The sequence below is a fragment of the Seonamhaeicola algicola genome (assembly GCF_007997385.1).
Classification (GTDB): Bacteria; Bacteroidota; Bacteroidia; order Flavobacteriales; family Flavobacteriaceae; genus Seonamhaeicola; species Seonamhaeicola algicola.
The window spans coordinates 838-58,508 of the sequence record NZ_VOSC01000030.1 but is presented as its reverse complement, the minus strand read 5'-3'; the positions used below and the strand labels follow the sequence as shown (position 1 = coordinate 58,508).

The 57,671-nt window shown below is 32.1% G+C and carries 51 protein-coding genes and 2 tRNA genes (1 of these 53 running past the window's edge); 28 read left to right on the top strand and 25 right to left on the bottom strand.

Going from position 1 to position 57,671, the window contains the following annotated elements:
* From FUA26_RS12575 to FUA26_RS12535, 9 genes are all read left to right on the top strand, one after another.
* Positions 1-688: the end of a tetratricopeptide repeat protein gene (locus FUA26_RS12575; protein WP_147136673.1), read on the top strand. 1,574 nt of this gene lie to the left of the window's left edge; 688 of the gene's 2,262 nt are visible here — the last part of the coding sequence; its start codon lies off the left edge, out of view; it ends in the stop codon at positions 686-688.
* Positions 689-1,173: 485 nt separating this feature from the next.
* Positions 1,174-2,628: an arginine decarboxylase gene (locus FUA26_RS12570; protein WP_147136670.1), complete on the top strand. Its 1,455-nt coding sequence runs from the start codon at positions 1,174-1,176 to the stop codon at positions 2,626-2,628.
* Positions 2,629-2,636: 8 nt separating this feature from the next.
* A complete protein-coding gene (speB, locus tag FUA26_RS12565) occupies positions 2,637-3,578 on the top strand; it encodes an agmatinase (RefSeq protein ID WP_147136668.1) in 942 nt (313 codons plus the stop codon).
* Positions 3,568-4,542: a deoxyhypusine synthase family protein gene (locus FUA26_RS12560; protein ID WP_147136665.1), complete on the top strand. Its 975-nt coding sequence runs from the start codon at positions 3,568-3,570 to the stop codon at positions 4,540-4,542. The genes speB and FUA26_RS12560 overlap by 11 nt, the downstream gene beginning before the upstream one ends.
* Before the next feature lie 11 nt (positions 4,543-4,553).
* Positions 4,554-4,847, top strand: a complete 294-nt coding sequence (locus FUA26_RS12555; RefSeq protein WP_147136663.1) for a hypothetical protein — start codon at positions 4,554-4,556, stop codon at positions 4,845-4,847.
* Positions 4,837-5,289, top strand: a complete 453-nt coding sequence (locus FUA26_RS12550) for an NUDIX hydrolase (protein WP_147136660.1) — start codon at positions 4,837-4,839, stop codon at positions 5,287-5,289. The genes FUA26_RS12555 and FUA26_RS12550 overlap by 11 nt, the downstream gene beginning before the upstream one ends.
* Before the next feature lie 12 nt (positions 5,290-5,301).
* A complete protein-coding gene (locus FUA26_RS12545) occupies positions 5,302-5,718 on the top strand; it encodes a VOC family protein (RefSeq protein ID WP_147136657.1) in 417 nt (138 codons plus the stop codon).
* 5 nt (positions 5,719-5,723) lie between these two features.
* Positions 5,724-6,512, top strand: a complete 789-nt coding sequence (locus FUA26_RS12540; protein ID WP_147136655.1) for an RMD1 family protein — start codon at positions 5,724-5,726, stop codon at positions 6,510-6,512.
* Between the two features lie 38 nt (positions 6,513-6,550).
* Entirely contained in the window at positions 6,551-7,297 is a 747-nt protein-coding gene (locus FUA26_RS12535) for a TerC family protein (RefSeq protein WP_147136652.1), read from the top strand.
* Positions 7,298-7,301: 4 nt separating this feature from the next.
* Here FUA26_RS12535 and FUA26_RS12530 read toward each other — a convergent pair whose 3' ends face one another.
* Entirely contained in the window at positions 7,302-8,141 is an 840-nt protein-coding gene (locus tag FUA26_RS12530; RefSeq protein ID WP_147136650.1) for a universal stress protein, read from the bottom strand.
* 193 nt (positions 8,142-8,334) lie between these two features.
* Between FUA26_RS12530 and FUA26_RS12525 the strand changes: the two genes are divergently transcribed.
* On the top strand, positions 8,335-8,526 hold the full coding sequence (locus tag FUA26_RS12525) for a hypothetical protein (protein ID WP_147136647.1): 192 nt from the start codon (positions 8,335-8,337) through the stop codon (positions 8,524-8,526).
* Positions 8,527-8,623: 97 nt separating this feature from the next.
* Positions 8,624-8,935, top strand: a complete 312-nt coding sequence (locus FUA26_RS12520; protein WP_147136645.1) for a hypothetical protein — start codon at positions 8,624-8,626, stop codon at positions 8,933-8,935.
* A 47-nt stretch (positions 8,936-8,982) separates the two neighbouring features.
* On the opposite strand, the gene FUA26_RS12515 is transcribed toward FUA26_RS12520, so the two are convergent.
* Positions 8,983-9,066: transfer RNA gene (locus FUA26_RS12515), tRNA-Leu, on the bottom strand.
* A 170-nt stretch (positions 9,067-9,236) separates the two neighbouring features.
* On the opposite strand from FUA26_RS12515, the gene FUA26_RS12510 reads away from it, so the two are divergent.
* Positions 9,237-11,966, top strand: coding sequence for a T9SS type A sorting domain-containing protein (locus FUA26_RS12510; RefSeq protein WP_147136643.1), 2,730 nt, complete (start codon positions 9,237-9,239; stop codon positions 11,964-11,966).
* A complete protein-coding gene (locus FUA26_RS12505) occupies positions 11,963-12,676 on the top strand; it encodes a hypothetical protein (protein ID WP_147136640.1) in 714 nt (237 codons plus the stop codon). Before FUA26_RS12510 ends, FUA26_RS12505 begins: the two co-directional genes overlap by 4 nt.
* Positions 12,677-12,761: 85 nt before the next feature.
* Here FUA26_RS12505 and FUA26_RS12500 read toward each other — a convergent pair whose 3' ends face one another.
* Genes FUA26_RS12500 through FUA26_RS12465 form a run of 8 tightly spaced genes read right to left on the bottom strand, consistent with a single transcriptional unit; the run spans position 12,762 to position 21,663 of the window.
* Positions 12,762-14,327, bottom strand: a complete 1,566-nt coding sequence (locus FUA26_RS12500; protein ID WP_147136635.1) for an alpha-L-fucosidase — start codon at positions 14,325-14,327, stop codon at positions 12,762-12,764.
* An 11-nt stretch (positions 14,328-14,338) separates the two neighbouring features.
* Positions 14,339-14,797 (bottom strand): MaoC family dehydratase, encoded by a 459-nt coding sequence (locus FUA26_RS12495; RefSeq protein ID WP_147136632.1) that lies wholly within the window; start codon positions 14,795-14,797, stop codon positions 14,339-14,341.
* 22 nt (positions 14,798-14,819) lie between these two features.
* Positions 14,820-15,890 (bottom strand): Gfo/Idh/MocA family protein, encoded by a 1,071-nt coding sequence (locus tag FUA26_RS12490; RefSeq protein ID WP_147136629.1) that lies wholly within the window; start codon positions 15,888-15,890, stop codon positions 14,820-14,822.
* A gap of 2 nt (positions 15,891-15,892) precedes the next feature.
* Entirely contained in the window at positions 15,893-17,128 is a 1,236-nt protein-coding gene (locus tag FUA26_RS12485; RefSeq protein ID WP_147136626.1) for an ABC transporter substrate-binding protein, read from the bottom strand.
* Positions 17,128-18,273: a CaiB/BaiF CoA transferase family protein gene (locus tag FUA26_RS12480; protein ID WP_147136623.1), complete on the bottom strand. Its 1,146-nt coding sequence runs from the start codon at positions 18,271-18,273 to the stop codon at positions 17,128-17,130. Before FUA26_RS12480 ends, FUA26_RS12485 begins: the two co-directional genes overlap by 1 nt.
* A 3-nt stretch (positions 18,274-18,276) precedes the next feature.
* Complete coding sequence (locus FUA26_RS12475; protein WP_147136620.1) at positions 18,277-19,419, bottom strand: CaiB/BaiF CoA transferase family protein; 1,143 nt, start codon at positions 19,417-19,419, stop codon at positions 18,277-18,279.
* Between the two features lie 7 nt (positions 19,420-19,426).
* Complete coding sequence (locus FUA26_RS12470) at positions 19,427-20,578, bottom strand: ABC transporter substrate-binding protein (RefSeq protein ID WP_147136617.1); 1,152 nt, start codon at positions 20,576-20,578, stop codon at positions 19,427-19,429.
* Between the two features lie 14 nt (positions 20,579-20,592).
* The gene (locus FUA26_RS12465) at positions 20,593-21,663 is read right to left on the bottom strand and encodes an L-rhamnose/proton symporter RhaT (RefSeq protein WP_147136614.1); all 1,071 of its coding nucleotides are present in this window, start codon (positions 21,661-21,663) and stop codon (positions 20,593-20,595) included.
* Positions 21,664-21,762: 99 nt separating this feature from the next.
* On the opposite strand from FUA26_RS12465, the gene FUA26_RS12460 reads away from it, so the two are divergent.
* Both FUA26_RS12460 and FUA26_RS12455 read left to right on the top strand, forming a co-directional pair.
* The gene (locus tag FUA26_RS12460; RefSeq protein ID WP_147136611.1) at positions 21,763-22,530 is read left to right on the top strand and encodes an IclR family transcriptional regulator; all 768 of its coding nucleotides are present in this window, start codon (positions 21,763-21,765) and stop codon (positions 22,528-22,530) included.
* 95 nt (positions 22,531-22,625) lie between these two features.
* Positions 22,626-23,489 carry a family 16 glycosylhydrolase gene (locus FUA26_RS12455; protein WP_147136608.1) on the top strand — a complete coding sequence of 288 codons (864 nt, stop codon included), beginning with the start codon at positions 22,626-22,628 and terminating at the stop codon, positions 23,487-23,489.
* Between the two features lie 59 nt (positions 23,490-23,548).
* On the opposite strand, the gene FUA26_RS12450 is transcribed toward FUA26_RS12455, so the two are convergent.
* Entirely contained in the window at positions 23,549-24,655 is a 1,107-nt protein-coding gene (locus FUA26_RS12450; protein WP_222611765.1) for a glycoside hydrolase family 88/105 protein, read from the bottom strand.
* A gap of 301 nt (positions 24,656-24,956) precedes the next feature.
* Between FUA26_RS12450 and FUA26_RS12445 the strand changes: the two genes are divergently transcribed.
* From FUA26_RS12445 to FUA26_RS12430, 4 genes are all read left to right on the top strand, one after another.
* On the top strand, positions 24,957-26,618 hold the full coding sequence (locus FUA26_RS12445) for a sulfatase family protein (protein WP_147136605.1): 1,662 nt from the start codon (positions 24,957-24,959) through the stop codon (positions 26,616-26,618).
* Between the two features lie 13 nt (positions 26,619-26,631).
* Complete coding sequence (locus FUA26_RS12440) at positions 26,632-28,857, top strand: glycoside hydrolase family 3 C-terminal domain-containing protein (protein ID WP_147136602.1); 2,226 nt, start codon at positions 26,632-26,634, stop codon at positions 28,855-28,857.
* 132 nt (positions 28,858-28,989) lie between these two features.
* Positions 28,990-30,300 (top strand): family 43 glycosylhydrolase, encoded by a 1,311-nt coding sequence (locus FUA26_RS12435; RefSeq protein WP_147136599.1) that lies wholly within the window; start codon positions 28,990-28,992, stop codon positions 30,298-30,300.
* 1 nt (position 30,301) lies between these two features.
* Positions 30,302-31,819, top strand: coding sequence for a sulfatase family protein (locus FUA26_RS12430; protein ID WP_147136596.1), 1,518 nt, complete (start codon positions 30,302-30,304; stop codon positions 31,817-31,819).
* Positions 31,820-31,870: 51 nt separating this feature from the next.
* Here FUA26_RS12430 and FUA26_RS12425 read toward each other — a convergent pair whose 3' ends face one another.
* From FUA26_RS12425 to FUA26_RS12405, 5 genes are all read right to left on the bottom strand, one after another.
* A complete protein-coding gene (locus tag FUA26_RS12425; RefSeq protein ID WP_147136593.1) occupies positions 31,871-32,710 on the bottom strand; it encodes an alpha/beta hydrolase in 840 nt (279 codons plus the stop codon).
* A gap of 4 nt (positions 32,711-32,714) precedes the next feature.
* A complete protein-coding gene (gene galB, locus FUA26_RS12420; RefSeq protein ID WP_147136590.1) occupies positions 32,715-35,204 on the bottom strand; it encodes a beta-galactosidase GalB in 2,490 nt (829 codons plus the stop codon).
* Positions 35,205-35,473: 269 nt separating this feature from the next.
* Entirely contained in the window at positions 35,474-36,976 is a 1,503-nt protein-coding gene (locus FUA26_RS12415) for a sulfatase-like hydrolase/transferase (RefSeq protein WP_147136586.1), read from the bottom strand.
* Positions 36,977-37,073: 97 nt separating this feature from the next.
* Positions 37,074-41,273, bottom strand: a complete 4,200-nt coding sequence (locus FUA26_RS12410; RefSeq protein WP_147136583.1) for a hybrid sensor histidine kinase/response regulator transcription factor — start codon at positions 41,271-41,273, stop codon at positions 37,074-37,076.
* Positions 41,274-41,436: 163 nt separating this feature from the next.
* Positions 41,437-41,509 (bottom strand) — tRNA-Lys (locus tag FUA26_RS12405).
* A gap of 145 nt (positions 41,510-41,654) precedes the next feature.
* Between FUA26_RS12405 and FUA26_RS12400 the strand changes: the two genes are divergently transcribed.
* Positions 41,655-42,173 carry a shikimate kinase gene (locus tag FUA26_RS12400; protein WP_147136580.1) on the top strand — a complete coding sequence of 173 codons (519 nt, stop codon included), beginning with the start codon at positions 41,655-41,657 and terminating at the stop codon, positions 42,171-42,173.
* Here the strand turns inward: FUA26_RS12400 and FUA26_RS12395 are convergent.
* Positions 42,165-42,668, bottom strand: a complete 504-nt coding sequence (locus FUA26_RS12395; protein ID WP_147136577.1) for a phosphoribosyltransferase domain-containing protein — start codon at positions 42,666-42,668, stop codon at positions 42,165-42,167. The two genes, FUA26_RS12400 and FUA26_RS12395, sit on opposite strands and share 9 nt — an antisense overlap.
* A 90-nt stretch (positions 42,669-42,758) precedes the next feature.
* Positions 42,759-43,133: an RNA-binding S4 domain-containing protein gene (locus FUA26_RS12390; protein ID WP_147136574.1), complete on the bottom strand. Its 375-nt coding sequence runs from the start codon at positions 43,131-43,133 to the stop codon at positions 42,759-42,761.
* Between the two features lie 149 nt (positions 43,134-43,282).
* On the opposite strand from FUA26_RS12390, the gene FUA26_RS12385 reads away from it, so the two are divergent.
* On the top strand, positions 43,283-44,344 hold the full coding sequence (locus tag FUA26_RS12385) for an FKBP-type peptidyl-prolyl cis-trans isomerase (protein WP_147136572.1): 1,062 nt from the start codon (positions 43,283-43,285) through the stop codon (positions 44,342-44,344).
* A gap of 72 nt (positions 44,345-44,416) precedes the next feature.
* On the opposite strand, the gene FUA26_RS12380 is transcribed toward FUA26_RS12385, so the two are convergent.
* Positions 44,417-45,010, bottom strand: a complete 594-nt coding sequence (locus FUA26_RS12380) for an outer membrane beta-barrel protein (protein ID WP_147136569.1) — start codon at positions 45,008-45,010, stop codon at positions 44,417-44,419.
* Between the two features lie 202 nt (positions 45,011-45,212).
* Here FUA26_RS12380 and tgt point away from each other — a divergent pair, with 202 nt between their 5' ends.
* The 6 genes from tgt to FUA26_RS12350 all read left to right on the top strand — a co-directional run bounded on the left by tgt (position 45,213) and on the right by FUA26_RS12350 (position 52,461).
* A complete protein-coding gene (gene tgt / locus FUA26_RS12375; protein WP_147136567.1) occupies positions 45,213-46,343 on the top strand; it encodes a tRNA guanosine(34) transglycosylase Tgt in 1,131 nt (376 codons plus the stop codon).
* 44 nt (positions 46,344-46,387) lie between these two features.
* Positions 46,388-47,464, top strand: coding sequence for an LptF/LptG family permease (locus FUA26_RS12370; protein WP_147136564.1), 1,077 nt, complete (start codon positions 46,388-46,390; stop codon positions 47,462-47,464).
* Entirely contained in the window at positions 47,451-48,347 is an 897-nt protein-coding gene (locus FUA26_RS12365; protein WP_147136561.1) for a DMT family transporter, read from the top strand. The genes FUA26_RS12370 and FUA26_RS12365 overlap by 14 nt, the downstream gene beginning before the upstream one ends.
* Before the next feature lie 69 nt (positions 48,348-48,416).
* Positions 48,417-49,370 carry an acetyl-CoA carboxylase carboxyltransferase subunit alpha gene (locus tag FUA26_RS12360; RefSeq protein WP_147136558.1) on the top strand — a complete coding sequence of 318 codons (954 nt, stop codon included), beginning with the start codon at positions 48,417-48,419 and terminating at the stop codon, positions 49,368-49,370.
* A 168-nt stretch (positions 49,371-49,538) separates the two neighbouring features.
* On the top strand, positions 49,539-51,080 hold the full coding sequence (dnaB, locus tag FUA26_RS12355) for a replicative DNA helicase (protein ID WP_147136555.1): 1,542 nt from the start codon (positions 49,539-49,541) through the stop codon (positions 51,078-51,080).
* A 196-nt stretch (positions 51,081-51,276) separates the two neighbouring features.
* Positions 51,277-52,461, top strand: coding sequence for an asparagine synthetase B (locus FUA26_RS12350; RefSeq protein WP_147137309.1), 1,185 nt, complete (start codon positions 51,277-51,279; stop codon positions 52,459-52,461).
* A gap of 2 nt (positions 52,462-52,463) precedes the next feature.
* Here the strand turns inward: FUA26_RS12350 and FUA26_RS12345 are convergent, their stop codons facing one another.
* Positions 52,464-52,922, bottom strand: coding sequence for a hypothetical protein (locus FUA26_RS12345; RefSeq protein WP_147136551.1), 459 nt, complete (start codon positions 52,920-52,922; stop codon positions 52,464-52,466).
* A gap of 89 nt (positions 52,923-53,011) precedes the next feature.
* On the opposite strand from FUA26_RS12345, the gene FUA26_RS12340 reads away from it, so the two are divergent.
* Complete coding sequence (locus tag FUA26_RS12340) at positions 53,012-53,434, top strand: secondary thiamine-phosphate synthase enzyme YjbQ (RefSeq protein WP_147136548.1); 423 nt, start codon at positions 53,012-53,014, stop codon at positions 53,432-53,434.
* On the opposite strand, the gene FUA26_RS12335 is transcribed toward FUA26_RS12340, so the two are convergent.
* The 5 genes from FUA26_RS12335 to thrS form a co-directional block, all read right to left on the bottom strand.
* Complete coding sequence (locus tag FUA26_RS12335; RefSeq protein WP_147136545.1) at positions 53,431-54,234, bottom strand: HAD family hydrolase; 804 nt, start codon at positions 54,232-54,234, stop codon at positions 53,431-53,433. The two genes, FUA26_RS12340 and FUA26_RS12335, sit on opposite strands and share 4 nt — an antisense overlap.
* 111 nt (positions 54,235-54,345) lie before the next feature.
* The gene (rplT, locus tag FUA26_RS12330; protein ID WP_147136542.1) at positions 54,346-54,690 is read right to left on the bottom strand and encodes a 50S ribosomal protein L20; all 345 of its coding nucleotides are present in this window, start codon (positions 54,688-54,690) and stop codon (positions 54,346-54,348) included.
* 131 nt (positions 54,691-54,821) lie between these two features.
* A complete protein-coding gene (rpmI, locus tag FUA26_RS12325) occupies positions 54,822-55,019 on the bottom strand; it encodes a 50S ribosomal protein L35 (protein ID WP_019388182.1) in 198 nt (65 codons plus the stop codon).
* A 60-nt stretch (positions 55,020-55,079) separates the two neighbouring features.
* Positions 55,080-55,625 (bottom strand): translation initiation factor IF-3, encoded by a 546-nt coding sequence (infC, locus tag FUA26_RS12320; protein WP_262712134.1) that lies wholly within the window; start codon positions 55,623-55,625, stop codon positions 55,080-55,082.
* A gap of 32 nt (positions 55,626-55,657) precedes the next feature.
* Positions 55,658-57,592 (bottom strand): threonine--tRNA ligase, encoded by a 1,935-nt coding sequence (gene thrS, locus FUA26_RS12315; RefSeq protein ID WP_147136537.1) that lies wholly within the window; start codon positions 57,590-57,592, stop codon positions 55,658-55,660.
* Between the last annotated feature and the right edge of the window lie 79 nt (positions 57,593-57,671).

The window sequence follows — 57,671 nt, the reverse complement described above, 5'->3', positions numbered from 1 at the left end:
AGACCCTAAGCGTACCGTACGTGTAAAGGCATTTTTTGCATTAAGTAGTTTAGATGAAATACAAATTCCTGAAGCTTATAAAGAAGCCTACAAAAAAGTAAAAAAAGAATTTGAAGTGCATTTAAATGTAACCGCAGATTTTGCGGGCGGACGCGCCAAACGTGGTGGCTATTACCTTAAAAAAGGCGATGTGCCAAATGCTATAAAATCTATGGAAAGTGCTTTAGAAATTGATGGTTTAAACAACATAATTAGAAGTAATTTAGCAAATTTATATTACCGTAATGGCCAAGTAAAAAAAGCTGAAGAAGCTTTTAAAACAATTATTAAGCAAGAACCAGAGTTTGCTCAAACTTACTATTCTTATGCGCTGTTATTGGGCGAGCAAAACAGAACTGAAGAAGCTGTAAAGCAAATGGAATTAGCTATTAAATATATGCCAGAAAACATAAGGTTTTACTATAATTTAAGTTTGCTTTATGATAAGTTAAATAACTTTAAAAAGGCAGAGGCAACCGTAGTTAGCGGTTTAAAAAGAGCACCTCAAAATGCCGATTTACTCTATGTTTTAGCCTATTTGTATCAAAAAAATAATCAAATAGCAAAAGCACGTAATATTGCACAAAGGTTGGTACAACTGTACCCTAATAATCAACAATATGCAGCCATGTTAAATCAATTACAGTAAATTTTTAATTTGTAAGCAGTAAATCTGCGTTTTAAAAAATGAACTTGTAATACAAAACTTATTTTTTTCTTTTTATAAAAGTTAATTTTAAAAATTATAAATTCAAAAAAACGAGTAAAAACAATGGTTTTCAATGTTTTAGGTAGTTAATATTAAATTTTTAAAAATATTTTTTTTATTTAATATTTTGTTTTTCATTTGCAGCATAAAGTTTGCTTAAATAAACTTTTAGCTGAACAAATTGAAACCTGTTTTTATGTTCGGGCTTTTGAAAATTAGGAAGTCAATCTCAAAAGCTGCTTATGGTGTAAGTAACCGAAATTTAAAGCTAACTTCCGTAGTTAAAGTTATTACTTCACAGTATAGTTTGTGCTTTACACCAAAAGCGCAATATCAAATCATGGTTTGATATAAAGTTATTATAATCTTAACAAAAGGTTGGCCCTTTTGCGCAAATATTTTAATAACTTTTACAATAAAAAATAATGAATACTAAATACGTTGATTTAATCAACCAAACTTTTGATTTTCCTCAGCCAGAATTTGCTTTGGAAAAAGACAAACTATTTTTTCATGATATAGACTTAAACAAGTTGGTAGAAGCCTACGGTACACCATTAAAGTTTACCTACCTTCCGCAAATATCAAACAATATAAACAGAGCTAAAACATGGTTTGATTCTGCTATAAAAAAATATAATTATAAAGGCGAATACAAATACTGTTATTGTACTAAAAGCTCTCATTTTAAACATGTTTTAGATGAAGCTTTAAAAAATGATATTCATATTGAAACATCATCAGCGTTTGATATTGACATTGTTGAAAGTCTTAAAGCAAGCGGCAAAATAAAAGACGATACATTTGTTATTAGCAATGGTTTTAAAAGAGCACAATACATAACCAATATTGCCAGATTGATAAATAATGGTCATAAAAACTGCATACCAATTATTGATAATTACGAAGAAATTGATTTACTAAGTAATGAAATTAACAGCACTTATAATATTGGTATTAGAATTGCTTCTGAAGAAGAACCAAAGTTTGAGTTTTACACCTCAAGGTTAGGTATTGGTTACAAAAGCATTGTGCCATTTTACAACAAGCAAATAAAAAACAACCCAAAAGTAAAGTTGAAAATGCTGCATTTTTTCATAAATACAGGCATTAGAGATACAGCTTACTATTGGAACGAGCTTTTAAAATGTTTAAAAGTATACATAAGTTTAAAAAAGGTTTGTCCTAGTTTAGATAGTTTAAATATTGGTGGTGGTTTTCCTATTAAAAACTCATTAGCTTTTGAGTTTGATTATGAGTACATGATTGATGAAATTATAAATCAAATAAATGTAACTTGTGAAGAGGAAGGAGTAGATGTACCAAATATATTTACAGAATTTGGAAGCTTTACAGTTGGCGAAAGCGGAGGCGCTATTTATGAAGTACTTTACCAAAAACAACAAAACGATAGAGAAAAATGGAATATGATAAACTCATCGTTTATAACAACATTACCAGATACTTGGGCAATAAATAAAAGATTTATAATGCTGCCAATAAACAGGTGGAACAGCTCTTATGAACGAGTGTTACTTGGAGGCTTAACCTGCGATAGTGATGATTATTACAACAGTGAGCAGCACATAAATGCCATTTATTTACCAAAGTATGATAAAGAAAAACCATTGTATGTAGGCTTTTTCAATACCGGTGCATACCAAGAAACAATAGGTGGCTATGGCGGTTTACAACACTGTTTAATTCCAGCGCCAAAACATATTTTAATTGATAGAGATGTACAAGGAAACATAGTAACAAAACTATACAAAGGCCAACAGCAAAGTGAAGACTTGCTTAACATTTTAGGGTATAATAAAACACCTGAAACAAGCGAAACTCAAGAACAAAAAAATACAACATTTAGTACAATTAGTTAGTAGGTAAAATGAAAACCAAAACTTACGCAGGCATACCAGAAGAGTATGCAAAGTTAGAATGTGCAAAAATAGTTCTAATTCCAGTTCCTTATGACGGAACTAGCACATGGCAAAAAGGCGCTGATAAAGGGCCCGATGCTTTTTTAAACGCTTCAGAAAATATGGAGCTTTATGACATTGAAACAGATACCGAGGTTTATAAAGAAGGTATTTATTTAGCAGATGCTGTTACAGAAAATGCATCGCCAGAAAGTATGGTTGAAGCTGTGCATCAAGTAACTAAAAGCTATATTAAAAAAAATAAATTTGTAACTATTTTTGGAGGCGAGCACTCAATATCAATAGGAACAATTAGAGCATTTAATGAAGTTTACCAAAATTTAACGGTTTTACACATTGATGCACATGCCGATTTAAGAAAATCATACGAAGGTACAGCATGTAACCACGCTTGTGCGGTATATGAAGCTAGCCAAAATACCAACTTAATTCAAGTAGGTATTCGTTCAATGGATGTTAAAGAAAAATCGGTAATGGATTTAGATAAAACATACTTTGCACACGAAATGGCTATTGATGATACTTGGATGGATTCAGCTATTGAACAAATGACAGATAACGTGTTTATTACTTTTGATCTTGATGCTTTTGATCCTTCAATATTACCAAGTACAGGTACGCCAGAACCAGGTGGTTTATTATGGTATGAAACCTTAGATTTTTTAAAGCAGGTGTTTGAAGAAAAAAATGTGGTTGGGTTTGATATAGTTGAACTTTGCCCTAATGAAGCTGAAAAATCATCAGACTTTTTAGCTGCAAAACTATATTATAAAATGTTAAGCTATAAATTTCAAAATGAAGACGTTGAAGATGGCTATAACGATGATTTTAACAATAATAACAATAAAGTAAATAATTTTTCAAAATTTAACGAAGACGATGAGTACTAAAGGCGCTATTTCAAATTTCATAGAAAAATACTATCTGCACTTTAATGCAGCATCAGTAGTTGATGCCGCTAAAGCGTACGAAGATCAATTAAACAATGGCGCTAAAATGCTGGTGTCTCTTGCTGGTGCTATGAGTACTGCAGAGTTAGGTAAAATTTTTGCTGAAATGATTAGGCAAGATAAAGTGCATATCATTTCATGTACAGGGGCAAACCTTGAAGAAGATATCATGAATTTAGTTGCACACTCACACTATAAACGTGTACCTAATTACAGAGATTTAACACCGCAGCAAGAATGGGATTTGTTAGAAAAGGGTTTAAACAGAGTTACAGATACATGTATTCCTGAAGAAGAAGCATTCAGAAGATTACAAAAACACATACACGCTATTTGGAAAGAAGCTGATGATAAAGGCGAACGCTATTTACCACATGAGTTTATGTATAAAATGCTATTATCGGGTGTGTTAGAAGAATACTATGAAATAGATTTGAAAGACTCATGGATGTATGCAGCTGCCGAGAAAAATTTACCAATAGTTTGCCCAGGTTGGGAAGACAGTACAATGGGTAATATTTTTGCAAGCTACGTGTTAAAAGGAGAACTTAAAGCTAGCACCATGAAATCAGGTATTGAGTACATGACCTTTTTGGCTAATTGGTACACTGATAATTCAGAAAAAGGTATTGGGTTTTTCCAAATAGGAGGCGGTATTGCAGGCGATTTTCCAATATGTGTAGTTCCAATGCTATATCAAGATATGGAAAGAACCGATACACCTTTTTGGAGTTACTTTTGTCAAATTTCAGATTCAACAACCAGTTATGGTTCATATTCTGGAGCAGTACCAAACGAAAAAATTACATGGGGTAAATTAGATATTGATACACCTAAATTTATTATTGAAAGTGATGCAACTATTGTTGCACCATTAATTTTTGCCTATTTATTAGGTATGTAATTATGAAAAACATGATTCGTAAAATTGTAGATTATCAAAAATTAAATGAAGATATTTTAAACCTTCTTTTAGAAAAATATCCTGATGGGTATGGTGATAACGATGTAATTACATTTAAAAACGCTAAAGGTGAAGTAGTAGAGGCTATTGAGGTAAAAACCGAAGATACCATATACCTTGTTAAAGTGGGCCTTAAACTTATAAAAGCTATGGAAGATTTTGCTGATGATTATGATCAAGATAATGATGATAATGATAGCGAAACTGAAATGGCAGATATGGAGTTTTTAGCTGATGAAGACTAATAATCTGTTTCATTTTAAAGTAAAAAAGGCAGTCAAAAAAATTGACAAGTCTAGACTTATAGCTATCAATAAAGAAAACATTTTAGTTTTAGAAAAAATTGAAGGCAAAAGCAAATACTCTTTAGCGGGTGGTATAAAAAAGAAAAAAGAGACTGATATTCAGTCTCTTATTCGAGAAACTTATGAAGAAATTGGTGTGCAGCTTTTAAAAAAAAACGTAAGTTATTTTGTTTCAAAAAAGCAGGTTACCAAACAAAAGCAAGAAATATACAAGCACTATTTTGTAACAGGGTTAAGTATAGAAAATATTCAAGTTGCTGAAATACATAAATTTAAAAGTGCCCATTGGGTGCCATGGTATGAAGCCTTAGAATTTTTAGACAAGCAAGACAAACAAGTAGTGGCATTATATTTTGGTCAACACACAAAAAAGCTACGTTAAAACATAATTAACATGAATGCAAAGTTTCATTTAGCATTACCGTGTATAAACATAAAAGAAACCAAAATGTTTTATACCCAAGTGCTTGGTATGACTTTAGGTAGGCATACCGAAAAATGGGTAGATGTTAACCTGTATGGCAACCAAATAACATTTACCAAAACAGGTCCTTTTAATTTTAGTTTTAAAGAGTATAGGTTGGGTGATCATATTTTACCATCATTTCATTTTGGCGTTATTGTAAATGCTGAAAATTGGGGTAAACTTTACACAAAATTATTTCAAGATGATAGGTTAGAGGTTACTACCGAAGTAGCATTTATGCAAAATAAAGTTGGTGAACACTTATCTTTTTTTGTGAAAGACCCTAATGGTTACATGATAGAATTTAAAAGCTTTAAAAGCGATGATGAGGTATTTGCCTCATAAAAACAATGGAAACAACAGCAAGTGCAATTCATATTGCCGAAATTATTGACATTCAGTCATTAAAAGGAGTTTTTAATTTAACACCTTTATACGCAGATAACGATGAGATTTTCTTTCAACTAAGTGAGCATAAATATTTATACGCATTTAAATACGGTATTATTTGTGTTTACAATTTTACAGAAGAAGAAACAGTAGCGTTAAAACAAAAAATACACCCAACATTAAAAGGTAATGTTACAAAAACCACAATGGCAGAAACTATTGAAGTTGTAACAAATGCCAATACATTTAAGTTAGAGTTTGAAACCATTACAATACCTGATAGTGATTCTGAAAAGTTACGTTTAATAATGTTAAATCTATCGCAATCTGTTGCTTTAGATTTTTATTATAACATAGCTGAAAAACTTTTAGAAGACACAAGAAGGCATACTAATTTTCTTGAAGAGCAGGGTAAACTTAACATTAGCGGTAAAAAGTTAAAACGATACATTGGTAAAGTATTAAACATAAAAAACAAAATTTCTGAAAACTTATACATTTTTGAATCGCATGAGTTAGCAACAGATGATGAAGATTTAAATAAGTTAAATTTAGAGCTTAAAAAGAAATTTGATTTGGTAGATAGGCACCAAATTATACACCAGCAAGTAGATATTGTAAAAGAAAACCTAGACTTATTTAAAGATATCATGTTTCATAGTGAGAGTAGTAGGTTAGAGTGGATTATCATTATTTTAATTGTAATTGAAGTAATAGACTTAATTATTTTAAAAATAATGAACATTTAAAAGGCTTTTTATAACTTTAGTAGCATAAAATTTTAACTATGGAATGGCTAACCTCTTCTGAAGCACTATTATCATTACTTACTTTAACAATTATGGAAATTGTTTTGGGTATTGATAATATTGTGTTCATATCAATTCAAACCGATAAGTTACCTGAGCATCAACAAAAAAAAGGAAGAATTTTAGGTTTAGCCTTTGCGTTATTTACCCGAGTTGTTTTACTACTATCTATAACATGGGTTTTAACACTAACAAAGCCATTATTTAATGCTGCTAATTGGTTAAATTTAACAGGAAGTTGGGTAGAAAGGTTATCGTTTTCTGGCAGAGATTTAATACTACTTGTTGGTGGTTTGTTTCTGTTATACAAAAGTATTATTGAAATTTATAACATGTTAGAAGGCGAACATAAAGTTAAAGTAGGTACAAAACTATCATTTGCCCAAACTGTTATTCAAATAGGCTTATTAGATATTGTTTTTGGGTTAGATTCTGTTATAACAGCAGTTGGTATGGCTTCGCATGTAGAAATAATGATTATTGCCATTGTAATAGCTATGATAATTATGGTGTTTTCAATACACAGCATAAGTAATTTTGTAAATAAACACCCAAGTGTTAAAGTGTTAGCGTTGTCTTTTTTACTACTAATAGGCGTATCATTAATGGCCGAAAGTATTGATGAGCCCATTGCAAAAGGTTACATATATTTTTCAATGGGCTTTTCAATGTTTGTTGTTATGTTGGTAATAAGGTTAAAACCTGGTGGTAATGCAACATTATAAAAAGTTAAACCGAAATTTCAGGTAAAATAAGTAATGGTATTTTGCTGTAAAAACTAGCTTTTTTAATAACGTTTTCTTCCGTTAGCTTATAAAAAAAGTTATGTTTATGATTTATTAAAGCTAGTAATTCACTATTAGTGTTTTCAATATGATTTTTTATAGTTTCGGTTTCAGAACCTTCCCAATCTAGTTTATTAAAAACAAATTCAAAATCTTCTAAATAGCCTTGTAATTGGGTTTTGTTTATCTTTTGCGTTTCGGTTAAATAATTTTCTTCAGTAAGTTGCACCACTTCAATAACGGCTTTATGAATTAAAGCAATATTTATTAAAACTTTAAGTTCATTGCTATTAAAACCACGCTTGTAATTAGTAGAAAATACTACTTGGTGTAGCTTATTAAATTTATAGTTGCTAGGTATCACTAAAATAGGGCAGTTATTTATGCTGTTTATAAATTTAAGTGTATTAGTACCAATAAAAATTTCTTTAAGTCCGCTAGCTCCTTTTGTACCAGAAACAATCAAATCAATACCTTTCTCTTGTATTACTTTTTTTATAGCATCAAGTAGAGAACTAGCTTGCGTAATGGCTTTAAAACTGTGTTTAAGGTTGCCTTTGTTATTGTGTTTTTGAGCTAAAGCTTTAATGTTTTCGGTAACGTTGTTATCCATTTCATTAAGCCATTCTTTGTTATAATCATCACCCAATAAAATAGATTTATTACTAATATAAACTCCCAATAAGTAAAAATTAACAGGCACATTTTTTAGTAATGCTTGGGCGTAGTTTAAAGCGTTTATTGAATTATCAGATAAATCAATTGGTATAAGCACATTTTTCATAGTAATACTTATATAAATTACATTGTAACTAAGGTAGTAAAAAAACTAATTTACAATAAAAAAACACAAGAGTATTTAAGTTTACAAAGTATAAAATTCATTAAAAAAAACAGCTAAAAAAATAACAACTAATTAAAAAATAAATTACTTTTATATTAATGTTTGCCACTGGTTTTTAGGCAAGTAAAACATAATGAAACACATAGTTAAGTCTAGATTTTTGAGTGTTTGGAAGTTGTACTCAAAATGCGCTCATGGTGTGAGTAACTGGACTTTGGTTAATACTTCTTTAGCTTTTAGTATACAAGCAAAAATAAAGGCTTGTGTAACCATATTTCCTATTCTATTAAATCATAAATTACTTTTAATACCTGTTAGAATATAGGCTTAATTAGTAATTCCGTATTAAAAAATCTAGCTCTAAATAATTAGGGTTGGTAGTTATCATTACATATTTATTTAACAATTAATTTTTTTAAACAATGAAAACAATTTGCATTTTATTATTAGCATTAATATCTTTTAAAAACACAAACACTACACAAGATTTAAAAACAGCAAAAGCTATTTTTGATGGTTATGAAGATGGTACTTACTATTTTACAGATAGTGAAGATGATGAAAAATACTATTCATTTGAAAAAATTGACGAAAGTATTTTAAAAACCTATGATTTAACAAGCAAAAAATACGATGGTAAAGTTTTTAATATTACCTACAAAATAGAATCTGAAAAAGATGAATTTGATGAGTATTATGATGTTTGGGTTATTGTAAAAGTAGCTTTATTATAAAAAAGAAAAGGGTAGATTTTAAATCTACCCTTTTTAATTTAATGTTGTGCACACGAGAGGATTCGAACCTCCACGTTCTTAAGAACACTGCCCCCTCAAGGCAGCGCGTCTACCAATTCCGCCACGTGTGCTTTATTAGTGGAGCAAATATATAATATCAACTTTAAAATAAACAAATCATTTTAAGTTTAATTCTTAAAGCAGGTATGTGTAAATCATTTATTCTAGCTATTTAAACATTTGTGCTACTTAAAAGTGGTTATAAAATTTACATTTGACAATAAATTAAAACAAACTATAAATGAAACAAAATTATACGTTCACTTTATTGTTGCTTTTTAGCTTAAATATGTTTGCAAAAGATATTTATGTAGCAAAAAATGGTGATGATAGTAACCCAGGAACCATGGAGAGTCCTTACTTAACCATATCAAAAGCAGCTAGTGTTGCTGTAGCCGGAGATATTGTTTATATAAGAGAAGGAACTTACGAAGAAACGTTAACACCTGCAAATTCAGGAACACCAGGTAATCCTATAATTTTTCAATCATATCCTGGAGAAAAAGTAATTATTTCAGCAATGGAAGCCTTATCAGGTTGGACCCAAGATAGTGGTGCTATTTATAAAACAACTATTTCCTTTAATTCTCTAGGTCAAGGAAACTTTGTTGTAAATGATCAAACACCCCTAAATTTAGCCAGATGGCCAAATAAAACTAGTAACGATCCTTTTATTCTTAATTCTATAAGAAATACAGGCGGTAGTGATGGAAGCGTTGTAAATGGAGCTTATTTAACTGAAGCAACTATACCTGGAATTGATTGGACGGGTGGTGCGTTGTGGTTTTATGGAGATAGACCAGGTTCAGGATGGACAGCTTGGAAAAGAACAATAACAAGTAGTTCTGCAGGTCGCGTAAATTTTAATTTTACATCAAGTCAAGATTGGATTAGAACATTTCACCCACCAAAAGATTTAGGTGATTTCTATTTAGAAGGTGTTAAGGAGGCTTTAGATTATGAAAACGAATGGTATTTTGATGAAGCCACAAAAACACTTTATGTGCAATTACCAGGAGGCGTAGCTCCAGAAGATGGTAAAATTAACATGCGTAGAAGATTAGAAACTATCAACTTAAAAAATAAAAAACATATTCAAATAAGAAACCTTGCTGTGTATGGAGGAAATATAAATATGGAAGACACTTCTACTTGGCAACCAAATGGAAATAATAATACAACAGATATTGTACTTTATGGCCTTTCAGTGTTTTATGCAAATCACTCGCAAGGTGTTTTTGACGGTGTTCATACTGGAAAGGCTGCAATAAAAATTCAAGGTTCAAACCATGTTATAGAAAAATGTGAAGTAGCATTTGGAGCAACGTCAGGAATTGATGCAAGAGGGAATAATTTGTTAATTAAAGATAATTACATACATGATTTCGATTTTTTATCAGTCTATGATGGTCCTTTAATTATTAGAGGCATAAATAATACTTTAGTTACAAATAATACTATTTTTAATGGAGGTAGAGACGCTATCCAATATAACGGTGAAACTAATGAAATTGCATATAACAACGTTTATAAAAGTAATCGTTTAGCAGATGATTGTGCATTGTTTTATACTGTGGGGCCAAGAGAAACAGTTACCGAAATACATCATAACTGGTTTCATGATACAGATTCGCCAGGCGTAAAATATAAAGCTGCTGGTATTTATTTAGATAATAGTGCTTCAAAATATGATGTTCATCATAATGTAGTTTGGAATACAGAATGGACTAATGTACAAATAAATTGGGATGGTGCAGATATTAATATATACAACAACACTTTATGGAATGGATCAGAGGTAATGGGGGCGTGGCATAAAGAAGGCACGCAGTTTACTAATGTTAAAGTATGGAACAACTTAGGAAGTGATGATAACTGGGAGCCACAATCTGATAAACAGAACAACTTAGTAGTTACAGAAGATGTTTTTGTAAATTCTTCTGCAGGTAATTTTAATTTAAAGTCTGGCTCTTCTCCAATAGATCAAGGAAGAGAAATAACAGGTTTTACTGAAGGATTTCAAGGTGCTGCACCTGATGTTGGAGCCTATGAAAATGGAGGCGATCAATGGGTTGCAGGTATTACATGGGAGCCTTTATACGGGCCAACAGGTCAAGGATGCTATGGTTTACCAGGAGAGAATTGTGTTGTTTTTGACCCGAATGATGATGATAACGATGGTGTAGACAATGCTGATGATTTATGTCCAGACACGCCACTAGGTTCTACCGTTAATACAGATGGATGTACAGTATTTACACTACCATCAAATAACTTTAAAATAAAAGGCATTGGTGAGTCATGCAAAGGAAGTGATGATGGTATTATAGTTATAAATTCATTAGAAACCTCGTTTGATTTTACAGCAGTTATAGAAGAAACATCAGCAAGTAAATCATTTACAAGTGATGTATCATTTGAAGATTTAAGCGGAGGCTCATATACTGTATGCATTACTACCACCCAAGATGCAAACTATAAACAATGTTTTACTGTAAATGTAGATGAACCAGAAGATTTATTAGTAAGTACAAAAATAGATAATGTAAAACAGCAATTAACATTAAACTTAAAAGGTGGTAATACATATCGTATAGTTTTAAATGGCGAAGAAACACAAACTAGTTCAAGTCAAATAACGTTAAATTTATCAAAAGGCTTAAATACATTATCTGTAAAAGCAGATAAAGATTGTCAAGGTAATTTTGAAAAAATGATAACCTCATTTTCAGATGTAGCAATTTACCCTAATAGTGTAAAAGATCACTTTACAATATCATTTCCACAGGCTTTAACAAGTACTGCAGTAGTAGATGTGGTTTCTACATCCGGAAAAGTAGTAATAAGTAAAACTGTAAATCTAGGAAGTGTTTCAGCTGTAGTTGAAACTAACCAGTTAACGGCTGGTATGTATTTTGTAAAAATTCAATCACAACAAATTAATTCTCAAACCAAAATTATAAAACAATGAAACTAAATAAATATATACAAAGCGGTATCTTAATAATAGGATTAATATTATTTAGTTGCGGAGGAGGTAGTGATGATGGAGATGGAGGACCATCTGGAGGTGGTATATTGCCACCAGAATCTACAGTATTAGAGTTCCCTTTAAAAGATGAAGCATGCTATGAAGGTACTGTAATATCAGAAACCGAGAGTAGAATAACTTTTGAGTGGAGTATATCGGCAAATACTAATAATTATACAGTTGTATTAAAAAATTTAGGTACTGATGAAACCAGTGAACATGATACTGCCAATAATTCAATATCTATAACAGTTAAAAGAAATACGGCATATTCATGGTATGTAGTATCAAAATCAAATAAAACCACAACTACTGCCACAAGTGAAACTTGGAAATTTTATAACGCAGGCGAAGGTGTAGAAAATTATGCACCATTTCCAGCAGAAGTTGTAGCGCCAGCAATGGGTAGTGAGGTAGCAGCACCAGTAACCTTAAGTTGGACAGGTAGTGATGCAGATAATGATATAGCATCATATGATGTTTACTTAGGTACCAATAACCCGCCAACAACGCTACAAGAAACTACTACAAATACAAGTATAGAAAATATAGCATTAACAGCAAATACTGTTTATTATTGGAAAGTAATAACTACTGACTACAGTGGTTCTAGCTCTGAGTCGCAGGTTTTTGAGTTTAGAACAGAATAGTGTACAGTAGTATTTTTGTGTTGTCAAAAAAAATCCAGAGTTACTAACTCTGGATTTTTATTATAACTATTTTTAATTTTTAGCACTAAAAATTCATTTTAAATGTGTAAGCATGGTTGCCAGATTTTTTGGGAAGTTTAATGTGTAAACCGTCAGTTTTAACTTCAAAATCTAAATTAGCTTGTCCTCCAATAAAATCAATAGTTTTTATTGGCTTTTTTAAAAGTGTGTTACCTTGCTTAAGTGATTTTATAACCAATTCATTGCCTTCAGGCCAGTCTAGAACAATAGCATAAAGTGTTTCTCCTTTGGTTGTAAACCTAATGTCTTTTGCTGTATTATCAGCATTTTTTCGTTCACTTAAGTGTCCTTCAACTACTTTAGCATCACCTTCACCATAAATATCAAAAGTACGTGTGCCGTAAATAGCTTCGCCATTAATTTTTAACCATTGCCCCATTTCAAGTAAACGTTCTTTAACTGGCTCAGGTATTGTGCCGTCTGCTCTTGGTGTAATATTTAAAAGTACGGCACCATTTTTACTTACTACATCAACTAAAAAATCAATTAAACGATTGGTAGATTTATAATCTGGATTACTAATATGGCTCCAAGATTTCCAGTCAATAGAGTCATCTGTAAGCCAAGGAAAATCCTTTTTCTCACGCATTCTTGCGCGTTCTAAATCATATACAGCACTGCCTTTAGCAAAATCATAAAACTTATAAGTAGATACTACTTCTTGGTTTTTCTTTTCGGCCTCATTGTAATAATATTGTAAAAAACCTTTTCTGTGCTCTTCACTAATAATATCCATTTTATTATCAAACCAAACTAAATCTGGGTTATATTTATCAATAATTTCTTTAAGTCGGTTTAGCCATTCATCATTAAAAGCTTTATCAGCTACAGGGTAATACTTTTCAATGTTATTATCAATTTCATGTTTACTACGCGGCATTTTATTATCGCCTTTCTTTAATTTTGGGCCATAAAGTCCTGCATATTCAGGGTTTGAGGCATCAGTGTTTTCATCCCAAGTAGGGTACCAGCCAAATAACCATTGGCGGTGGTATGTAGCAATAAATTTCATATTTCTTTTACGAATTTCTTTTGCTAGCTCTCCCATTACATCACGCTTTGGCCCCATATCTTTGGCATCCCATTCAGTTAGGTCACTATCCCACATAGCAAATCCATCGGCATGTTCAGATACTGGTCCTGCAAATTTAGCGCCTGCTTTTTCAAATAAGTCTGCCCATTCTGCTGCGTTAAATTTTTCGGCTTTAAACATGGGGATAAAATCTTTATAGCCAAATTCATTTAAAGGGCCATATGTTTTTACATGGTAGTCATGTATTTTATGTGCTTTACCATTTTTGGCTTCGGGGTTATTTTCATCAACATACATCCAATGTGCATACCACTCGTTTTCATAAGCTGGCACACTGTATGGCCCCCAATGGCAATAAATACCAAATTTGGCATCTAAAAACCAATCTGGAGTTTTGTGTTGTTTGAGTGATTCCCAATCAGCTTCATAAGTAGCTTTAGCTTCTTTTGGGGTTTCATTAGCGTTATCTTGAGCTTTTGTTTTGTTATTACATGAAAACAATGTTGTTACAAGTAATACTATTAATACCTTATTCATGTGTTTAGTTTTTATTGATTTTCTGGATGTTCTTTTTTCTTTGCTAATAAAATATGATCGCATACTAAAACAAGTTCATCATTTTGGTTAAAAATTTCAACATGCTCATTTATGTGACCTAAATGAGGGTGTTTTGAGTCTTTTTTTTCTGAAATTGTAACAACAACTCTAATGGTATCACCAATATGTACAGGTTTGATAAAGCGCAAACGGTCATATCCTTTTGAGAAAGCTTCGGGGTTAATTTCTGTAGCTGTCATGCCAATACCAACAGAAAAAGTTAAGGTGCCGTGGGCAATACGTTGTTTAAATGGTTGACTTTTACACCATTCAGCATCCATATGATGTGGAAAATAATCGCCAGTGTGTCCTGCATGAACAACAAAATCTGTTTCAGTAATGGTTCTTCCTAAAGTTTCTCTTTTATGCCCTAAGGTGTAGTCTTCAAAAAATTGCGATTTTATATGCATATTAATACTTTTTCTAGTTCTATTAAATATTGTAATTTGGAGTAACGCCTCCGTTATTATTAGATTGATAAGCGGCTTCAACAATAGCCATAGAGTGTACTACATCTTCAACACTTGTATGTAATTCTTTTGAAGAACCTTCAACATAACGCATTAATGAGGCCATAGTGCCTACAAAAGCATCAGGGAACCATGAGCCTTCTAAAGGAACTTCTACCCATTTGGGAATTTTGCCTTCTTCAATTAAACAATATTGAAATAAGTCTGGTTTTCCGTTTGGGTAATCTAGCAATAAGCCAATACGAGCTTTTATAGCACCTTTAGTGCCTTCCCATTTAACAAAACTTTCTTGGTTTTTTTCTCCAAAATTATGATCGTGATTGGTGTTTATAATAGCACGCATAGCATCACTATAATCCATAATAGTAGTGGTTCTAGTAGACGACATTTTTTTGGCTGGGTTTTTTAAGGTTTTTGAATATACCTTTTTGGGGTTGCCTAAAAACGAACGAATTAAATCTATATAATGAATACTGTGTTGTTGAATTTCTAACCGTGGATGATTAACAACGTTTGGGAAATACTCCCATGGTGTGTAGATAGATAATCTAACTTCAAAATCATATAGTTGGCCAATTAATCCTTTTTCTATCATGTATTTTGCGGCCATTACATAAGGGGCAAAGCGCATTTGGCAATTAATGGCAGCAATTAAATGTTTTCTTCGGCAAACGTTTAAAATTTCTAATGTTTGTTCATAATAATCGCCCATGGGTTTTTGAATTAAAACGGCAGCATTATCGGGTAATAATTCTAAAGTTTTAACAAATTGATTGGGCATTAATGTTAAATCAAACACTGCGTTTTCTGGTGCATGTGCTACCATATCTTCAACTGAGTTAAACACATTTGGTATATTGAAACTTTTGGCAACATCAATAGCGCGCTGTTTGGTTCGGTTTGTTATACCAGCAACATTAAATCCTGCTTTTTTATAAGCAGGTAAGTGCGCATCACGTACTATGCCACCTGCGCCTATAATGTAAATGGGTCTGTTTTCTTTTGGTAATTCTGGTTTGTAAACTAAATCCATGATTAAATATTTTCTATTTGATTTACTTTTTCTTGCGCTTCGTTTAATATGGTTTCAATGTTTTTTGATGTGTTTATAACATCTAAAACCAAAGCATCAATAACATTAGCAATGCTAGACCAATTTGATTTTCTGGGTAAAGATTTTGTGTTTTTATGAAGTGTTTCTAATTTATGATAATAGGGTACTTCATTATTAACATCTGCATCATGCCATGTAGATTTTCGGCAGCCAATAGCGCCTTCTAGAGTAAGTAGTTTGTCATTTTCTTGGTTTACGGCAAATTTTATAAATTCATAGGCTATGTCTTTATGTTTGCTACCGCTACCAATAACATACATCCAGTAGGCGTTTAATGATGAGCCTTCTCCATTAGGGCCTGCAGGTACGTTGGCTATATCTACTTTACCTTTTACTTTTGAGGTTTCTAAAAATTCGCACATTGAAGCAAAACCAAACCAATTAACCATCATAGCTAAGTTGCCACTGGCAAAAGCCATACCTGATTTTACAGAATCAAAATCTCTGGATTTTGGGTGTATTGCATTTGTGTTTTTTAAGGCTTTACGATAAAATGTCATGCCTTCAATGGCGGCTTTTGAGTTTAGTTTTATGTTTTTATTTTGGTCAAAAAGGTCACCGCCACGTGTCCAAAGCTGTAGGCAAAAATCAAAAACAGTATTGTGCCCATCAGGATAAGCAGCAAAGGTTGTGCCGTATAAGTTTTGTTCTGGCCTGTTAAAAAACTCAGCAACTTGCATTAAATCATCCCAAGTTTTAGGAATTTCTAAAGGTTTGCCGTAAGTGCTGTAAAAATTAACACCTTCTTCAATAGATTCAAATAAATCTTTTCTGTATATTAAGCATTCGGGCCCGTCATGAAAGGGTAGTGCAACAACATTATTATTAAATTCTTGTTTGTATCGAAGCGAATGAGACCAACCGTTTGGGAAGTCTTCAGGCGGATTATTTTTTATATAAGGCGTTAAGTTTTCAATGGCATTATTGCTGTATGCTTCGGTAATCCAATCAGTATTTATAAGCGCTATATCCCAAAGCCCTTTTTTTAACCCTTCTTCTTTTAAAATGGTGTCGTATAACGGATGAAGCTCTAACGGAACAGCTTCAAGTTCTAAATCTGTACCAATTTGATAACAAAATTTATCCCATATTTTAGCAATGGCCGATTCAAAAGCATCAAATTTTCTAACCGCTATTCTGAGTTTATCTTTATTCATTATGCTTTTATCAATTCGTTTAAAATAGCTTGTGTATGTTCACCTAAAGCAGGCGAACCTAAATTAGATTTTAATACGTTTCCATCTATTTTAATAGGGCATCGTGTGGTTTGGTATTTAAAGCCATCGCCCATAACAACTTCCTGTATCATGTCTAGTACTTTAAAGCCTTCAAGTTCAAAAAGTTCATCCCAATTCATTACTTTGGCACACCATATATCTGCCGGTTCTAAAATAGATAGCCAATGTTCAGAGGTGTTTTTAGATAGTGTTTCGGCTAGTAAATCTTTAATTTCGTCTCTTTTATTATACCAACTTTCTATTTCTTGGAATGCTGTTAGTTTTTTGTTGCCTAATAATTCGCCTAAAAAAGGAATAGATCCCATAGCTAATGATAAATAGCCGTTGCTGGTTTTATAAACTCCATAAGGTGCTCCTAAATATGCGTGTGCACTGTGGCGTTTTGGGCGTAAGGTTGGTTGCCCACCATCATGATAAAATGTTGTGATAGATTCAAATTGAAAATCTAAAATAGATTCTAGCATACTAACCGATACTTTAGAGCCTTTCCCTGTTTTTATGCGGTTTAGTAATGCGGCTAAAATACCCTGGACTAAATGTCCGCCTGATAAAATATCAACAATAGCAAGACCAACAGGTGTGGGCCCATTACCTTGGTTACCATTTAGCCAAGTTAAACCTGATAACGATTGTAATAGTAAATCTTGGCCAGGTTTAGCTTTCCAAGGACCTTCAGTACCATAACCTGAAATTTCACCATATACAATTTTAGGGTTTATTTTTTTTATTGTATCATAATCAAAACCAAGTCTATCTATAACACCAGGCCGAAAGTTGTGTACTAATACATCGGCTTTTTCAATGAGCTTAAGCACACGTTGTTTGTCAGTATCATTTTTTAAATCTGCTTGAAAGCTTTCTTTATTTCTGTTGATGGCTCTAAAAACTGATGATTCACCATTTAAAATAGTGTTTGAAACATATAATTGACGACAAATATCACCTGTTTCTGGGCGTTCAACTTTTATAACTCTAGCTCCTAAATCGGCCAAACGTAGGGTTGCTGAAGGTGCTGATAAAAACTGACTTAAATCTATAATTAATATATCTTGTAATGGTTTCATGGCTTACAGGTTAAATTCTTTAATAATGGCATCAGTATGTTGGCCTACTCTTGGTGCTGGTTTTTCGGCAAATAATCGTTTGTCATTTACTCTAATTGGGCAGCGTGTGGTGTGTACTTGTTCGCCTGAAAGTAATTGTATTTTTTGGTCCCATTGTAATACGTTGTAGGCTTCATGATTTAATAGTGTTTTGTAGTCAAACACATTTGAACACCAAATACCTTCTTTTTCTAATATTTCAAGCCAATACGATGTGTTTTCAGTAATTAAAAACGACCTTAATATGTCCATAATCTCATCGCGGTTTGTAAACCATGATTTTGAGTCTGTGTACGCTGTTAAAGTTTTACAATTGAGTACTTCGCCTAGTTTTATTAAAGAGCCCATTGCCAAAGCAATATAGCCGTTTTTTGTTTTGTATACACCGTATGGAGCGCCTAAATAGGCGTGTGCAGACCCTTGTTTTGCACGTACAGGTTTTTGGTTGCCATCGTTTAAATAGGTGGTTATAACTTCAAACTGAAAATCTAGCGTAGATTCTAGTAAGCTTACTTCTACTAAAGCGCCTTGGCCTGTTTTTTCTTTTCTTATTAAACTAGATAAAATACCATGTGAAAGGTGTACACCAGTAATTAAATCGGCTAGGGCTGCACCAACTGGTGTTGGATTATCGTTTTTATTTCCAGTTAAATTGGCAAAGCCAGACATAGACTGCACTAATAAATCTTGTCCTGGTTTTTTAGCCCATGGCCCAACTGAACCATAGCCAGTTACGGTAGCATAAATTAGTTGTGGGTTTATTTTTTTAACCGTGTTGTAATCTAACCCAATTTTTTCCATAACACCTGGCCTAAAATTATGTGTCATTACATCAGCTTGGGCAATTAACTTTTTAACACGCTCTAAGTCTTCAGGATTTTTTAAATCGGCTGCGTAAGAATCTTTATTTCTGTTTACCGTATGAAAAACCAAACTGCTGCCATCTAAAAATAGATTTTTAAGGGCTATTTGTCTGCCAGCTTCACCTTTTACGGGTCTTTCTATTTTAATAACGCGCGCACCCAAATCTGCCAATTTAAGGCCTGCCGAAGGGCCAGCCATAAACTGTGCAAATTCAAGAACCGTTATACCTTCTAATGGTTTCATAATACAATTAAATTTCTAGTGATTTTTTATACAAGTCATTCAAGCCTTTAAGTAGTTTTTTTTCATTGCCACCATGCATCATATAATCTCTAATTGGTGCACCGGCTCTATCTTGAAAATACATGTGGCCATTGTACCGAGGTCTTAAAAATGCACGGTCTAGTGCTGGTAGTGTATTTTTAAAAAAGTTTGCTGTAACATTATTGGTGTGGGCATCAGTCCAGGCTTTTCTATGCCCTGGTTGGCCACCATTATCAAAGAAAATAGTTTTTTGGCAAGCTTCAGAAGCTGTGTATTCAACATATTTCATAACAGTATTGGTATGTTTTGTTTGGGCAGATACCGCTAAACCAGTGCCTCCTAAAGTTGAAATAGCACCACTACCATTAATTTCTATCATATCATGAAAATGGAGTGGTTTACGTGCATATCCATTTCTGCTATAATTTGTATAGCCATAAGCCCACGGACAATAAGCGTATTTATCGGTTTGCGTCATAGCTTCATATATTTGAATGGGGTTCCAGTTAAAAATTTCAGAATCCATTTCAACAGCTAATTCTCGTAGCATTTCTAAAGCTTGAATACCAATATTTTCGGTTACAACATGCTCTTTTGAGGTGCAAACATTTTCACCTAAATTGCAACACATCATATAAAAATTCATTAAAGTATCTTGTGGAATACCGGGCATAATAACCAAGCCTTTTTTAGCAAGTTCTAACAAATCATTATAGGTTTTAGGTAGTTTTAAACCTTTTTCAGCAAACATATCGGGTCTGCTAGAAGCTACAGGTGTTGCAGCATCAATGGCTAAAGCCCATTGGTGGCCATTAGAGGCGTAGCTTTTGTGTGAGTGCCCAACGGTGTTTTCCTCTAAATCTTTCATAAATTCCTTTGGAAGATATTCGTCTAAAGGAAGTATAACATTGTTTTTACCTGCAAAACCAGCCCATGGATGATCTATAATTAACAAATCATATCGTTTTGCTAGTTCGTCAATTGGTTCATCGGCAAATGCTTGTAACGAACGTTTTTCCCAAGTTATTGTTATGTTAGGGTTTAATTCGCAAAAGCGTTGTGCAGTGGCAACAACCGAGGTGAATCCGCGACTATGATTCCATGTAATGCCTTTTAAATGTATAGGGTGTGTACTCATTTATATGTGTGTATTTAATGACCAGTAGTTAAATCGGTTCCTAGTTTACTTCCGTAGGCTATAACTATAAAAGATATAACCAAGATAATTAAAGCAAAAACCAATGTAAAATATGTGCGTTTAGTAACTTGTTTCCATTCTTTTAAAACAATACCAACTATGTAGCTAAAGAAAATAAGCATAGACATGTGTAGTACCCAACTAGCAAATTTGAAGTTGCCCATTTGTACGTGGCCAATACCGTAAAAAAAGAATTGTCCGTACCACAATGCACCACTTAAAATAGACATGCCTAAGTTTAAGGTATAATTTTTTTTACCAATATTTTTAACACTAATAACTTCTTTTAGTGTGTTGTTTTTTAAGCCAACAATGGTAAACCAAATAAAGTTTGTAATAAATGCGCCTCCTGTTGAAAGTATTAAGTTTGCATTGCCTTCAAAATTACCTGCCCCGTACTTATTTGCTATTTCAGCAACAGGTGCGCCTACCTCTAATGAAATACCAAAAACAGCAGAAAGTACACCTGCTATTAATGTAAGTATTAAGCCTTTTTTCATATTGAAAGTTAGAGGCTCTGCGTTATTTACGTTATTATTTTTTAAATCTTTTTCTTTTCTGTAACCAGCAATACCAGAAATAATAATTCCAATAAGCGCTAAAAACATACCTAAAAAAATGATGTAACCACCTGGGGCATTAAATTTTTCAACCAATGTACCATGCATAATTAGTGGCACTATAGTGCCCAGTATGGCTGAAATACCAATAGATATTGTGTAAGTAAGTGAATACCCAATATGCCTAATTGCAAAACCGAAGCACATACCACCAAAACCATATACAGATCCTAATAGTGTAGCATTTATTAATACTTCATTGGTAGCTTCTTTAAAAACATCCATTAAATTAGGTACGGTTAAAAAACCTATTAAAAAAGGAAAAATGAACCATGCAAATGATGCTTGAACAATCCAGTACGAATCCCAAGACCATTTTTTTACTTTTTGAAAAGGAACATAACATGTTGAAGCAGCAATACCACCAACGGCATGAATAAGTGTTCCTAGAATTGGATTAGCCATATTTTTTTTAGTTTAGTTTAAATACGAAATTATATTTTATATATGAAATAAGCAAATAATTAGAATAGTTTTATTAATATTGTGTAATACTTTTTTAATATGGCAGATACAAATACTGTAAAATATAATGCACCAGCTTTAGATAAGGGTTTAGATATTTTAGAATACTTATCAAAAGAGCGTGTGCCTTTAACGCAAGCAGAGATAGCCCAAGGCATTAATAGAACACCAAGTGAAATTTATAGAATGTTGGTGTGTTTAGAGCAGCGCGGATATATTGTAAGAGGGCATAATGCAGGTAAATACAGGTTGTCATTAAAAATGTATAGTTTATCACATTCACATACACCATTTGACGAGCTTAAACGTGTAGCACATTATCCTATGCAAATGTTAAGTGAAAATACAAGGCAATCTTGTCATTTAAGTATTATGAATAATGATCAATTATTAGTAATATCACAAATGCGAAGCCCAAGTGCGGTATCATTATCTATTGAGGTAGGTACACATTTTCCGTTAACAAAAACAACTTCAGGCATGACGCTTCTTTCAATGTTAAATAAAAAAGAACGCACAAGTATTTTATCAAGAGATGTTTTTTACAAAACCTGGGAAAAAGAAAAAAAACAAACATTTCTTGAAGAAGTAGAAGCTATAAAAGAAAGGGGTTACAGAACAGCCGATAGCCAGTTAACAAGCGGAATAACAGATATTGCAATACCTATTGGTAAAAACTCTGAAGTACCGGCAGTTTTAGCAGTTTCAGTATTTACTTCAACATTACATGAAGAGTTGAACATGGAAACTATTATAGAAAATTTAAAACAAACACAAGAAGATATTAATAAGTTAATAGGAGTTTAACGTTAAAAAAAACTCATAAGTACAACGCTTTTAACCATTCGTTTTATTAAGAGCTTACCATTGCATTTAATTTTGTAATATAAAAAAATAATATTATGAAATATTTATGCGCTTTACTAATGCTTATGGCATTTCAAAATACAAATTCACAAGATTTAACAATTCCACCAAAAAAATACATAGATTCTGTTAGTTTGGAAAATGCTCCAAAACGAAAAAATAATAAGTTTCCTTTGTCCGATCAAAATAACTCAAAAAATTGGAAACTTTTAAAAGCATTATCTGATGAGTTTAACACAAAAACTTTGAATACAGAACGGTGGTACCCTAACAATCCGGGATGGAAAGGGAGAAAGCCAACATATTTTCATGGTTCAAACGTAAGTTTAGAAAATGATGAGTTAGTAATTAGAGTAAATAAGCACGGTAATGAGCAATTGCCTGAAGGTTACACCCATTCAACTGGTTTTATTAAAAGTAAAAATAAGTTTTTGTACGGTTATTTTGAAGCTGAAGTTAAGCTTATGGATGCGCCTTGGGTTTCAGGTTTTTGGATGACAAATGTAAGTAAAGATTGGTGGACAGAAATTGATATTTGTGAGAATGCGCCCGGGCTACATTATAATAGGCATGATTTAAACTCAAATATTCATGTTTTTAGAGCACCAAAAGATAAAGGCGATGTTAAAAAACATTTTTCAAGAACAAAGAAGTATTACTTTCCGTTAGAATTGCAGGCAGATTATCATGTTTGGGGTTTAGAATGGACACCAGATTTTATTAGATTTTATATTGATGGTGTATTGTTTAGAGAGGCTAAAAACACACATTGGCATCAGCCATTAGAGGTGAATTTTAATTGCGAATCTAACAAGTGGTTTGGCGCATTACCTGATGATAATAGATTAAATGGTGAATACCATGTAAAGTATTTTAGAGCATGGGAATTAAAAAAATAACATAAAAACAAAGCTTGTTTCATATTTTTTGTTGGAACAAGCTTTGTTTTAAAGATGTATTATTTTTTTAGCATTTTATAAATTTCAGCACCTGCAGCCAAAAAGGCCCCTGCGCCATAAACCTCAGTTTTGTCTGCCCACGCATTACCAGGTGCAGCACCAATTGGTTGAACATAACCAAGCATACCATCTTTAGTTATGTGGCTGCAAAGGCTACTCCAAGCTTTTTCAATATGTGGTAAATAAGTAGATTTATCAAGTAAACCATTGTTAATACCCCAAGCTAAACCAAATGTAAAAAATGATGTACCACTGGTTTCAGGCGTTGGGTATACATCTTGACTTAATAAACTCATTGCCCAATGCCCCTGAGGTGTTTGAATATCAATTAACTTTTTAGCCATTTTTAAATAAATATCTTTGAAGTATTCATATGCTTCAGAGTCCTTTTCGTATTCATCCATAATTAAAGTTAATCCTCCAAAAACCCATCCGTTACCTCTAGACCAAAATATTTTATTACCATGTGCCAGTTTTCCAATATAGCTATTGTCACGGTAAAATAAGTTCTCTTCAAAATCAAACAAATGCTGTTTTGTGGCTTCATACTCACGCATCATAAACGTTGTGTATTTACTATCATTTGTTTCATTTGCAAGTTTAGCTAATAATGGTGGTGCCATAAATAAGGCGTCGCACCACGTCCAACGTTCCAAATGTTTGTAATTATCAAGAGTAATAGGTTCTTTGCTAGGGTTATCAATAATGTAATTCATGCCTTTAATTGTTTCGGCAATCATTTCCTTGTCTCCATACTTTCTATACAGTTCAACATACATTTGTCCTACAACATGATCATCAGCATGATATTTACGCCAATGAAGTTTCCAATTTTGTTGTTCACCAATATTTTTTAACCATTTCCAGTATTTTTTATTTTTAGCTATTTCAGCATATTTTACCATGCCAACATACAATGCGCCGTTGGTCCAATCTGCAATATGGTGCGGTTTTTTTCTTCCGCTATAAGTATCTCTAAAATGATCAATTTGCCAATTAGCAACACGTTTCATTTCTTTTTTTACTGATGATGCTTTTATGTTTTGCGCGTTTACAGAGTAGCACAAAATAAAAAAGATTAAGTAACTTTTTTTAATGATGTTCATATGAAATTTAGTTTAGTTAATGCGAATATATAAAATAAATACAATCGATTGTATAATTATGATTTCAATTAAGTATTTTTAAATTTTCAATGCAAATTTATAAAAGACTTAATTGCGGGGTATTTTGTGGTTAAGTGGTTGTTTTATAGTTTTTTATATGATGTGTGTTTTTGCTGGCGCAAATATTATGCTCAATAATTACTATTATTTGAATGATAAATGGTATTATTTAAAACATATGTGATACAATTTGTAATAAAAGAAATTCAATTTTATAGTCTGTAAATAAAGTTTCATAATTATGTTAAAAAAGTCGATAGCAATTGTTTTATTAATAGCATTAACTTTCAGCTGTAATAATAAGCAAATTCCAGAGTCAAAACCTCAAAAGCCAAACATTATTTTTGTAATGTCTGATGATCATACCACACAAGCTTTTGGTATTTATGGTAGCAGGTTAGCAAGTTTAAACCCAACACCAACCTTAGATAAAATTGCTAAAGAAGGGATGATTTTTGATAATTGTTTTGTTACAAATTCTATATGTACGCCAAGTAGAGCCACAATTATTACAGGACAATACAGCCAAACAAACGGTGTATTAGATTTAGAAGGGCATATAGAACCTGAAAAGCAATATTTGCCACAAGAAATGAAAAAACTTGGTTATGAAACAGCTATTATAGGTAAGTGGCATTTAGAGCGTGAACCAGCAGCTTTTGATCATTATACAGTTTTACCAGGGCAAGGTAAATACCATGACCCATCATTTATTGTTAAAGGCAATAAACCTTGGCCACAAAATACCATACAAACTAAGGGCCACTCTAGTGATATGATTACTGATATTTCTTTAGATTGGATAAAAAACAAACGAGACAAAAACAAACCTTTCTTTTTAATGCATCATTTTAAAGCACCTCATGACGATTTTGAGTTTGCTCCACGCTATAAAGATTATTTAGAAGAAACTTATATACCAGAACCTGCAAGTTTATACAAAAACGGAAATAATGGCTCAATAGCAACTAGAGGCGAAAATGATGCCTTAATTCATGATATTGGTTCTTCAGTATCAAAAAGAAATACAATTAGGCATATGGGAATGCGCCTTTGGAGCGGACAATACACTAAAGTTTCTAACCCAGATTTTGATCCTTCAAAACGTATTAAAGAAGGCATGAGTGATAGAGATTACACACATGAAACATACCAAGAATACTTAAAAAGGTATTTACGTTGTGTAAAAGGAGTTGATGATAATATGGCACGTTTAGTGCAGTTTTTAAAAGATGAAGGTCTATATGATAATACAATAATAGTTTATACCGGAGACCAAGGTTTTATGTTAGGTGAACATGATTATATTGATAAACGTTGGATGTACGAAGAGTCTTTAAGAATGCCATTTTTTGTACGTTACCCTAAATCTATAAAAGCAGGCTCTAGAACTAATGCAATTATAAATAATAGTGATTTTGCCCCAACACTAATTGAAATGGCCGGAGGTAAAACACCAGAATACATGCAAGGTAATAGTTTTAAACCTATTTTAGAAACAGGCGAAGAACCCGAAAATTGGCAACAATCATCATACTACAGATATTGGATGCATATGGCACATGCACATGCAAATCCAGCACATTTTGGTATTAGAACAAAAAAATATAAACTTATATTTTTCTATGGAAAATATTGGGTAGATACTGATAACCCTGAAGCAGAATGGAATAAAAAAAGTTGGGGTAATAGATTCACTTTTCATACACCCGCAGCTTGGGAGTTTTATGATTTAGAAAATGACCCTAAAGAAATGAATAACCTATATAATGATCCTGCCTACAAAGATATTATAGCAGATTTAAAAGAACAATTAGCTGAAAAACGTAAAGCATTAAATGAAGAAGATGGTGATAAGTTTCCGCATATTCAAAAAGTAATTGAAGATAACTGGAATAATTAATACATAAATTTTTATGAATATCTTTTTTAAAATAACAAATGCTGTATTAACAGCATTTGTTTTGTTGTTTATTATAGCATGTAATAAAAACAATAATGAAACTAAAACAACTTCAAAACAAGAAAAATTAACTCATAAATTTCCTTGGCAAAACACAGCCTTGTCAATAAATGAGCGTGTTGATGCTTTGGTTAACGACATGACACTTGAAGAAAAGTGCTCACAAATGCTAGATGTTTGTCCCGCTATTGAAAGGTTAGATATTCCTGAATACAACTGGTGGAATGAAGCCTTACACGGAGTAGCTAGAAATGGTAGAGCAACTGTATTTCCACAAGCAATAGGTTTAGGAGCCACTTTTGATGAAGATTTAATTAAACGTGTTGGTACAGTAATTTCAGATGAAGCCAGAGCTAAATATAACGAGGCCATAAAAATAGATAACCGTAGCCGTTATGCTGGTTTAACGTTTTGGAGTCCTAACGTAAACATTTTTAGAGACGCACGTTGGGGGCGTGGACAAGAAACCTACGGAGAAGATCCTTATTTAACAAGTAGAATAGGTGTGTCTTTTGTAAAAGGTTTACAAGGCAATGATCCCAATTACATTAAAGCCGCCGCTTGCGCTAAGCATTATGCTGTACATAGTGGTCCTGAAGAGTTAAGGCATGAGTTTGATGCGGTAGTATCTCAAAAAGATTTATATGAAACCTACTTGCCAGCATTTAAGGCTTTAGTTAAAGAAGCAAATGTAGAAGGTGTTATGGGCGCTTACAACAGAACCCAAGGAGTTCCATGCTGTGGAAGCCCTTATTTATTACAAGAAATATTGAAAGACAATTGGGGGTTTGATGGTTACATAGTATCAGACTGTGGTGCTATTAGTGATTTTCATCGCTTTCATAAAGTTACCAATACACCCGAAGAATCTGCAGCAATGGCTTTAAAAGCAGGCACAAGTGTAAACTGTGGTAATGTTTATAGTGTTTTAAAAAGTGCTTTAAAACAAGGTTTAATTACAGAAGAGTTAATTGATAAGCGTTTAAAAGAAAATTTAAGTACACGTTTTAAATTAGGACTTTTTGATGCAGTAGGTTCAGGACCTTTTGATCATTTAGATGCATCTTATGTAGACTCTGATGCTAATAGAAAAGTAGCAAGAGAAGCGGCACAAAAATCAATAGTGCTTCTAAAAAATAAAAACAACATACTACCTTTAGATAAAAAAATAAAAACCTTATATGTTGTAGGTCCTAATGCTTCAAATGAAGAAGTTTTATTAGGTAATTATTATGGGTTAACAAGCAACACTCAAACCATTCTAGATGGAATTGTAGGCAAAGTAAGCCCGGGTACAAGCATTAATTATAAAGCGGGTGTTTTACCTTTTAGAAATAACGTAAACCCAATAGATTGGTCTACAGGTGAAGCAGGAAAAGCCGATGCCTGTATAGCAGTTATGGGAATTTCAGCTCTATTAGAAGGTGAAGAAGGAGAAGCTATCGCATCAAGTGAAAAAGGTGATAGAACGCAGTTAAAGTTGCCTCAAAATCAAATAGACTATATTAAGAAAATAAAGCGCCAAACAGATAAACCATTAATTTTGGTTTTAACAGGTGGCAGCCCAATTGCAATTCCAGAATTACATGATATTGTAGATGCTATTTTGTTTGTTTGGTATCCTGGTGAAGAAGGCGGAAACGCAGTTGCCGATGTTATTTTTGGTGATGTGCCACCTTCAGGAAAACTTCCAATTACGTTTCCTAAGTCTGTTGAGCAGTTACCGCCATATGAAGATTATAATATGAAAGGTAGAACGTATAAATACATGACTGAGGAGCCTTTATATCCTTTTGGCTTTGGGTTATCTTACACATCTTTTGAATATAAAAATTTAACAGTTGATGATGCATTTAATGTAACTGTTGAAGTTAAAAACACTGGCGCTTTAGCTTCCGATGAGGTTATTCAATTATATATTTCTTCACCATTAGCTGGAACTGAAGATCCAATTTTCGATTTAAAATCGTTTAAACGGATTTCTTTAGAATCAGGTAAAAGCCAAAATGTAACATTTAAATTAAATAAATTGGCTTTTAATCAATTTGATAATAATGGAAAAGAAGTATTAAGAAATGGAGAGTATACTATTTATGTTGGAGGAGCTTTACCATCACAAAGAAGTATAGATTTAGGTGCTTCAAAAGGAATAAGTACTAAGTTAACAGTAAATAAATAATTTAAACCAATAATTTGATTTGTAAAATTACCATTTCAATGTGTAAGAATATTGTAGTGATAGTTTCTCATTAAAAATTCATTAAAATTTGTAAAAATAAATATTGTGAAAAAAAGTTTCTTAATTATAATCATGGCTGTATTTGTTCAAATTGCAGCAGCGCAAAATCCTTTAGTAACCCATATGTTTACTGCAGATCCAACTGCGCGTGTTTTTAATGGTAAATTATACATATACCCATCACATGATATTGTACCGCCTGAAGGAACAGAAGCACCGCGTTTTTGTATGCCAGATTATCATATGTTTTCTTTAGAAGGTGGTAATACATGGAAAGATTATGGGGTTATTTTAGATCAAAATGAAGTGCCTTGGGGTGAAAAAAATTCCTATGGTATGTGGGCACCAGATTGTATTAAAAAAGGAGATACTTATTACTATTATTATCCAGCAAAACCAACTGATGGTTCATCGTTTAGGCGTATTGGTGTTGGTACATCAAAAAGTCCTACAGGTCCTTTTAAATGGGAAAAAAGCTATATTGATGGTGTTAGTGGCATTGATCCAGGGCTTTTATTAGATGATAACGGTAAAGCATACTTGTATTTTGGTGGTGGTAAAGAACTTTTTGTTGCACCACTAAAAGATAATATGAAAGAAATTGATGCAGCTCCTATTAAAGTAGAAGGTTTACCAGCAGGATACAAAGAGGGGTCTTTCTGTTTTAAAAAAGATGGAAAATATTATTTCACATTTGCTCATGTATTTGCTGATGAAGGTTACTCTATAGGATATGCTACAAGTGATAGTCCTTTAGGGCCGTTTGAATATCAAGGAAAAATAATGGATAATATAGCAAACGGTACCAATCATCACTCTGTGGTTAACTATAACGGACAGTGGATTTTATTCTATCATTTTTGGCAAGTAAGTGGTTATAATAAACTACGTTCAATGTGTGCTGATTATATGGAGTTTAAAGAAGATGGTACTATAAAAAAAGTGAAACCAACAATGCGCGGTATTAATTCGCCAACAATTGGTGAAGAAATTCAAGTAGATAGGCATAACGGTATAAAAGGAGCTGAAACTAGTTTTGTTAGTGGAGATGAACCTTTAGGTTGGATGGTAACCAACACCAGAATGATGAGTACTGTACAATTTAATAGTGTAGATTTTGCCGATGGTTCAGCAAAAAAAATGCAAGCCAGAGTTGCTTGCGGACAGCGCATTGGACATTTTGAGGTTAGAATAGGAAATCCAAACGGAAAGCTAATAGCAAAATTTCCGATAAAAAATACAGGAGGCTGGAGCACTTGGAAAACTATTGAAACTCCATTGCTTGAAAATATTACTGGTAAGCAAAATATAGTTGTAGTATTTCATTCAGATTGGGGATCAACAAAGGCCGTTAATTTAAATTGGTTAAAATTAGTTAAGTAACATGAAAAATTTACACATAGCTTTAATAATTTTAGCTTTTTCTTCATCGTTATTATTTGCACAACAACCCAACGTTATTGTTGTATTAGCCGATGATATTGGAACGGGCGATGTTTCATATTACAGGCGTATGCATTCTAACAATATAATTGTTGAAACCCCTACGCTAGATAAACTTTCAAAAGAAGGCATCATTTTTACCGATGCACATTCGCCAGCAGCCTTATGTGCACCTACACGTTATGCGGTTATGACGGGCAATCACTGTTACAGAAGCTATGCTCCTTGGGGAGTATGGGGAAGTTATCAGCCGTCTCCAATAAAAAAAGACCAATTAACTTTAGGCAAACTAATGCAAAATGCAGGCTATAAAACATCGTTTTTTGGTAAATGGGGATTTGGGATGGATTTTGGTAAAAAAGAAAACCCCAATGAGGTTTATAGAAGCCCTAGAAAAGAACACGAAACAGATGTTGATATTACTAAGGTTTTAGATAAAGGCCCAGTGCAAAACGGTTTTGATTACAGTTATATGTATCCTGCTGGTATTCAGGCAGAGCCCTATGCTGTTTATGAAAATGGTATAATGACACCTTTAGGAAAAGATTCTGAAATTGTATTAGTTACCAAAGAATATGGTAAACAACGCGGCTTTAAACTTGATAAAAAAGAAGGTTTAGGTGATAGTAATTGGAATCCTTATAATGCAGGTAAGTTATTAGTAAATAAAGCGGTTAGTTTTATTGAAGAAAACGCAAATAAAAGTAAACCCTTTTTTATGTATTACTGTTCGCAAGCGGTACATAAACCGCATACACCATCAAAACAATTACATGGTAAAAAAGTGGCAGGTACTACACCATCAAACCATTTAGATATGGTTAAAGAGCTTGATATTCAAATGGAAATGATTGTTGAAACATTAAAAAAACAAGGTGTTTATAACAATACTTTAATAATTTTTACCTCAGATAATGGCGGGTTATTGGTAAAAGAAACTTTGCAATCTGGTCATAACTCAAGTAGTATATACAGAGGTGGTAAAAATCAAGCTTATGAAGGAGGTACACGTGTGCCATTTATTGCTTGGTGGCCAAATCAAATTAAAGGTAAGCAAATTTCTAATGAACCTGTTTTGGGTATAGATGTAATGGCTACTTTAGCTGCTATTACAAATCAAAAATTAGAAGAAGGTGAGGCCTTAGATTCTTCTAATTTATTTCCTATTATGAAGGGAGAAAAAAATATAAATGCGCATGAGTTTTTAATCACGCAAAGCGGAACAAGTAAGTGTGGAATGATTACCCAAGATGGTTGGAAATTAATTATTAAGTTTGATAAAAAAGATAAAACAGACGCAACAAGAACTCCTATTGCACTTTTTAATTTAAACGAAAATATTTCGGAAAAAGAAGCAAAAAACTTAATTGATAATCCTAAATATCAACATAAAGTTAAAACACTTTTTAATACGTACAATAAAACAAGAGATAGTAAAATAAAAACAGGAAACTTTTAATAGAGTTTCCTGTTTTTTATCTTTTAATTCTTTTTTTAGTTTAAAAAGAAGTTATTCTAAAATACGCTCTAACCAGTTTTCAGCTAAACGTGGCCACATTTTAGCAGCCATATTTCCTGGGCGTAAGCCATAACCATGTCCGCCATTTTGAATAAAATGCAAATCTACTGGTATTTTATGATCTCTTAAAGCAGTTGTTATAACCAAAGCGCTATTTCCGTAAGGGTCATCAGCAGTAGCAAAAATAAAAAACGGAGGTGCGTTATCTGGTATTTTAATTTCGGGTGTTAAACTTCGGTTTTCACCTCTATCTAAATATGCCGGATATATTAATACAGCAAAATCTGGCCTGCTCGAAATATCATCAGTATCATCAACTTTTGTATATGTGTTTGAAGTAAAAAGTGTGGCCGCACGCGCGCTTAAACTTCCGCCAGCAGAAAACCCTAAAACACCAATTTTATTAGGGTTTATGTTATAATTATTGGCATTATTTCTAATTAACTTAATAGCACGTTGTACATCATTTAAAGCGCCTAATTCATTTTGTGGTACTCTGTAATTTAAAACAAATGCAGTATAACCTAAGCTATTAAGCCATTGGGCAACTTCGCTTCCTTCTAAATTAATTGAAAGTACATTGTAGCCGCCACCAGGGCATATTATTACTGCACCTTTATTTTTATGTGCTTTTATGGGTTTAAAAACTAAAAAATCTGGATTTGTTACTTTTGAAATTCTGATAACATTATTTTTAGTATTGTTTGATATTTCGTGTACTTGTTTTGGTGCTGTTTCATTTGGCACTTTATTTGGCCACAAAGGAATTGATGTTTTTTGTGCCATTACTATTTGTGATACTAAGAATGATAAAATTAAAAAACGTTTCATAAAATTATTTTGTTTCAATTGAAATTGATGTACTTTCTAAATTATCAGATGATGCTTTAATATGTATGGTTCCGGCAGTTTCAGTAGATTTTACAACCAATAAACATTTACCGCTAAAGGCTTTTCTATGTGGTACCCTAAATGATGCCATTGATGTTTGATCTCCGTTACCAACAGCTGCCAAAGTACCTTCACCTTTAATATCAAAATTTATTAAATTATTGGCTTTGGGGCAAATATTACCATTTTCATCTAAAACTGTAATGGTTATGAATGATAAATCTTCGCCATTGGCAGTAATAATACTTCTGTCTGCTTCTAACTTAATTTTTGCAGGTTTGCCTGCTGTTTTAATTTCTTTAGTAGCAGCTTCTTTTCCATTTTTATAAGCAACCACTTTTATAGAACCGGGTTGGTAAGGTACATTCCAAGATAAACGGTATTTAGTTTTATACATACCTTTTTCAAAATGATGATATTCAGAAGGTATTTCAGTAAAATCTTTTCCTTTTACTTTTTTACCATATGATTTTCCGTTTACAAATAGTTCAACTTCATCGCAATTGGTGTATGAATAAACCGGAATTAATTTACCTTCTTCACCTTCCCAATTCCAATGTGGTAATACATGAACCATAGGCTTGGTTGTCCATTGGCTTTGGTATAAATAGTATCTGTCTTTTGGGAAGCCACATAAATCTACAGGCGCAAAATATGATGAGCGCGAAGGCCAATCATCATTCCAATATCCGTTAGTTGAATTATCTCTTCCTCCATAGGGTGTTGGTTCTCCTAAATAATCAAAACCTGTCCATACAAATTCACCTAAAGAATTTGGGCTTTGTGTTTGTGCATCAAACTCAATATCTGGTGCGTAAGCCCATGGTGGTCCAACAGTAACATCATAACTAGAAACGTGGTTGGTTTCATGCTTTTCTTTAAATTCAATGGGTAAATGGTAAATACCACGGCTACTTGTTTGCGATGAGGTTTCAGAGCCGTAAACAATCATTTCAGGATTTTCTTCAATTATTTTAGAATAGGTAGTTGGCCAATAATTCATACCAACAATATCAACATAATTGGCAAGTTTGTTTACAAAAGGAGCAGGGTAGTAGTTAAAACCTATAGTTGTTGGTCTTGTATTATCTTGGTCATGACAAATATCGGTTAGGTGTTTTGTTAATTTCCAACCATCTTTTTTTCCTTGTTCTAAAATTTCGTTACCAATACTCCACATAATAACTGATGGGTGATTTCTATCGCGTTTAATCATATCACGTAAATCTTTTTCATGCCATTCATCAAAGTATTTGTGGTAACCGTTTGGGACTTTGCCTATTTTCCATTCATCAAAAGCTTCATCAATAACAACAATTCCTAGCTTATCACAAACTTGTAACATTTCAGGTGAGGGCGGGTTGTGGCTTGTACGTAATGCGTTTACACCCATACTTTGCATAATTTGCATTTGGCGTTCAGTGGCTCTGTAGTTTACGGCAGCACCTAAAGGACCTAAATCATGGTGCATGCACACTCCATTAAAACGTACTTTTTTACCGTTTAATAAAAAGCCATCTTTTGTGTTAAATTCAATAGTTCTTACTCCAAAAGGTGTGGTATATTCATCAACAATTGTGTTATCAATTTTTATTGATGAATGTGCAGTGTACAAATATGAAGCGTTTATACCCCATAGTGTAACATTAGATATCTGAGATATGGTAGAAACTACGCTTTCAGAATTTGCTTGTACATTGGTTTTTGATGTTTTTGTAGCTACAACGGTACCGTTTTCATCTTTAATAACGGTTTCTAAAAGTGCATTAACAGTTGAGTTTGAACTGTTTTTAATGGTTGTTTCTATGTTAACTTCGGCGTTTCCGTTTTCAACTTTAGGAGTAGTAATATAAGTGCCCCATTGCGGAATATGAACGGCGTTATTAATTTTTAACCGTACATTTCTGTATATACCAGCACCGGCATACCAACGCATAGACAAATCTTCAGGGGCTAAACGTACAGCAATAACATTGTTACCACCAAAGTTAATATGCTTTGTTAAATCAAACTCAAAACCTATATAACCATATGGTCTTTCTCCAATGTATTTTCCGTTAAGGTAAACTTTGGCATTACTCATGGCGCCATCAAATTCTATGGCTACTTGTTTGCCTTGTAGTTCTTTTTCAATGGTAAAATGTTTTCTGTACCAACCAATACCATGCACAGGTAAACCACCTGTACGGGCATTGTATTTACTATCAAAAGGACCTTCAATAGACCAATCGTGTGGTAGGTTTACTTGTTGCCAATTACTATCATCAAAATTAATAGTTTCAGCATTTACAATACTATCTTTTTTAAATAGCCATTCTTTATTAAAATCAGAGTCTTTAATGGCTTCATTTTTATTAGTTTCAGATTTACACGAGACACATAAAAATGTGAAGTTAATTATGAGCAGTAAGGTGTTTAGTTTTAAAACGTTCATGTGTAAAATAATTTAGTTTACTTTTTAAATAAAGTTATAATGTTTAGTTTTCAGTTTTTACAGTAGTTAAAACTGAACATTTATTGTACTTATATGGTTAAAAGTAGTAGTTGATTGAATTTAAATATGAGAATTTAGCAATGGTGTTACAGGTTATTTTGAATAATTTAAAATGCTTATAATGTTAAAAATTAATTTTTTGAGTTAGTCAAATACTAATAGTTAGTCAGAAAAAAGCCTTCTACAGGAAAACTAGAAGGCTTTTGTTTTTATAAATTTATTATTGAAGTTAAATCTAACGGGTCATTCATATCTTTTTGAAGCGTAACCAAATCATTAAACAGTGATTTTACTTTTTCTTTATACGCATCATTATCGGCTAAATTATTCATTTCTTCAGGGTCTTTATTCATATCAAATAACTGAAGTTTTTTAATTTTAGGGTATATAATTAGCTTAAAACCATCTTTTCTAATCATGCGTTGCAAATCAACATAACCATTGTATATGGCATTGTAATTACTAACGTTTTGTTTGCCTTGGGCTAAATTTAAGATACTATTGAAAAACACATAGTCTGGTTTTTCAATATTGGCTAATTCAAGGCTAGTAGCCATAGCGTCTTGTAAATAAATATCGGCATTTACTTTTTTATTTTCAGGAATGTCTGGACCCATTATCATAAAAGGAGCTCTAATACTATGGTCATATTGAGATTGTTTACCAATTAAGCCATGTTTTCCTATTGCTAAACCATGATCTGCAGTAAAAATAATGTAGGTATTATCCATTTTTCCTGTAGCTTCAAGCCTATTAATAATTTTACCAATTTGAGTATCTAAATGTGTAATTATAGCATAATATTCTTGTATATGTTTTTTTGTGGCATACTCAGTTCTAGGAAATGGTGCTAAAGCTTCATCTCTTAAATTAGGCCCACAACCCATATCATCTTTAAACGGGTATTCTGGTTGCCAACTTTTTGGTAAGCTAATATTTTCTAAAGGATACATATCAATGTATTCTTGAGGAGCTTGCCTAGGGTCATGTGGGGCATTAAATGCCAAATACATAAAAAATGGATTTTTGCTTTTTTCAGCGTTTTCAATAAAACCTATAGCATCATCTTTTAACACCTCGCTCCAGTGTTTGCCACCTTCCCAGAAACCACCAAATTTAGGATTTGATGGAGACCAAGTTGTATCATTTTCACTTAAAGGCCTATTGTAGCCTATAGGCATTAAAGTTGCCGGATCTGTATCAGTACCTTCAATAGCTTTAAATTTTGCTACTTGTTCGTTGTGTTCCCAAGCATCATTAGGCATGCCGGGTCTGGTGTGTTTTACGTTTTGAAATACATTGTTTGCTTTAGCATCAATATGCCATTTACCAGTCATGTAGGTATCATAACCAGCGTTTTCCATTAATTTACCCCAGGTTTTATCTAGTTCTTTATTGTTTATCCAGTTTTGTCTGAAATTATTAACATTCCAAACAGTTCTTCCAGACATGATCATGGCTCTTGAAGCTGCACAAATAGCACCATTCCAGGCGCCCATGTTGTAGGCGTGTGTAAAGGTGGTGCCTTGTGTTACTAGTTTATCTAAATTTGGAGTTATAATTTCGTTATTTCCTAAAGCATTTATGGCAGAGTAGGTCATGTCATCTGCAAAAATGAAAACAACGTTGGGTTTTTCTTTAGAAGATTCATTTTTTTGCTTGTTACAAGCAACAATACATAATAGCAAAAGAGCTAAAAGAAGTTTTTTCATTTTAGTTTGATTAAGTCTGGTTTTTTACCTTATAAAAATAGCTAAAATGTGTAGGAACAAAGTGTAAACTATGTTCATAATTAAGTAATAAATGATTTTATTTGTCTTCTTTTTTAGTGTTTTCAGCCTTTTTTTGGTTTTGACTAACGTATTCACTTGGTATAACACCAAATTGTTTTTTAAAGCATTTTGCAAAATATGATGCAGTGTTAAAACCTGTCATGTACATAATTTCTTTTACTGAATAATCACTTTGTTCAAATAATTGTACGGCTCTTTTTAGTTTTATGTTTCTAATGAATTCACTAGATGATAGGCCTGTAATTTCTTTAAATTTTGAATATAAGTTACTACGGCTATAGCCCATTTCTTTTACAAGCATTTCAACATTAAAGTCTGTATTCATCATATTATCTTCAACAATACTAATGGCTTTTTGTAAAAATTGTTCATCCATTGAAGTTACAGTAACTTCTTTTGGTTTTAAACTTATATCTCGGTTAAAGCGTTTTCTTAAATCTTCTCTGTGTTTTATAATATTTGAAATTTTAAGTTCTAAAAGTTCAATATCAAAAGGTTTTCTAATGTAACCATCGGCACCTATTTTTCTACCTTCAATTTCAGTTTCTTGTGAAAGTTTGGCAGTTAGCATAATAACAGGTATATGGCTAGTTTCTTTTTTAGTTTTTATGTTTTTACACAAACCAAAACCATCCATTTCGGGCATTACAATATCTGTTAAAATAACACTTGGCATGAGTTTGTTGGCTAATTCAACACCCATGGCGCCATTATCGGCTTCATAAATTGTATAATTTTTGCTTAAGGCTTGTTTTATAAATTTTCTTATATCGGCATTATCATCTACAACCAATAGAATTGGAAGTGTAGATTTGTTTAATGATAAGTTTTGATCAATAAGCTCGTCATTAATACTAATTGCTGCAGTTTCGGCTTCCGATGAGCGTACATAAAAATCTACATCTTCTTTATCTTTTAATGTTATTTCAGGTAAATCTTCGTAAGCTTTTCGTTCCATAGGAAGTTTTACTGTAAACACTGTTTCAATGTTTGGTTCACTTTGAATATCAATAGTTCCTTGGTGTAAGTCAACTAAACTTTTTGTGAATGATAAACCTATGCCAACGCCTCTTTGTTTTTTCTTTCCGTCTTTATTGTCTGTATAAAAACGTTCAAAAATATTTTTAATTTTTTCTTCATCAATGCCAGAACCACTGTCTGTAACTTTAATAACCACGTGTTTTTGGTCATCAATAAAAATATTTATTTTAATGGCACCGTGCTGTGGTGTAAATTTAAAGGCGTTTGATAGTAGGTTAGACATTATTTTTTCCAAAGCTTCATGATCAAACCAAGACATAATTGGTTCTTCGTTAGCTATTAAAGTGAAATCTATATCTTGTTTTTTAGCTAAAAACTGAAAAGGTTCTGTAATTTCTCTTACAAAATGTACAATGTTACTTTTTCTTAATACTAAACGCATTTTTCCTTGGTTTACTTTTCTGAAGTCTAAAAGCTGATTTACAAGACGTAACAGGTATTCTGTATTTTTTTGCATAAGCCCATATTGTTCTTGCACTGTTTTTTGATCTATTTCATGACCATGTTTTTGCAAGTATTTTAAAGGGCCTTTTATTAAGGTTAATGGTGTGCGGAATTCATGCGAAATATTGGTGAAAAACTCTAGTTTTACGCGGTTTAACTCTTCGTTTTTTTCTTTTTCAATATACTCTAACTCTAACTGGTGTTTTTTAGTGGTTTTAATAATTGTAAACCTACGATACATTAACAGAATACCAATTATAAGTGCACTGTATAGAAAATAAGCAAGGTTTGATTGCCAAAAAGGAGGCAAAATACTAATTTTTAATTGTGTTGGGTTGGTATCCCATACGCCATCATTATTTGATGCTTTTACTTTTAAGGTATAGTTACCTGATGCTAAGTTTGTGTAGGTAGCAAAACGTTTTTTTGAGTTTGTATACACCCAATCAGTATCAAAACCTTCAAGCATATAAGCAAACTTATTTTTTCTTGGTGCAGCATAATGGAGTGCAGCAAATTCTATAGAAAAACTGTTTTCATAGTGTTTAAGCTCAATGGCGTCAATATTGTTAATGTCTTTATTAAACAATATGCGTCCGTTAACTTTTTCGCCTATGTTAATTTGTTTATTTGATATTGAAAAGTTTGTAATAATGGTATTGGCTTCAATGGTGTTATTTGTAATATTTTCGGGGTAAAAGGCATTAAATCCATTTACACCTCCAAATAAAAGTTGGCCGTTGGCTCTTTTTACACAGGCTAATTCTTGAAATTCGTTGCTTTGAAGTCCATCATTTACATCATAATTTTTAAAAGTTTCTTCTTTAGGATTAAATTTTGAGAGACCTTGGTTAGTTGATATCCATAAGTTACCTTCATTATCTTCTAAAATGCCTTTTATTACATTGCTTGGTAGACCTTCGGAAACAGAGTATGCTTTAAATGTAGGAGCTTTGTTTTTGTTTCCTGGTATAAGTTTATTTAAGCCACCACCAAAGGTGCCAAACCAAAGATCACCAGATTTACTTTCATAAATAGAAAGTATGTAGTTATGGCTTAAGCTAGTATCATCACCAGGAATATTTTTAAAAACTTCAAATTTAGGGTCTTTTTTTAAAGCTTGTTCAGGGGTTAATTTACATAAACCATTACCTGTTGCAAACCATAAATTGCCTTTAGTATCTTCAAAAATATTTCTAATTATATTGTTTGATAAGCTGTAAGGATTGTTTTTGTTATGGCGTAAATTATCTTTTTTGTAGGTGTTGGTGTTTTTGTAATATGCCCACCTGTGTATACCGCCACGGTAAGTACCAATCCAAATATTTTTATATCTGTCTTCTATGATTGAAAAAACACTATTTTTAACTTCAGTAGTACTTTTAAAATCTGGGTCTTTTATTTTTTTTGAAGGATTGCTAATATCTAAAAAAAGCAGACTAGGAAAATCTTCACCGCCAATTAACAAGTGTTTTTTATTTAAATAGTTTATTTCAGCAATCGCAAAAGGTTTTTTGATTATATTGAAATTTTGATACCCAGTGTATAAGTTAGATACATTATTTTTTGGTAACATATTTAACCCTCCGCCTTCGGTTCCAATCCAGAGGTTACCATTGCTATCTTCATACATAGATCTAATTTTGTCATAGCTTAGGCTTTTAGGGTCTAATGTTTTTTTTATGTGATGAAATTGCTTTCTATCAGGGTCATATTTGTTTATTCCACCACCATTTGTGCCTACCCATATTATACCAGTTTTATCTTTGTATAGAGATTTAATTATGTTTTTACTTAAACTATACTGATTTCTAGGATCATAAGTGAAAGTTTTTTGTAGAGTAGGAATTTCAGTTTGATTATTGTTAATAAAATAATTCAAGCCATTATTTGTACCAGCCCAAATATTATTTCCATCTGCTAACAAACAGTTTATAGGGTTACTTTTAACATATACAACGTTGCTGTTGGGTAAATTTAAATCTAATATGTACATACCCCAAGAAGAACCAATAATAAGTCTACCAAAATTATCTTCGCAAATACTTCTAACAGAGGTGTTTGTGTTTAGTCCTATTTCGCTATTAACAACTTTTAATTCAAAGTTATTTTCATGATCTATTAAAACTTTGCTAAGGCCTTGTATAGAAGCTGCCCATATTTGGCCTTTACTATCTTCAAAAATTTGATAAACCTCTTTTATCTCAATATTTTTAAATCTAGCATTTTCATTATCAATTGGTTTATTTAAATCTAAGAGATTTAACCCTGTTGGAGTTCCAATCCAAAGCCTATTTTTTGAATCTTTAAAAATAGAACTTATATGGTTATTGGTTATACTTTTAGGGTTTTTATCATCATGTGTAAAGTGAAAAAACTTATTTAAAGCTTTATCAAAATAGTTAAGGCCATTACCGGTAGTGCCAACCCATAAATTCCCTTTGTTGTCACCAGTAATAGTATAAGTTAAATTACTATTAATGCTGTTAGGGTTGTTTCTATCTGGGGTATAAACTGTAAAGTTGTAACCATCATACTTGTTAAGGCCATCATGTGTTGCAAACCACATAAAACCTTCTTTATCTTGATATATACTGTTTACATCATTTTGCGATAAACCATCATTAGTAGTAATATGGTTAAAATATATTGAGTTTTGGGCATTAAGTTTGTTAACACCTATAAATAATACGAATAGATATACTAGGGCTACTAATTTTTCTTTTAACATGCAATAAAAATACTAGATTATCTTTTTTTCCCAAAGTTACTATTAAATAATGATTAAATAATTACTTAAAAAAGCGAAATTATAGAAGAGAGTGTGAAAATAATTAGAAAATATAATAAAAAAACCTTACTAAATATTAGTAAGGTTTTTGAAATTTAAAAAGTGACCGGGCTGGGGCTCGAACCCAGGACCCTCTCCTTAAAAGGGAGATGCTCTACCAACTGAGCTACCAGGTCATTTTTTTTAGCAGCCAACATGTTGTTGTTTGCGGGTGCAAATATATAACCTATTTTTAATTAAACAATACTTTTTTTGAAGAAATTTTTGTTTTTTTGCACAGCGAAAGCGTATGTTTTTAATAATCAATTTATAACGTAAAAAATGATTCTTGTTTTAATTGGGTATATGGGCTCAGGAAAGTCGTCAATTGGTAAAAAATTAGCCAAAAAGTTAAATTATGATTTAATAGATTTAGATGATTTTATAGAAGAAAAGGAAAAAGCAACCGTAAAAGAAATTTTTGAAAACAAAGGTGAAATATATTTTAGAAAGAAAGAGCAAGCTTATTTACAAGAACTTTTAAGTGCAGATAAAAACATTATTTTGTCATTAGGAGGTGGTACACCTTGTTTTGGAGATAATATGGAGCAAATTTTAAAAGCAAATAATACATTAAGTATTTATTTAAAAGCTTCAATACCAAAATTAGCCAAAAAGCTAATTAAAAAGAAAGCTACACGCCCATTAATTGCTCATATTGAAACAGAAGAAGCCTTAACTGAATTTATAGGGAAACATTTATTTGAAAGAATACCTTATTATAGTAAAGCAACGCACCATGTAATTACCGATGATAAATCAAAAAAAGAAATAACTAAAGATGTTTTAAAACTACTTTAAAAGCGCTTCAAAGGCGTTGTCTTTTAAAGTAACATCAATATGCTCATGTAAAGATGTAGATAAAGAAATACCTTTAAAATCGGCTTTTACAGGATATTTTTTATGGTTACGGTTAACTAATACCGCTGTTTTAAATTGTTTTAAAGGTACATTTAAAAAATGCTTAACACCGTAAATTAGGGTAGTGCCAGAGTTTAAAACATCATCAACTAGTACTAATGATTTGTTTTTATAATCAGCTTCAGTAATTGATGTTTTAATTTCAGACTGCGGATTTTTTTTATCAATAATTACTTTGCAAAGTACAGGCTTTATGTCTGATATATTTTCTAATTCAGTTTTTAATTTTTCGGCAAACACATAACCATTTTTGTCAATACCAGCTAAAACAACTTCATTTTCATCAACATTGCTTTCGTAAATTTGAAATGCAATACGTCTAATTTTATGTTCAATTTGTGTATGGTTTAAAATAACGTTGGTATTAACAGTCATAATTATCTAAATTCTGAAAAAATAAAGCATAAAATTACTCATTTTTAAAATATAAGTATAGGTTTCAAACTAAAAGAATTTATTAAAAAATTATTCTTCAGTATCAGTAGTATAATCGTCAATATCACGTCTGTCTTTTTTTGTTGGCCTACCTGTGCCTTTTTTACGGTAGTAATCTTTTGAGTATTTTAAAAGTTCTTGGGCTTCAAAGGCTTCTTTTGGCGTAGTGTCAGTTCTGTAAATATCTACCAATTTAGCACCAACTCTGTTTGGCGGCAAATCATTAACCTTTAAGCTATAATTAATTTGGTTTTTTCTAACTTCAATTTCATCAAGCGGATACACCTCTCGGCTAGGTTTTACAACATCTTGGTTTACACGTACGTGTCCCTTTTTGCAAGCTGTTGTTGCCAATGATCGGGTTTTGTAATACCTAACACACCATAAATACTTGTCAATTCGCATATAATTATTACTAAAACTACGTTAATGTTATTGTGCAAGATTGTATTAAAATTGTATCTTGCGCGTCAAAAATACACATAATATAATGTATTTAAATACAAATTATGCGTTGTTATACTTACTAATTTAAGTTGAAAATAAAATTGTTTATGAAATTAGAAAAAATAAGCCTGTTAATTTTTTGTGTGGCATTATGTATGTTTTCTTGCGGAAACGACGATGATGGAACTACTGATGTTGAAATAGTTATTAGAGATAGAAATGAACAGCAAGTTATTGATAATAATTCTTTAATAGAGTTTTTAGAAACACATTATTACAATTCTGATGTTTTTGAAAACAATGCAAATGCAAGTATTTCAGACTTAGTAATTTTACCACTAGCCACCGGAGAAACTGTACCTAATGGTTATACATTATTAAAAGACGCCGTTGGAGTTTCTAGAAAAACCACTTTTGCAGATACAGATTATGAATTTTATGTATTGGTTTTAAACGAAGGAGGTGGTGATTTTAAACCTAGTTTTGCCGATAATATTTTAACAACTTACCAAGGCTATACTTTAGATGATAATTTAAACGATATAACTGATGCTTTTGATAGCAAAACAACCCCAGATACGTATTTTGGATTAATAGATTTAATACCTGCTTGGAGACGAGTATTCCCTATGTTTAACGTTGCTAACGGATATGTTGATAATGGCGATGGTACAGTTAACTTCAATAATCCAGGAATGGGAGTTATGTTTATACCTTCAGGTTTAGCGTATTTTCAAGAAGCCAGAACAGATCTACCAAGCTATTCGCCACTAATTTTTAAGTTTGAACTCATTCATGCTATAGAGTTAGACCATGATGGAGATGGTATTCCTTCTTATTTAGAAGAGTTATCTGGTAACCAAGAATTTAATATTAACAGTGAAGCTGGCGTTTTTGATGGTGATGATACTGATGAAAATAGCATACCCAACTATTTTGATACAGATGATGATGGTGATGGCGTTTCAACAGCTACAGAAATTAGCGAACTTTTTGAAATTAAAAAATATAATGAACCAACAAAAGCAGCATTAGAAGCTTTAACTTTTGCGGCTAATGAAAAATTAGTACATATTGTAGAATTAGCCAATGGCACATTTACAGGAACAACAATTACAGCTGCAGATACTGATGGTGATGGTATTTTTGATTATTTAGATGCCGATTAATTTTTTAAATAAAATCACAATAAAAAAACCTCGCTTTTATAGCGAGGTTTTTTGTTTTTAATAATGTATGTATTATAAAATTATAGATAAACTTAAAATTAATTGATCTGGCCTAGTATCTAACCTATCAGCATTAATACTATTGTTTTGTAAAAATGTAGCTTCGTTTTTATTAAAACCACGTTCGTACCTTACATCTATACCCACTTTATTAAAGTTTAAACCAATACCAAAGTTAAGGCCTACAGAAAAATCATTTTCAACATCTTTAATAGTAACACCATCAAATTCAGTATCTAAAATATACTGAAATGAAGGCCCTCCAAAAACACTAATAGGGCCTAAAACTTTTGCACCAACAAGTAACGGAGCATCAAGTTTTTGCATGCTAAAGTCATCATCATTATAATCACTTTTAGTACTGGTGTAAACAACCTCAGGTTTAAAGTAAATTTTCTCACCAATTTTACCAAACACACCAATGTGGTAGCCAATATTGCGGTCTGGGTTTTTAGAGTTATTACTAATAGATTCAAAATACTTACCATTAGCATTATAATTTAACCCGCCTTTTAAACCAAAACCTGTAGCAGTTTGAGCTATACAAGTAGCCGATGAAATTACAATTACCAATAGTGCTAAAACTTCTTTTTTTAAAAATTTCATAATTGTTCGTTTTTTAAGATTTGCTTAACAATAACAAAAACGTTGCCAAAACTAATTTATTTTCTAATTAGGTATTCAAAATATACATTATAAAATAATTAATAGCTAGTAAAATTAAAGCTTCACAATAGTTATAATACGTTAAAATATAATTTTAGAAAAAAAAAATATGTAGGTTTGCCAACTGAATACAAAGTATAAAATGAAGTTTACATTAAAAGCACAAGACCCCAAAAGTAAAGCAAGAGCAGGAGAAATAACTACAGATCATGGGGTTATTCAAACACCAATATTTATGCCCGTTGGCACAGTTGCAACCGTTAAAGGTGTGCACCAGCGTGAACTTAAAAATGATATAAACCCTGATATTATTTTAGGTAATACTTATCATTTATACTTGCGTCCGCAAACTAAAATTTTAGAACAAGCCGGCGGTCTTCATAAATTTATGAATTGGGACCGAAATATTTTAACCGATTCTGGAGGCTACCAAGTATATTCACTTTCAGCTAACAGAAAAATTAAAGAAGAAGGTGTTAAATTTAAAAGCCATATTGATGGTAGTTATCACACATTTACACCAGAAAATGTTATGGAAATTCAGCGTAGTATAGGTGCCGATATTATTATGGCTTTTGATGAATGCACACCTTACCCATGCGATTATAACTACGCAAAACGCTCAATGCACATGACACACCGTTGGTTAGATAGGTGTATAGCTCATTTAGAAAAAACACCTTTAAAATACGGCTATAACCAAGCGTTTTTTCCAATAGTGCAGGGAAGTACATATAAAGATTTACGTATTCAATCGGCTGAATATATTGCAAATGCAGGAGCCGTTGGTAATGCCATTGGAGGTTTATCAGTAGGTGAGCCTGCCGAAGAAATGTACGCCATGACCGATGTTGTTTGTAATATTTTACCAGAAGATAAACCTCGTTATTTAATGGGCGTTGGTACACCAATCAATATTTTAGAAAATATAGCGTTAGGTGTAGACATGTTTGATTGTGTTATGCCAACACGTAATGCCAGAAACGGTATGTTGTTTACAGCTCATGGTACCATAAATATTAAAAACAAAAAGTGGGAAGATGATTTTTCTCCAATTGATGAAATGGGTATAACCTTTGTTGATACAGAGTATAGTAAAGCTTATTTACGTCATTTGTTTTCGGTTAATGAGTTATTAGGGAAGCAAATAGCAACCATACATAACCTAGGTTTTTATTTGTGGTTGGTTAGAGAAGCAAGAAAGCATATATTAGCCGGAGATTTTAATACATGGAAAAATACCATGGTTAAACAAATGGATAAAAGACTTTAAAGGTAACCCAAAAATACTTCAATAATAATATGAAGTTTTAAAGGATGAAAATATTAGATTGGTACATACTAAAACGCTATTTACTAACATTTTCTATGATGTTATTACTGTTTGTTCCTATTGGAATAACAGTGCACTTAGCCGAAAAAATTGGTAAAATTTTAGATAGTGAAGCACCAATATCTGAAGTGTTACTTTATTTTTTAGATTTTACTATTTACTTTGCACATTTACTATTTCCGTTATTTTTATTTTTATCCGTTATTTGGTTTACTTCAAAATTGGCTAATAATACTGAAATTGTTGCATTTTTAAGTTCGGGTGTATCCTTTATGCGCTTTTTAAGGCCTTATATAATTGGTGCAGTTATTGTTGCATTATTCTCTTTACTATTAGGTATGTTTTTAGCACCTAAAGCAAGCGAAGGCTTCAATAATTTTAGCTATAAATATTTAAAAAAAGGTAAAAAGGCTGTTGAAAACACCAATGTTTTTAGGCAAGTTAATGATAATGATATTATTTATGTTAGTAGTTATGATGTGAAAAATAACTACGGAAATAATTTTACTTTAGAACATTTTGAAGATAACAAACTAGCCTATAAAATTACAGCAAATACCATACGGTATATTGAAAAAGACTCTGTATATAGGCTAATAGATTATACTAAACGCTATATTTTAGAAAACGAAGATCGTATAGAATCTGAACGAACAAAAGACACGCTTTTTGATTTTAAAGTTGATGATTTAATACCAGTAATTTATGCTGCCGAAACAAAATCATACGGAGATTTAAAACGCTTTATTGACAGTGAAGAGGCCAGAGGCTCATCAAACGTTGGGCGCTTTAAATTAGTACTTTATCGCAAATGGAGTTTACCAGTTTCAGTATTTATTTTAACAATAATAGCTGTGGCTGTATCGTCAATTAAAAGGCGTGGTGGTATGGGTGTTAACTTAGCTTTAGGTATATGTATAGCTATGGTTTTTGTGTTTTTTGATAAGGTTTTTGGCGTTATGGCAGAACAATCCGATTTTCCTCCGTTAGTAGCCGTATGGTTTCCTAATGTAATTTTTGGTATCTTATCTATTTACTTACTTTACAATGCCAAGCGTTAAATTTAAAAATTACCTGCACTTACATATTTTAGTTTTTATTGCAGGTTTTACCGCTATTTTAGGAGAAGTTATTACCATTTCTGCAATACCTTTAGTATGGTACAGAATGTTAATGGCTTCAATTTTAATGTTTGTATACATTAAATTAGCTAAAATAAAGCTTCGGGTAAAGCCTAAATCTATTTTAAAATTAGCATTAGCCGGTATAGTAATTGCCGCCCATTGGATTACGTTTTTTGCCGCTATTGATGCAGCCAATATATCCATTGCTTTATCAATGTTTTCAACAGGTGCTTTTTTTGCTTCAATTATTGAGCCTATAGTTTATAAACGCAAGCTAATTTGGTATGAAATTTTGCTTGGTATATTAGTTATTACAGGTGTTTTTATCATCACGCAAAGCGAAATAAAGTATATAAATGGTATTATTTTAGGAATTTCATCCGCCTTTTTATCTTCATTATTTGCGGTATTAAATGGTAGTTTTTTAAAGCAACATTCGGCCACCGCCATTTCGTTTTATGAGTTTTTAAGTGGTGTGTTTTTTATAAGTGTATATATAGCTTTGTTTACTGATGGTTTTACGGCAAATTTTTTCAATATATCAAAAAACGATTTTATATATTTATTCATATTAGCTTCAGTATGTACAGCTTATGCATTTATAGCAGCCGTGTACGTAATGAAGGTTATAAGCCCATACACTGTAGTGTTGTCATATAATTTAGAGCCTGTTTATGGTATAATATTAGCGGTTATTTTGTTTCCAGAAACAGAAAAAATGACACCTAATTTTTACTACGGAGCCCTTGTTATACTTACAACAGTTTTACTAAATGCAGCACTTAAAAATTCAAGAAAATTAAAAAGAAAACAAACTTAGGTGTTAAACAAGTTTAAGTTTTTATATTTGTAGCCTAACTTTAAGTTAATAGCATTAAATAAAATTCTTATGGAATATTTAGAATTTGAACTTCCAATAAAAGAACTAGAAGAGCAATTACTAAAATGTAAAGTAATAGGAGAAGAAAGTGAAGTTGATGTAACTGAAACTTGCTCTCAAATAGAAAAAAAATTAGCCAACGCACAAAAAGACATATATAAAAACCTAACACCTTGGCAAAGGGTACAACTATCTAGGCACCCAAATAGACCATATACGTTAGATTATATTAAAGCCATTTGTGGAGATACGTTTTTAGAATTACATGGTGATAGAAATGTAAAAGACGACAAAGCTATGGTAGGCGGTTTAGGTAAAATTGGAGACCAAACATTTATGTTTATTGGTCAGCAAAAAGGATATAATACCAAAACAAGACAGTATCGTAATTTTGGAATGGCAAACCCTGAAGGGTACCGTAAAGCATTACGCTTAATGAAATCTGCCGAAAAATTTGGTATTCCTGTTGTAACTTTAATTGATACTCCTGGTGCATATCCTGGTTTAGAAGCTGAAGAGCGCGGACAAGGTGAAGCCATTGCTAGAAATATACTTGAAATGGCCAGATTACAAGTGCCAATTATTACCATTGTTATTGGCGAAGGTGCTTCTGGTGGTGCTCTAGGTATTGGTGTAGGAGACAAAGTGTTAATGCTAGAAAACGCTTGGTACTCTGTAATTTCTCCAGAAAATTGTTCATCTATTTTATGGCGTAGTTGGGAGTATAAAGAACAAGCTGCCGAAGCACTTAAACTTACTGCCAGTGATGCTAAAAAAATAAAAGTGGTTGATGATATTATAAAAGAACCTCTTGGGGGAGCACACCGCGATAGAGAAAAAACATTTGCCACTGTAAGTAGCACCATAGTAAAAACTTATGAAGCGTTAAAAAACTTATCACCAAAAGATTTAGTTTCTAAACGTATGGATAAATATGAAAATATGGGTGTGTTTAAAGGCTAATCCTTTTAAAACCACATGATACAAAATCTGAAGCTTATGCTTCAGGTTTTTTTTTGAGCTTATCCACAATTTTTTTAAGTTATTAACAGTTAAATTGTTAACTGTTAGTTAAAAACCCAATGTTGCCTAATTGTAAATGGCACTAACTTTTTAGTTACTTTCGTAGTTATGAAACAGCCTAACCAAATCCAAGGATATAAAGTAGATAAAAGCACCTTAATTAACCTAGAAAAGGGTAAAATACCACCTCAAGCAATTGATTTAGAGGAAGTTGTGTTAGGTGCTATGATGATTGATAAAAAGGGTGTTGATGAAGTTATTGATATTTTAAGTCCTGAAGCTTTTTATAAAGAGGCCCATCAATATATTTTTGAGGCTGTTTTTCAGTTGTTTGAAAATAGTGAACCTATAGACTTATTAACCGTTTCTACGCAATTAAAAAAGAATGCAAAATTAGAAATGGTTGGAGGCGATTTTTATCTCATTTCATTAACACAAAAAGTATCATCATCAGCTCATATTGAGTTTCATGCAAGAATTATTCTTCAAAAGTTTATTCAGCGTAGCTTAATCAAAATTTCAAATGAAATTATTGAAGATTCGTATGATGAAACCAAAGATGTTTTTGATTTGTTAGATAAAGCAGAATCTAAACTTTATGAGGTAACTCAAGGTAACATAAAAAAATCTAGTGAGTCTGCACAAGAGTTGGTTATTCAAGCAAAAAAGAAAATTGAAGAAATTTCAAATAAAGAAGGCTTAAGTGGTATACCTACTGGTTTTACAAAATTAGATAAGCTTACATCTGGTTGGCAACCATCTGATTTAATCATTGTTGCGGCACGTCCTGGTATGGGTAAAACAGCTTTAACTTTATCTATGGCTAGAAATATTGCGGTAGATCAAAACATTCCAGTAGCTTTTTTCTCATTAGAGATGGCGTCAGTACAGTTAATTACGCGTTTAATTTCTAGTGAAACAGGCTTGTCATCAGAAAAATTACGTACCGGTAAATTAGAAAAGCATGAGTGGGAGCAATTAAATGTAAAAGTAAAAGGTTTAGAAAAAGCCCCATTGTTTATTGATGATACACCATCTCTTTCAATTTTCGATTTAAGAGCAAAAGCACGTCGTTTATCATCACAACATGGTATAAAACTTATAATGATTGATTATTTGCAGTTAATGACGGGTGGTAATAGCCACGGAGGCAATAGAGAGCAAGAAATATCAATGATTTCTAGAAACCTAAAAGCTTTAGCAAAAGAGTTAAATGTACCAGTAATTGCACTATCGCAGTTATCGCGTGCGGTTGAAACTCGTGGAGGCAGTAAGCGCCCTTTACTTTCAGATTTACGTGAATCTGGAGCTATTGAGCAAGATGCCGATATTGTAAGTTTTATTTACAGACCAGAATATTATAAAATTGATGAATGGGATGATGAAGAACGCTCGCCAACCGAAGGGCAAGCAGAGTTTATTATTGCAAAACACCGTAATGGTGGTTTAGAAAATATTAGACTTAAATTCTTAGGGCATTTAGGTAAGTTTGATAATTTAGAAGATTTTGATTCGCCTTTTGAATTTCACTCAAAAATGAATGCTGCGGCTAATGATGATACTTTTAAATCGGAAGGTTTTACAGCCTCACCAGACCAAGCTTTTGGCAGTTCATTTAACAATGATAATGATGACGAAGTGCCATTTTAAAGAAATAATTGTATTTAACTTCTGTTAAAACTTATAGGTTAAAAATAATTTTAAGTATCTTTCAACTTACAAATACCCATGTTTCTGTTTAAATCAGAAACAGTTAAAAGTAGCCCAAATTTTGAAAAAGATACCTTTATTTTTATTATGTTTTTTTACTACGTTTAGCACATTTGCATCGTACATACTTGTACCAATGGATGCAGATACACAAAAAAATCATTTAAAAGCCTATGGTATAACCTATTGGGTGCTTAATAAAGAATTAAAAGTAAAATGGTTATTAAACTACAGAGGTGGTTCATTTTTATTACCAGATACTGATGCTATTCAAAAAGAATGTCAAATTAGAGGCGTTTCTTTTGAAATTATTTCAAACACTAAAGCAGAAACCATTTTACAAGATATTAGTAGCCCAAGCAAAAACATGGAAGCTGTTGTTTTAGAAAAAGCACCTAAAATTGCAGTTTACACACCTAAAGGAAAGCAACCATGGGATGACGCTGTAACCATGGTTTTAAAGTATGCCGAAATTCCTTATGAAACTGTTTATGATGAAGAAGTGCTAAATGATAATTTGCTTCTTTATGATTGGTTGCACCTACACCACGAAGATTTTACTGGGCAATACGGTAAATTTTATGGTGCTTACAGGGCAGCTTCATGGTATATTGAAGAAAAAAAATCTGCCGAAGCACTAGCTGCAAAACTTGGTTACAGTAAAGTATCTGAACAAAAACTAGATGTAGCTTTAAAAATAAGAGATTATGTTGTAGGCGGTGGCTTTATGTTTGCCATGTGTAGCGCAACAGATAGTTTTGATATTGCTTTAGCTGCTGAAGGTATTGATATTTGTGAACCAATGTTTGATGGTGATGGTAGTGAGGCTGCTTACCAAAGCAAAATAAATTACAATAAAACATTTGCTTTCAAAAATTTTATTTTAGAAAGAAGCCCATTGGTTTATGAATTTTCTTCAATAGATATGACTAGAAAACGAAATGTATCAAAAACAACCGATTACTTTTCATTAATGGAATTTTCTGCAAAATGGGATCCAATTCCAACCATGCTATGTCAAAATCATACAGCATTAGTAAAAGGTTTTATGGGGCAAACCACATCATTCACAAGAAATGAAATAAAATCTAACGTATTAGTTATGGGTGAAACCAAAATTAATGGCGAAGCAAAGTACATACACGGTATTAAAGGGAAAGGTTTCTTTACTTTTTATGGCGGTCATGATCCGGAAGATTACCAACATAGAGTAGGCGATGCCAAAACTGAATTAGATTTGCATCCAACATCTCCCGGATACAGACTTATTTTAAATAATGTTTTATTTCCTGCAGCTAAAAAGAAAAAACAGAAAACTTAAAATTACAGTTCAACTGTTCTGGTAGTTCTTTTAAATGTATACACATAGCCATCACTTCCTGTTCCAGTAGATAAGCTGTTTTGGTCAATGGTCATGTCATCATTATCATCACCAGATATTTTAATTTCACCAAATTCTACGCCTTCAACAATTAAAAATAAATCTTCATTATGCTCATGAAAAAATAAATTGTAATTACCAGAATCTAAACCATCTTCTAAATCAGCATTTTCGTTATTGTTGTTAATGTTTAGTATGCTATTATTATTGTCAAAAACCCAAACAATATCTCCAATTTGGAAATCATGATCAACACCAGATACGCCACCAGTTACATTTATCATGTTCCATTCATTAATTGTAATAATAACGGGCTCATTATTATTGCTGTCATCACTCAAACTACAGCTTGTTACGTTAATTAAAATAATAGATAGTACTAAAAAAACTAATTTCTTCATAATATTTTTATCTTTTTTATAAGATAGTATTTAATGATAAAGGTTGCGTAAAAAGATTAAATTATTTTTATTGAGATAAAAAAAGAATAATGAAATTTTTTCAAAGAGAAACAGCACTTAAACCTTTTCAAAGAGGTTTTCATTTAATTACAGATGATGTATTAAATATATTACCCGAAATTAAAAATATAAACGTTGGGCAATTGCAGGTATTTATTAAGCATACTTCGGCTAGTTTAACAATAAACGAGAATGCAGATTATACGGTAAGAACCGATTTTGAAAGCCATTTTAATAAAATGGTTCCTGAAAATGCACCGTATTATAAACATACTTATGAAGGAGCAGATGATATGCCTGCGCATATAAAAGCCTCATTACTTGGTGCGTCAGTACTAGTGCCAATTACAAATGGTGAGTTAAATTTAGGCATTTGGCAAGGTATTTATTTATGCGAACATAGAGATTTTGCAAGCAGCAGAACAGTTGTAGTTACTGCCTTTGGCAATTAAAGTTTAGCTTTTAGTAGTTTGTCTATAATAAATTCAACACCCAATTCATCATTGCTTTTGGTTTCATAATTAGCAATTAGTTTTACATTTTTGTGGGCGTTTTGCATAGCATAACTAAATTTAGCTATTTTTAGCATTTCTAAATCGTTGTTATAATCACCAAAAACCATAGTTTCATTTTCTGAAATGTTATACTTTTCTTGTAGCATTTTTATAGCATGCCCTTTATTAGCTAAACTATCAGATATATCTAACCAATTTTTTCCAGATATTTTAATAGCGTAATTACTTTCAAAATGTTTTACTAACGGATAAATATACTTTTCTGAATCTTCAGAATGATAAATGGCAATTTTCATAATATCTTCTTCAATTTCATTAACACTATCTATTACTTTAAATGTTGGGTAGTATTCTGATAATACTGGTATGTAACCAAAAGAATTACTCTTAAAGTATCCTTTACTTTTTGTGCAAAAAACAGCGTGAATATGGTTATTAGCATCTATAATTTGTTCTAAATCATAAATATTGTTGGTATTTATTGGGGTAGAAAGTAGTTGCTTATCGTTTTCTATAACTAAACCACCATTTTCAGCTACTATAATTATATCATTTTTTATAGTTTCTAACTTGTTAACTATACTGTAATAAGGGCGACCACTGGCGGCAACAAATTTTATATTGTTTTGTTTAAGGCTTTTAAATTGTTCTAAAAATAAACTACTAACTTCATGGTTAGAGTTTAAAAGTGTACCATCCATGTCACTTACAATAAGTTTTACTTGAGATAAATTCATTAAAAATAATATGAGTTTATTGTTAGAATATTTAATAAAAAAAATCCAACTTACGTTAAGTTGGATTTTTTAAATTAAGCGAAATATATGTTTTACAATAGGCTAAGCGCCTTATTTTACTTTTTCAACTACAGCTTTAAAAGCTTCAGGGTTATTCATAGCTAAATCTGCTAAAACCTTACGGTTTAATTCAATATCATTAGCTTTTAATTTCCCCATAAATTGAGAATAAGATAAACCGTGTTCTCTAGCTCCTGCGTTAATACGCGTAATCCATAAAGCACGGAAAGTTCTCTTTTTTGCTTTGCGGTCTCTGTACGAATATTGCATCGCTCTATCAACCGCATTTTTAGCTACTGTCCAAACGTTTTTACGTCTTCCAAAGTAACCTTTTGCTTGTTTAATAATCTTTTTTCTTCTAGCTCTTTTAGCTACAGAATTTACTGATCTTGGCATAATTTTTAAGTTTTTTGTAGTGGGCGGTTTATAAATAAACGCTTTGGTATTTTTTCTAAAACTTATAGTTTTAAATTAAATGAGCCACACTCCAGGGTTTTACAATTTGTTTTAACCAATTAAAACGTTTGTTACTTTAAACGTAACATTGTTTTAATATTATCTTCGTCAGCCTTATGTACTAATGTATCATGGGTTAACGCAAGCTTACGCTTTTTAGACTTCTTTGTTAAGATGTGACTTTTAAAAGCGTGCTTTCTTTTAATTTTGCCAGTGCCCGTTAATTTAAAACGTTTTTTAGCACTAGACTTTGTCTTCATTTTAGGCATTTTCTTTTCCTAGTTTTAATTATTTCGCTTAATTATTTTTTTACTGAATATGAGCCAGTATTATTTTTTAGGAGCAATAAACATAGTCATACGTTTACCTTCTAATTTTGGCATTTGTTCTACTTTGCCTAACTCTTCTAAATCTTGAGCTAAACGTAAGAGTAAAATTTGACCTTGCTCTTTAAATATTATTGATCGTCCTTTAAAAAACACAAATGCTTTTAATTTTGCACCTTCTTTTAAGAACTTTTCTGCATGCTTCTTTTTAAACTCATAGTCATGATCATCAGTTTGCGGACCAAATCTAATTTCTTTAACTACAACTTTACTGGCTTTAGCTTTTAAAGCCTTGTCTCGTTTCTTTTGTTCATAAAGAAACTTTTTATAATCCATAATTTTACATACGGGCGGATCAGCTTTTGGCGAAATTTCTACAAGATCAAAACCTTGTTCTTCTGCCATTCCTAAGGCTTGGCGCGTATTGTAAATACCAACTTCAACATTATCACCAACAAGGCGTACTTTTGGTGATGTTATTTTAGAGTTGATTCTGTGTTTGTCTTCTTTAACAACTCTTTGAGGCTGTCTTCTTCTTCTAATTGCTATGGCTTATATTTTTTTAATTAAACTTTATTTTTTTAGAACGATTTTAACGTTTTATTGATCTCTTCGTTTATAATGCTTGAAAAAGTTTCAATACTCATCATACCTAAATCTTCACCACCATGTTTACGTACTGTAACTTTATTTTCTTTTTCTTCTTGCTCACCTATTATAAGCATATACGGGAATTTTTTCATTTCAGATTCCCTGATTTTCTTGCCTATAGTTTCATTTCTATGGTCTACAAGGGCGCGAATTTCGTTATTTTCTAGCAAATTTAAAACTTTTTCTGAGTATTTTTCATATTTCTCGCTGAGCGACAATATCATACATTGTGTTGGCATTAACCATAATGGGAAATTTCCACCAGTGTGTTCAAGCAATATTGCTACAAAACGTTCAAGGCTTCCAAAAGGTGCTCTGTGTATCATAATAGGGCGGTGTAACTCATTATCACTACCTTTATATGATAAATCAAAACGTTCAGGTAAATTGTAATCAACTTGTATGGTACCAAGTTGCCATTTTCTACCTAAAGCATCTTTAACCATAAAATCTAATTTAGGACCATAAAAGGCAGCTTCACCTTCTTCAACTATATAATCTAAACCTTTATCAGAGGCGGCATTAATTATGGCTTGTTCTGCTTTTTCCCAGTTGGCAACATCACCTATATATTTGTCGGGATTTTTTAGATCCCTTACTGAAACCTGTGCTGTAAAGTTTTCAAAACCTAAAGAGCCAAATACGTATAAAACTAAATCTATAACGTTTTTAAACTCTTGGTCTAACTGGTCTGGTGTACAAAAAATATGCGCATCATCTTGCGTAAAGCCTCTAACACGTGTTAAGCCGTGTAACTCACCACTTTGTTCATATCTATAAACGGTGCCAAATTCAGCATATCTAATAGGTAAATCTTTATAACTCCATTGCGCACTATTGTATATTTCACAATGGTGTGGGCAGTTCATTGGTTTTAATAAAAACTCTTCATCTTCTTTAGGTGTGGTAATTGGTTGGAAACTATCTTCGCCATATTTAGCATAATGGCCTGAAGTTACATAAAGTTCTTTTTGCCCAATATGTGGCGTAACCACCATTTCATAGCCAGCTTTTTTTTGTGCAGCTTTTAAAAAGTTTTCTAAACGCTCACGTAAAGCAGCTCCTTTTGGTAACCATAAAGGTAAACCTTGGCCAACTTTTTGCGAAAACGTAAAAAGCTCAAGCTCTTTACCAAGTTTTCTATGATCGCGTTTTTTAGCTTCTTCTAATAAATTTAAATATTCAGTTAATTCTTTTTGTTTAGGGAAAGAAATACCGTAAACACGTGTTAATTGCGGTTTGTTTTCATCACCGCGCCAATACGCACCGGCAACGCTTAAAACTTTTACTGCTTTTATAATACCAGTATTTGGTATGTGGCCACCTCTACATAAATCAGTAAAAGAGCTATGGTCACAAAACGTAATGGCACCATCTTCTAAATTTTCAATAAGTTCAGTTTTAAAAACATTGTCTTTATATAAAGCTAAAGCTTCTGCTTTAGTTACAGATCGCATTTTAAAATCGTGTTTACCACGAGCAATCTCTAACATTTTATTCTCAATAGTTTTAAAATCTTTTTCAGATACTACATGCTCGCCAAAATCAACATCATAATAAAAGCCATTCTCAATAGCAGGCCCAATGGTAAGTTTAACACCAGGATACAATTCTTCAATAGCTTGAGCTAATACGTGTGCCGATGAGTGCCAAAAGGCTGTTTTACCCTCATCATCTTTCCAGGTGTACAATACTAAAGCGCCATTGGTGGTTAATGGGGTAGAGGTTTCAATAGTTGTACCATTAAAACTTGCCGAAATAACATTTCTAGCCAAACCTTCGCTAATACTCTTAGCAACATCCATTGGTGTAACGTTTTCTTCAAACGTTTTTACACTACCATCTGGTAAAGTAATATCTATCATGAAATAAAATTAAAATAAGTCACAAATATAATAGTATAAACAAACACATACAATATATATATATGTATAATTTTTACTT

Excerpts from the sequence above, each read along its gene's own strand:
- FUA26_RS12495 (WP_147136632.1), bottom strand. The coding sequence starts at position 14,797 with ATGCATATAAAATCGCAATTTTTTGAAGACTACACCTTAGGGCATAAA.
- FUA26_RS12415 (WP_147136586.1), bottom strand. The coding sequence starts at position 36,976 with ATGAAAAAACTTCTTTTAGCTCTTTTGCTATTATGTATTGTTGCTTGT.
- FUA26_RS12545 (WP_147136657.1), top strand. The coding sequence starts at position 5,302 with ATGAATGCAAAGTTTCATTTAGCATTACCGTGTATAAACATAAAAGAA.
- FUA26_RS12445 (WP_147136605.1), top strand. The coding sequence starts at position 24,957 with ATGTTAAAAAAGTCGATAGCAATTGTTTTATTAATAGCATTAACTTTC.
- FUA26_RS12485 (WP_147136626.1), bottom strand. The coding sequence starts at position 17,128 with ATGAATAAAGATAAACTCAGAATAGCGGTTAGAAAATTTGATGCTTTT.
- FUA26_RS12400 (WP_147136580.1), top strand. The coding sequence starts at position 41,655 with ATGATTCTTGTTTTAATTGGGTATATGGGCTCAGGAAAGTCGTCAATT.
- FUA26_RS12440 (WP_147136602.1), top strand. The coding sequence starts at position 26,632 with ATGAATATCTTTTTTAAAATAACAAATGCTGTATTAACAGCATTTGTT.
- FUA26_RS12570 (WP_147136670.1), top strand. The coding sequence starts at position 1,174 with ATGAATACTAAATACGTTGATTTAATCAACCAAACTTTTGATTTTCCT.
- FUA26_RS12460 (WP_147136611.1), top strand. The coding sequence starts at position 21,763 with ATGGCAGATACAAATACTGTAAAATATAATGCACCAGCTTTAGATAAG.
- FUA26_RS12530 (WP_147136650.1), bottom strand. The coding sequence starts at position 8,141 with ATGAAAAATGTGCTTATACCAATTGATTTATCTGATAATTCAATAAAC.
- FUA26_RS12540 (WP_147136655.1), top strand. The coding sequence starts at position 5,724 with ATGGAAACAACAGCAAGTGCAATTCATATTGCCGAAATTATTGACATT.
- FUA26_RS12470 (WP_147136617.1), bottom strand. The coding sequence starts at position 20,578 with ATGAGTACACACCCTATACATTTAAAAGGCATTACATGGAATCATAGT.
- FUA26_RS12435 (WP_147136599.1), top strand. The coding sequence starts at position 28,990 with ATGGCTGTATTTGTTCAAATTGCAGCAGCGCAAAATCCTTTAGTAACC.
- FUA26_RS12345 (WP_147136551.1), bottom strand. The coding sequence starts at position 52,922 with ATGAAGAAATTAGTTTTTTTAGTACTATCTATTATTTTAATTAACGTA.
- FUA26_RS12370 (WP_147136564.1), top strand. The coding sequence starts at position 46,388 with ATGAAAATATTAGATTGGTACATACTAAAACGCTATTTACTAACATTT.
- FUA26_RS12395 (WP_147136577.1), bottom strand. The coding sequence starts at position 42,668 with ATGACTGTTAATACCAACGTTATTTTAAACCATACACAAATTGAACAT.
- FUA26_RS12480 (WP_147136623.1), bottom strand. The coding sequence starts at position 18,273 with ATGAAACCATTACAAGATATATTAATTATAGATTTAAGTCAGTTTTTA.
- FUA26_RS12500 (WP_147136635.1), bottom strand. The coding sequence starts at position 14,327 with ATGAATAAGGTATTAATAGTATTACTTGTAACAACATTGTTTTCATGT.
- tgt (WP_147136567.1), top strand. The coding sequence starts at position 45,213 with ATGAAGTTTACATTAAAAGCACAAGACCCCAAAAGTAAAGCAAGAGCA.
- rplT (WP_147136542.1), bottom strand. The coding sequence starts at position 54,690 with ATGCCAAGATCAGTAAATTCTGTAGCTAAAAGAGCTAGAAGAAAAAAG.
- FUA26_RS12365 (WP_147136561.1), top strand. The coding sequence starts at position 47,451 with ATGCCAAGCGTTAAATTTAAAAATTACCTGCACTTACATATTTTAGTT.
- FUA26_RS12390 (WP_147136574.1), bottom strand. The coding sequence starts at position 43,133 with ATGCGAATTGACAAGTATTTATGGTGTGTTAGGTATTACAAAACCCGA.
- FUA26_RS12520 (WP_147136645.1), top strand. The coding sequence starts at position 8,624 with ATGAAAACAATTTGCATTTTATTATTAGCATTAATATCTTTTAAAAAC.
- FUA26_RS12535 (WP_147136652.1), top strand. The coding sequence starts at position 6,551 with ATGGAATGGCTAACCTCTTCTGAAGCACTATTATCATTACTTACTTTA.
- FUA26_RS12510 (WP_147136643.1), top strand. The coding sequence starts at position 9,237 with ATGAAACAAAATTATACGTTCACTTTATTGTTGCTTTTTAGCTTAAAT.
- FUA26_RS12335 (WP_147136545.1), bottom strand. The coding sequence starts at position 54,234 with ATGAATTTATCTCAAGTAAAACTTATTGTAAGTGACATGGATGGTACA.
- FUA26_RS12425 (WP_147136593.1), bottom strand. The coding sequence starts at position 32,710 with ATGAAACGTTTTTTAATTTTATCATTCTTAGTATCACAAATAGTAATG.
- FUA26_RS12550 (WP_147136660.1), top strand. The coding sequence starts at position 4,837 with ATGAAGACTAATAATCTGTTTCATTTTAAAGTAAAAAAGGCAGTCAAA.
- FUA26_RS12360 (WP_147136558.1), top strand. The coding sequence starts at position 48,417 with ATGGAATATTTAGAATTTGAACTTCCAATAAAAGAACTAGAAGAGCAA.
- FUA26_RS12385 (WP_147136572.1), top strand. The coding sequence starts at position 43,283 with ATGAAATTAGAAAAAATAAGCCTGTTAATTTTTTGTGTGGCATTATGT.
- FUA26_RS12410 (WP_147136583.1), bottom strand. The coding sequence starts at position 41,273 with ATGTTAAAAGAAAAATTAGTAGCCCTAGTATATCTATTCGTATTATTT.
- FUA26_RS12490 (WP_147136629.1), bottom strand. The coding sequence starts at position 15,890 with ATGGATTTAGTTTACAAACCAGAATTACCAAAAGAAAACAGACCCATT.
- FUA26_RS12430 (WP_147136596.1), top strand. The coding sequence starts at position 30,302 with ATGAAAAATTTACACATAGCTTTAATAATTTTAGCTTTTTCTTCATCG.
- FUA26_RS12350 (WP_147137309.1), top strand. The coding sequence starts at position 51,277 with ATGGATGCAGATACACAAAAAAATCATTTAAAAGCCTATGGTATAACC.
- FUA26_RS12555 (WP_147136663.1), top strand. The coding sequence starts at position 4,554 with ATGATTCGTAAAATTGTAGATTATCAAAAATTAAATGAAGATATTTTA.
- speB (WP_147136668.1), top strand. The coding sequence starts at position 2,637 with ATGAAAACCAAAACTTACGCAGGCATACCAGAAGAGTATGCAAAGTTA.
- galB (WP_147136590.1), bottom strand. The coding sequence starts at position 35,204 with ATGAACGTTTTAAAACTAAACACCTTACTGCTCATAATTAACTTCACA.
- FUA26_RS12450 (WP_222611765.1), bottom strand. The coding sequence starts at position 24,655 with ATGAACATCATTAAAAAAAGTTACTTAATCTTTTTTATTTTGTGCTAC.
- FUA26_RS12380 (WP_147136569.1), bottom strand. The coding sequence starts at position 45,010 with ATGAAATTTTTAAAAAAAGAAGTTTTAGCACTATTGGTAATTGTAATT.
- thrS (WP_147136537.1), bottom strand. The coding sequence starts at position 57,592 with ATGATAGATATTACTTTACCAGATGGTAGTGTAAAAACGTTTGAAGAA.
- dnaB (WP_147136555.1), top strand. The coding sequence starts at position 49,539 with ATGAAACAGCCTAACCAAATCCAAGGATATAAAGTAGATAAAAGCACC.
- FUA26_RS12465 (WP_147136614.1), bottom strand. The coding sequence starts at position 21,663 with ATGGCTAATCCAATTCTAGGAACACTTATTCATGCCGTTGGTGGTATT.
- FUA26_RS12340 (WP_147136548.1), top strand. The coding sequence starts at position 53,012 with ATGAAATTTTTTCAAAGAGAAACAGCACTTAAACCTTTTCAAAGAGGT.
- FUA26_RS12455 (WP_147136608.1), top strand. The coding sequence starts at position 22,626 with ATGAAATATTTATGCGCTTTACTAATGCTTATGGCATTTCAAAATACA.
- FUA26_RS12505 (WP_147136640.1), top strand. The coding sequence starts at position 11,963 with ATGAAACTAAATAAATATATACAAAGCGGTATCTTAATAATAGGATTA.
- FUA26_RS12475 (WP_147136620.1), bottom strand. The coding sequence starts at position 19,419 with ATGAAACCATTAGAAGGTATAACGGTTCTTGAATTTGCACAGTTTATG.
- FUA26_RS12560 (WP_147136665.1), top strand. The coding sequence starts at position 3,568 with ATGAGTACTAAAGGCGCTATTTCAAATTTCATAGAAAAATACTATCTG.
- rpmI (WP_019388182.1), bottom strand. The coding sequence starts at position 55,019 with ATGCCTAAAATGAAGACAAAGTCTAGTGCTAAAAAACGTTTTAAATTA.
- FUA26_RS12525 (WP_147136647.1), top strand. The coding sequence starts at position 8,335 with ATGAAACACATAGTTAAGTCTAGATTTTTGAGTGTTTGGAAGTTGTAC.